Below are 51,849 nucleotides of genomic sequence, written 5' to 3' on the forward strand. Positions count from 1 at the left end.
GGACGTGTCTGCTAGGCGCGATCACCGAGGACGGTGATCGCTTTTTCTCCCGATTCGAAGAGTACGTCACCGCCGACCACGCAAAACATTTCATTTTGGCATTATGCAAAGAATTCGAAGATGACTTAATTGTCGTTCTAGATGGGGCGCCGTATTTCCAGGCGTCGGCCGTCACGGACCTAGCGGCCCGTGACGACCTCACCTTCGTGACGTTACCGTCGTATTCTCCGGAACTCAATCCTGTTGAAGAGTGTTGGCGACAACTCCAAGACGCTCTTAGCAACCGATTCTTTGACTCGCTTGATGAACTAACCTCGGCAATCGACACTGCTCTCGACCAGCTATCTCTTCCAAAAGTGAGTAATTACTTCTAACGACTACGATAGAAGCTGTGATCGATACGGCCTCCCTCGAGGCTCGTAACTGGGCTGAAACCGTTTATGAGCGGTGCCGACAAGAAGCTCGGTCATTTGATGTTCAAGAGTTGGAGGTAAGTGATGTAGACTCTCGGGCGGCACCACTGCGTGTCGAGCGACAGTAGGTGTGAATCGGAGTTCGGGACTGGTCGCTCCGATTGTGGTACGACTATCTATTATACAGAATCAAAGTTCGTTCTTATTCCCGGGCTTCTAGATGACGCAATCTGCTTTCTGAGTGGCCTTACGACGTGGCGACTCCGAACGTTTCTCGCCGTTATTATCGTCGGCCGCCTCCCAGCATACGTTATTACTGCCTACGCCGGCGGGGAGCTGGCCAATGGACAGGTCATCTCGGCAGTAGCGTTGATCGGCGCTGTTGTCCTCTTTTCTGTGATCGGCTGTCAGAAACAGAATGCGATCCGAGAACTGATTCAACAGGTTGAGACCTGAGTTCCTCCTCGAGTCAACTATACTTAATCGGTGACGAACGCCCTAAACAGCTCAGCTGAAACGATACACCACTTAGCTGACCCCTTCCTTCTCGAAATTGCCGATGTATCCAGGGATTTAGCCAGTATAGCTGCTAATAATTATTTTGTAGATATTGGCATTCGCTAATTTAAGTATACTGGGGATTATCCATCAATAGTTCTATAATCGTGGTATTGATTCTGGACTTCAATTTCGTTTTTAGCATATCTGAGTACATCTAGCAAATTCGCCATATACTTAGTTGTAAACCGATCTCGAGGACCGGTAATTCCAAAAGAGACTAGGACATCTTGTTCCTCATCGAATATCGGCACAGCAATTCCACGGACGCCACGCAGATGTTCCTCATCGTCGATGGCGTATCCCTGCTCCCGAATCTGTTCGAGCTCGGTTTCGAGCTCTTGGGGCGAATCCAATGTGTTATCGGTTCCTACGGGGAGACCGGAGTTCTCAACTATCTCGTCTCGTTTCTCTGGTGGCAGGTTCGCGAGAATGGCTTTACCGAGTGACGTCCAGTGCATATGCGTGTGATTGCCGATCGGGATTTCGTCGCCGGCAGCTTTTTTTCCGGAACTTCGATATGCGATGACGCGACGACCGTTTTCTTCAAGCCCAACCCCGGCTATTTCGCCGGTTTTGCGACTAATTTCCTCAACTTTGTTTTGGAGTAGCTGACTGGCGTCCAGTTGTTGACGAACACTGCCGCCGTGTTCAAGAAATCGGAATGATCGTCGATATTCGTTTGACTCTTTCACAACATACCCTCGCTCGATGAGCGTATTGAGGTGAATATAGAGTGTACTGGTTGGCACCTCCACATGAGTAGCGAGTTCAGAGAGGGTGATCGGTTCAAGTCCGCTCAGCGCGGACAGAATATCTAACGTCGTTTCGACTGAATTGATAGTCTTGTTCGCTTGGTCAGGCATACCACACGCTAATTCGTCCCGGATAAAAAATTTTGCCCAAGGCTGCAAAATGTTTCCAACCACATTGAAAAACTGGGGTTCATCTTCCGATACTTATAGACTAATATATGTACATTTGTTATCTACCGAGGCGAGCGTAGTTTTGAGCCGTGATAATAGTCAACACGAATCAATCTCCCTATGTTGTACTTGGCAATACCCAGATCTCAAGGCTTCTCAAACCCGATTACAAACCTCGTTCACCATATGGTGAAAATAAGCTCTCTTTCAACTGTGTTAAGAGATACTACCAACTCTGTCTCTTTGAATTGTTACGGTTGCTTCGTCGGTATTCGTCGGCTTAGAGGCCATCTGATACTATAATTGGCCGTGCTGTCCAGAAGGCTGGAAAGTGAACCTGATACCGTCTACTTGGCTTTCGGTAGCTCTATCGGCACATTAGATTCGTTTCAACGTGACTGTCTATCCCACTGCCGCCCATACTACCAACATTTATTATGCGCGATGGCGACTCTTCGCATACTCGGTATGAGCGAAGTTACACTAACGGACGTGACCAAAGTATATGAAGACGACGTCCTCGCTGTCGAAGAACTGTCCCTAGCCGTGGGAGACGGGGAGTTCGTCGTCGTAGTCGGTCCGTCAGGCTGTGGTAAATCAACCACGCTTCGGATGGTTGCTGGACTGGAAACGGTTACTGACGGCGAGATATCCATCGGTGACGAAGTAGTCAATGACGTTCGTCCGCAAGACAGGGACATCGCGATGGTGTTCCAGAACTACGCGCTGTACCCGCATATGACCGTTCGTGAGAATATGTCCTTTGGACTGCGCCTCTCGGAGGAGTTCGAGGACCAGATTGACCAGCGTGTCGAGGAGGCAGCCGAAATGCTGGAGATATCAGACCTCATGGACGATCTTCCGAAACAGCTGTCTGGCGGCCAACAACAACGTGTGGCACTGGGACGAGCCATCGTCCGCGACCCAGCAGTGTTCCTCATGGACGAGCCGCTCTCGAACCTTGATGCGAAACTTAGGACACAGATGCGGACCGAGATCCAGCGGATCCAAGAGGAACTCGGCATCACGACCGTCTACGTCACCCACGATCAGACAGAAGCGATGACGATGGCGGATCGAATCGTCATCCTGAACGACGGCAGATTACAACAGGTCGACCCGCCCGAGCAGTGTTACGATGAGCCGAACAACGAGTTCGTTGCGGGATTCATCGGGTCACCGTCGATGAATTTCTTCGAGGTTACTGCGACGAACACCGCCGATGGCGTCAGATTCGAATCGGCTACTTCTACGTTTACTATCGATATCAATGTCCCAGACGGCGAGTACACACTCGGCGTACGGCCGGAAGACTTCGTCGTAGAGGACGAGGGTGGCTACATCGAGACGATCGTCGACGTCGTCGAACCAATGGGGTCGGACAATTTCCTGAACTTGCAGACTGTAGACGAGTCACAGGAGGTCGTGGCCCGCGTCGATAGCGAGTATAGCCCAGAACGGGACGATCGAATCACGCTTGGGTTCGACGAGAGTGATATTCACCTGTTCGATACTGATGGGCAGCGAGTCGCAGTCAACGATCTACAGCGGACGGAGTCTACGTAAGATGCTATACGACGCTATCGGCCAACGTAGTAACGAGTGGGCTGGCATGTCCGCCAGTCAAATCCAAGCAGTCGGCGCCCAACCGGGATCTGTACTGGTGATTCCAGTCGGTAGTGTGGAGCAACATGGAGACCACTTGCCGGTCATTACTGACACGCTCCTCGCAGAAGCGATGGTCGACGCCGCATTCGATTATCTCGACGACGAACCGGTCGTCGTTACGCCGCCTGTCTGGAGCGGTTACTCTCCACACCACCTTTCGCTTGGTGGGACATTATCACTGGAGTTCGCACACATGCGCGCCATCCTCGAAGATATCGCACACACCGGTCTCGAAAACGGATTTGATGCCGTTTTGTTCGTCAATGGCCACGGTGGAAACGGGCCACTCGTCGATGCCGTCGTCAGTACCGTTGGGGTCGAAACCGACGCAGAGGTGCTCGGAACGACGTACTTCGAACTGGTACCGGAGCTGATCGAAGAGATACGAACGACCGAGACTGGTGGGATGGCACATGGTGGTGAGTTTGAAACGTCGCTCATGCTCGCTCTCCGGCCAGATCTTGTGGGCGAACCCGATAAGCGAGACGGCGAATTACTGGACGAACACTACCCTTGGGGTGGACAAGATCTCCTTGACGGCGGCTCCGTCTCCGTGTATCGACCGTTCGAATCATATTCCGACTCGGGAGCTATCGGTGCCCCTGAACAGGCCAGCGCCGAAACCGGGGAGCAGCTCCGCTCGTTCATCGGGGAGGAACTCGCGTCCCTCCTCGCCGCAATTCATGAACACAACGTGTGAAACGTGAGTTCACAATATCAACACAAACAATTATGTATATGGAGCTAAGTCAATCAAATGATGCAGCCGAGTGATATGCCCGACTCTGATCAGGACAGCATCGACCGTCGACAACTACTGCAGGCCCTGAGTGCCGGTGGTGCCATCGCTATCGCTGGCTGTAGCGGCGACGGTGGTAGCGATGGCGGCGACGGCGGTGGCGGGAACGGGAGCAGTGGTGGTGGCGGTGGTCAGCAGACCATCCAGTTCCTCACGATGGGCGTCGGCGACAATATCAAGAACTTCTTCCAAGAGAACAATACGAAATTCGAAGAGGAGCACGACGTCAACGTCGAGTTCACGAGTGTCACCTGGGATAACGCCAAGACAACGGTGAACAACCGAGTCGATGGCAACAAAGCCCCTGACGTCGCCCGGTGGCCCGCACGATGGATTCCGCAGTTGGTAGGGAAAGACGCGCTCGTCTCCCTAGACGACCTGATGCAGGGGGAATTCCTTGACAAGTTCCCCGAAGGCGTCGCCAATGGGACCCGATACCAAGACCATTACTACGGCGTCCCGTGGGCAGCCTCGAACAAGTGTCTGTACTACAATAAGGACATCTTCGAGCAGGCCGGCCTCGATCCGGAGAATCCCTCGCTGAACTCTTGGCAGGAGATGCTGGCGGCCGCAAAGCAAATCAAGAATTCGGATAACGTCTCGAAGCCCGCTCTCGGACTCGCGGGAGCTGACGCCATCGAAACCGGATCACAGTACTATCACTATCACTGGTCCTACGGTGCGGACCTGGTCAGCGATCAGGGAGACAATGCGACGTCGATGAAACCAGTCGTCAACACGCCCGAAGCCGTGGATGCATTGTCGTTCTACACCGACCTCGCAAATGAGCACCAAGTGACCCAGTCCTCGCCCCTGTCCTCGACCCGTCAGGACATCCGCCAGCTCTTCGAAGCCGGTGAACTCGGGATGGTCATCGGACACGTCTACACGGGGCTGAATATCGAGAGTGCCAAGGAGAATGGGGAAGCCGACTTCGATTACGGTATCGTGCAGGTACCCAAGGGACCCGCCGCTCGATACAGCCTCTACACCATCGACACACTCGCCGTGTTCAGCCAGAGCGAAGTTCAGGACTTAGCGTATGACTTCATCGACTTCTATTACGACGAGGAACGTCGCTTCCAGTATTCGAAGCAGAAGGGCTTCCTCCCAGTGACCAAAGACGTCCTGGAACGCGACTACTTCACGGAGTCGAAAAATTGGGCTCCCTTCGTCAAGGCGAGTGAGTACGCTCGCGCTCGGCCGAAGCTCAAGCAGTTCAATCAGTTCAACAGTCGGATGGTCCAAGCGATCCAAGAGGCGCTGGCCGAACAGAAACAGCCCAAACAGGCACTCGACGACGCACAGAGTGACCTGAAAGAGCTCATGAGTAACTAATGGGAACTGCCGAACAATACACAGAAAGTACGCCGGACTCGCGATACGAACAGACCGTCGGATACCTTCGGCGGAACTATCGAGCATACTTGCTGATCGCGCCAGCGGCGCTCTTCCTCCTCTCGGTGGTCGGGTATCCGATCTTCGAGACGTTCCGACTATCGCTGTATCGAGCGCCTGAATCCGCTACGACGCAGACCTTTATCGGATTCCAGCATTACACCACTATACTCAACAGCCAGATATTCTACCAGCTGGTCTGGCAAACTGGCCGATGGGTAGTCGTCTCCGTCTTCCTAAAGACCACCCTCGGACTCCTCATTGCACTCCACCTCAAGAGTGACATTAGAGGCCGGAAGTTCTTCCGAACAGGTTTTCTCATCCCGTGGGGCATTCCTTACGCTATCTCGGCCGTGGTCTTCCGATGGATGGAACATCCGCAGTACGGCTATATCAACACGATTCTGTTGAAACTCGGCGTGATAGAACAGGGAATCGGTATTCTCGGCAATCCCCAGACTGCGTGGCTTGGTGTCGTCGTCGCCGATGCCTGGATCGGGACGCCATTTATGGCCATCATCATCCTCGCGGGTCTCCAGTCCATCCCCGAACAGCTCTATGAGGCCGCCGCCGTTGACGGCGCCGAAAAGTGGCACCAGTTCCGGTATGTCACGCTCCCCCAACTGAAGAGCGTGCTACTCATCGCGACACTGCTCTCGACTATCTGGACGTTCGTCAGCTTCGACGTTATCTGGACGATGACTGGCGGCGGCCCGATAAACAGCACGGCGACGCTGGTCATCTGGATCTTCGAGACGGCCTTCGCCCAAGGCAACCTCGGTCTTGGCGCGGCCTACAGCGTCATTGGCTTCGTCATCTTAGGAGTGTTCGCAGTCATCTACCTGCGCGTCTACACAAGCGGAGGTGAAGAGCTATGACGATGGCTGGACACGACCGGAGCGGCCTTCGCAAGGTTCGCATCTACGGAATCCTCATCGCGTTGCTGGGAATCATGATGTTCCCGTTCTATACGATGTTCACCAGCACGCTCAAGCCCTCGCAGGAGATGTTCAACTCGCCGGCGACGCTGTTCCCGAGAAATCCGACCTTCGAAGCGTACTTTCAGGTCTGGACGCAGACGGACGTGTTACTCTGGATCGGGAACAGCTTCCTCATTTCCCTGGGAACAGTAGCGTTGACGCTGCTGCTCGCTATCCCCGCTGGCTACTCGTGTGCTCGTAACGACTTCGTCGGAAAGCGGACGTTCCTCTTGGCGGTCCTGGTCGTCCAGATGTTCGCTCCAGTTGTCCTCATCGTCGGTCTGTTCGACGTCATCGTCCAACTGAACTTCTACAACACTTATTTCGCCGTCATCATCCCCGCCGCGGCGTTCACGCTACCGTTCAACGTCTGGATGCTGTATGGCTACTTCAAGACGATTCCAATCGAACTGGAGGAGTCAGCCCGAATCGACGGTGCCAGTCAATTCCAGATCCTCACGAAGATTGTCCTGCCGCTGACTAAACCAGCGCTCGTCGCTAGCATCACGTACACGTTCCTCTACGCGTGGAATCGACTGCTATTCGTCCTGACGTTCCTGACCGATAGTGGCAAATACAACGTCCCACGCGGCGTCTTCTCGATGGTCGGCGCGCTCCAGACCGACTGGCGGATGATGCTGACGGTGTCGGTCATTGGCATCATTCCGCTCCTGATCTTGTTCGCCTTCCTTGAGCAGTACATCGTCACCGGGATGACGGCGGGCGCAGTCAAAGAGTAGTCGCCTTCACTTTTATTATCGCGCCGGTGGAGGTCAGGGTATGGAGTTCGCTACCTGGATCTATCCATGGGACATCCTCGAAGAGGGGCCGGAAGCGGTCGAAACACGCTTACAGGCGCTCGGCATCGGAGAACTGAACCTGGCGACAAACTATCATACGGTTCAGGCGTTTACACCGCACAATCCCGAACGACGGACGATTTTCGCCCGCGCAAGTTCGTACTTTGATCCCGGGCAAGAGTACGGAGCGCTTGAACCGGTTCCATATGAGGGGATGGACGGTGACTGGGTAGCGGAGATTGCTGAGAGGTTGACGGAACTCGACTTGACGTCTTGGACTGTTGGCTGCCACAACTCCCGACTGGGGCTGAACAACCGACAGTACACGCTCGAATCGGCTTACGGCGACGACCTGGTGTTTGGCCTCTGCCCATCACAACCGGCCGTCAGAACATACCTCGCGACGCTCGTCGAAGATATCGCTTCCCGAGAAGGGATCGGCCGGGTCGAGCTAGAGACGTTCGATTACTTCTACGGGACCGGGTTCGGCTGGCATCACCAGAAGATACACGCTCGGCTGGGCACCCTAGGAGAATTTCTCTTCGGCCTGTGTTTCTGCCCGCACTGTCAGTCGAACGCATCGGCCGCTGGTGTCGATGTCGATCAAGTTCGAGAGACAGTCGTCGAGACGCTCGACGGAATCATCGACGGGACCGTTCCACACGATTGCTCGCCAGAGGAGTGGCTCGACAGTCACGCGGCCGTCAGTGCGTACGTGGACGTGCGTGAACAAACCCTCACATCGCTCTATGCCGAGCTAGCCACTGCTGCAGGCGAGACGCCGCTGGGCTACTACGTCGGTGTCCCGGACCCAGGTCGAGAGTGGATGGTCGGCGCGGATCTCGACGAGCTATCAAGGTATGTCGACTACTACTGTCTCCCAGCCTACGAGTCCACCGGCGAAGAGGTGATGGAGCAGTACGGAATCGTCGACGATATCGCAGGCGACGTCCCGATTCACGTCGGTCTCTTGCCCGGCCATCCGGCGGTCTCCGACGAGGCGACCGTCGTCGACATGCTCCAGCGACTCAGTGACGAAGATGTCCCTCGAGTTTCCTTCTACAATTACGGGCTGTTGCCCGAATCATCGCTGGAGTGGGTCGGCAACGCAATCGACGCCATAGAGTAATCACCGGAAGCGGTACTTTGATATTATTTCCCAGCCGAGGAAACGGTATGGAGATAACTGACGTAACAGCGGTGACTGTAGATATGCCGCTGGTTGATTTAGACGAACGTCTGGGTATCGGTCCGTACGTGACGAATCACGGCCACCTGGAATCAATGGAACGTGTCCTCGTCCGCGTTGATACGGACGAGGGCGTCAGCGGCTGGGGCGAAATGCGTGTCTTCCTGTCGCCGGCCGCGACCGAGTCCATACTTGAGGATGGCGTCGGACCGATGATTCAGGGCCAATCACCGTTTGAAATCGAGCGACTCCGGCGGCAGGTGTTTGTGGAGTATACAAACGTCGACATGTTCTTCTCGGCCGTCGAGACGGCCTGCTGGGATATCGTCGGCAAAACGCTCGATCGGCCGGTGTACGAGCTCCTCGGCGGGTGGACGGCGCCGTCGCAGGGCTCTCAACAGCATAGACAAGCGATCGACGGCGATAGTACGGCACCGGACGCCGTTCCCGTTGCGTTCTGTCTAGGAATTCTCCCGCTAGATGAGTCACGTGCCAAGGCCAGAGAAGCGCTCGAAGCCGGATTCAACGTTCTCAAGACCAAAGCGGGGATGGACTGGCGTGAGGACGTTAAGCGGATTAGTGCGATGCACGATGAAGTCGACGGACAACTGGAGTTCCGGCTCGACCCCAACCAGGGCTGGACGCTCGACCAAGCGGTCCGTGTCGGTGCGATGCTCGAAGACGAGGGAATTTACCTCCAGTACATGGAACAGCCGATCCGAGTCGACGCTCACCGGTCACTATCCCGGCTCCGGCAGCGGTTGCGACAGCCGATCGCACCCAACGAAGATACCTATATCTCGCACAACATCCAGTCGCTCGTCGAGGCCGGTGCGATGGACGTCGGCGTCATCGATCTGACGCCAGCGGGCGGGATCAGTGGGCTCCGCCAGCAGGCAGCCGTCCTCGAAGATGCCGGCGTTCCGTTCACGCATCACTGTGCGTTTGACCTCGGTATCCGAACGGCTGCGATCCTCCACGCGTTCACTGGAATTCCCGGTTTCTCTTTGCCACCGGACTCGACGTACTACGGGTGGGAGGACGACGTCATCGAGGCGCCTTTCGAAGTCAGTGACGGATGTCTCCCCGCCCCGCGTGGCCCCGGCCTCGGTATCTCAGTCAACGAAGATGCAATCGAGGAGTATCGAATCTCGTGACCCGGCAAGAAAAAAGTTCAAGGGGGACGACGCCGTGGGTGAAACCGACATGGTAGAGTTATCCCTACGGGACCGTCCAGCGATCGTAACCGGCGCGTCTCGCGGAATCGGCCGAGAAATCGCGGCACGATTTGCCGAGTCAGGCGGCGACGTGGCGATTTGCTCGCGATCGTACGACGACGTCGAGACCGTCGCGACGGAGCTAACCGACGAACACGACGGACGAGTCGTTCCGTTCGAGTGCGACGTGACCGACTCGGACGCGGTCCGAGACCTCGTCGATCAGACTATCGAGGAGTTCGGTGGCATCCGAGCGCTCGTGAATAACGCAGGCGGGTCCGACGAATCCGCGAACCTGTTGCACCGCTGTGACGAGGAGACGTTCGAGCGGATGCTCGATCTGAACCTCAAGAGTCAGTTCCTATTGAGCAAGGAGGTGTTACCGGCCATGGTGGCAAGTGGCGGTGGCTCGATGATTCACATGGGTTCGGTCAACGGCCTATTTGGGATCGGTCTCTCGGGCTATTCAGAAGCCAAGAGCGGCCTCTTGGCCCTCTCGAGAAACATCGCCGCACACTATGGCCAGCACGGCGTCCGATCGAATGTCCTCTCCGCCGGGACCATCGAAACTGAGAACAGGCGACGGGAGATGGAGAACACCGAACAGCGCACTAACGAAACGAGTGCTCGAGATCAATGGCTCGATCAGTACCCCTTAGGCCGCTTTGGGACACCCGAGGAGGTCGCCGACACGGCGCTGTTTCTCGCGTCGGAGCGGTCGAGCTTCATAACCGGGGAAAACGTCGTCCTCGACGGAGGACTGACGACCGGGCTCGCCACGCCGTTCCTCAACGAGATGTACGATGCCGACGAACAACCGCAGTAAGATACAATCCATGGAAGAGCTAACCACCGACGACGCACCAGACAGTATTGGACCGTACTCGCAGGGTATCGCTAGCGGAGACCGAATCTACGTTTCCGGTCAGGGTCCGGTTGACCCCGAGACTGGTGACGTCGTCTCCGGTTCCCCGGCGGAACAGACGAGGCGCACGTTACAGAATATCGAAGCCGTCCTCCAAGCGGGTGACGCATCGCTTGACGATGTCGTGAAATCGACGGTGTTCGTCAAAGACATGCGATACTACGACGAGGTCAATGACGTCTACGGCGAACTCATGTCTGCGCCGTATCCGGCCCGGAGCGCTGTCGAAGTCGTGAAACTGCCGGTCGACATCGACGTCGAGATCGAAGTCGTTGCAGAACGGTAAATGCGCCGAATCGTCGTATTCGATTTCGATGGGACACTAACACGACAGCGGGGCGGATTCAAGCTATTGCACACGCTCTACGGGACTGCAGAGGCCGGTGAAGAGCTCATGGCAAGGTACGAGTCGGGCGAGGTTACGTTCGAAGAATGGTGTCGGATGACGGCCGATACGTGGCGCAATGCAGGAGTTACGGCTACGGATATCGACCGCGCTACTCGTGCAGTCAAACCCAAGGAAGGTGCCACGGAAGTTCTCAAGTCCCTTGAACGGGAGAGCATTCCATTCGGGATACTCAGCGCTGGCGTGGGAAATTTGACGTACCGTTTCGAACAGTACGACCCCGAGTTCATCCGAGGAAACTTTCTCCGCTTTAGCGACGGACAGCTGTCGGATATCGACGTCGACGTCGGTCCCTCAAGAAAGGGAGAGTTACTGCGAGAGTTTCGTGACGAATTGTCTGAGACTGAGATACGATATGTCGGTGACTCACACACTGATACGGAAGCGTTCGAAGAGGCAGACACTGCGGTACTGTTCGATCCGGACGAACGCGTTCCGGACGCGGCGATAGCTGCGGCGGATACCATCGTTGAATCTGACGACCTGCGCGATACATCCGAATTTCTCCTCGGTAACTGAATCAGCTGACGGTTCTGCATTGAATATCGTTATATTTGCTTCACTTAGTAATATTCTCGTACAACCCTCTGTGGTTTAGCTGAAGTTCGTATAAGCAGATGATGAACACGAATCTCGAAACGAGAAATGGCCGAAATCACAGATAATCCGCAGTATCTGAGTTCACGGCCCGTGTCTGTGAGGCCGTTCGGAAACTGTCGTGCTGTGGTTCCGAAGCGTCGGTTACTGGAATGGCATTCCGGTGAAGCGCTACCACCAATGAAGCGATGTCTACAGGCAGTTCACTCCCCTGGCCAGGGGACCTGTGGAGACTGATAGTAGTTGATGTCCTGAACGTTCCAGCGCGGACTTTGGGCCGCCAGTCGATGCTTGAATTCGTCCCAATCGTCGGTCTTCGCCTCGGGCGACCAGCCGAGCTCGGCGACGCCGGGGAACCGGGGGAACAGCATGAATTCGATGTCGGAGAGTGTCCTGATATTCTCGGACCACAGCGCCGTCTCGGGACCCATAATCGAAGACTCGTCGACCCCGTCGATATAACCGGCCGGGTCCCAGTCGTAAGCGTCGGGCACGGGCGTGTATCCGGCCCAGTCGAGTCCCAATTCGGTGTCTTCGTTGTACTTCATATCGAGGTAAGCATCGGTCGCGGGCGACATAATCAACTCGTGGCCCGCCTCGGCAGCCGCGGCCACTTCGGGCGCGTCGCTGCTCGTCCCCCAGAACTGGCCGATCGTCTGTTCCGGCGGATCAGCACCGAGAATCTGGTGCCAGCCAATCGGGCGCTTGCCCTGTTCGATGACCATTGGAATGGCGCAGTTCATGAAGTCGTTATACTCCTTGTCGGAGAGCGTGTGTGCTTCGTCGCCGCCGATATGGAGATAGGGACCGGGGGTCATTTCGGCAACTTCACTGATGACGTCCTCGATGAACTCGTAGGTGACCTCTTTATCGAGGCACAGCGAGGTGTCGCCGACGTTCGTGCCGGTATCCTCCTGTCGCTTCTCGCCGTCGCAGTTGAGTTCGGCATACGACTCCAGCGCCGCACCGGTATGGCCCGGCATATCTATCTCCGGGATCACCGTGACAAATCGGGTTTGCGCGTACTGGACGATTTCTTTGTATTCTTCTTTGGTATAGTACCCGCCGGAACCGCCGCCGACCTCCGAGTCAGCACCCTCGTCGGTGAGATTCGGCCAGCTGTCGATTTCGATGCGCCAGCCTTGGTCGTCGGTGAGATGGAGGTGAAGATGATTTACCTTGTACTGTGCGAGATAATCGATGTACTGCTTGACCGTCTCGACGTCGAAGAAGTGGCGGGCGACGTCCAGATGGGCTCCGCGGTACGTGAATCGTGGGTAGTCGCGAATGCGCCCACCGGAGACGGTCCACTCGGCGGATTGCTCTGTGTCTGCTTCGATAGCTGGCGGAAGGAGCTGCCGAAGCGTCTGGACGCCGGCGAATAGCCCTGCCGGTTCACTAGCGCGTATCTGTACGCCGTCCGCATTAACCTGTAGCCGATATCCTTGCGAGTGGATATCCGACGAGTCAGGAGCGAGCCGGAGTGAGATACTTCCGTCCGGCCCCGTTGACGACCCTTCGATGATCGGGAGCTCGTAGCCCGTCGATGGACGGAGAAGTCCCGCGAGGTATTCGGCGACTCCGGTCGCCTCCCCGTCGCGGACTTCGATGACCGTATTCTCCGTGAGAGTGTAGTCCGCCTCTGACGATTTGACATCGACTGGGACGGGAACGAGGTTCTCCATTGCCGAAGTATCGGTTGTTCCATCGGTACCTTGCTTCGCCATTCCGACACCGATTCCTGTCGACAGCGCTCCGAAACCGGCTATCGATTGCAGTACTCGACGACGCTCGAACGTGGTACTATCTGGCATGCACTATCGGGTTCACAACTATATCACTAATAACTTGTGATGATATGAATATTACTGCTACCATTATTCGCATTTGGCTGATTCTCAGCCATAGGATCAGACGATCAGAAGAGGTTAGCGGCTCTACAACCACTTGTCAGTGCAATTCGCTCATGAGTTAGGGGAACGGAGCCCTTGTTCAGGAGTGATCCAAGTACAGCTTATGATGAGTGTCGACAACCATGAATTTGGCACACAAACATCGTCCGCTGCAGCGAGTCACTGTTGTTCGTTCCGTCTTGAAGGGAGAGAAAGTGACAGAGAAACCGGATCCGAGCCCCAGAAGACAGATTTGGCGCCTACAGTAGGAGCCTACCTTGAACTCAGTTCTTCTAGGACAGATCGCTTTGCCCGAGTGATATCGTCGAGTTCCTTTTCTCGTGCGTTGCGATCGCGTGTAGCGAGTTCGATTGCCGTCTGAACTTCAGATGAGTCGCTATTCGCTCGTTCACGGAGCTTATGGATAAGCTCGTAATCTTCGATACCCGCTGTTAGCTGTTCCCAGCCAATACTAGAGACCGGACCGTCCTCGCCTGGATAGACCAAATATTCATCTCCCTGGATATACCGAAACACCGGGTCAGTGTAGACATCACTCGGCCAACTATTGTATGCCCACCGGAGATAGCCGTCAAGACCATTCAGCGCGGCGATCCATGGAAGCATGCGCGCCTCTGCCGGTGGCGAGAACGAGAAGGTATTTGGATGGGCGGTGCCGCCCGCGGTGTAGAAGGTGGTGACTTTACCTTCCTCACGTCGCTGCTGGACGACATCCTCCTCTAGCGGAAGCGCGCCATAATACGGGGCGACATTATGTGAGATGTCCGCTACTTCCATCGAACCGGCGATGTGGAGTCTATCGACGAATGTTGGTGCGACCGCCTTGAGCAAGTCGACTACTTCTTCCATCAGTTCCTCAGGGCGTTCGTCAAAGGCGATGTAGGTCTGGTCGAGCCACCCTTTCTCTCTGAGGTGGGGTTCGAACGCGTTAAGAAATGCTGTCCACGCTTCTCGCCAGAATGGAGCGCCGGCCTCACCCTTCCAAACGGCTCGGTCGCCCGTCCGCTCGTCGACATACGTGATCCGCTGCTGACCACGGAATACCAGCATCGAGTACGCGCTGATGTCTGGCCCCATCCCCTGTTCGAGACCAGTCTCGATGAATTCGTCGAATCGTGAGAAATCGAACGACCACTCTTGACCATCGAAGTACCACTCTACCATGCTGTCGTACCCGATTTCTGTCTGCGGACGCCACTCCCCGTTGAGCCATTCACGCTGCCAGGGCTCGTGGATGAGGGTCGTCGTAATCGTCTTTTGGCCGCGCTCGGCCATATCTCGCATGTAGTTCTCGATTAGGTCCCAATGACGGCGTGACCACGGCTCGACATCACTCGACTGACTGTTAACCGAGTGCTCTGCCGCGATAGCGTTCGGATTCATCCAGATATCGAGGTAGAACTCGTAGTCCCTGGGGTCTGGGACCGCTACGTCGTAGACGTCGAGTTCGAGTGCGTACTCAACTGAGCCCTGTGCTCCAGCATCAATAGTTATTGACCCTGAGTATGATCCGGGCGACACGTCGGTTGGGACGTCGATTGTAACCCAGACCGGCTGAGCCTCGTACGACGGAACCGAAACCTCGTCGACTTCCAGTAGTGGGTCCCCCACCAGGTCGGGATTTCGGCTTCCAGGCGGGTCGTCGGCTACCTCCTCGAAGGTAGCTGACCAAGTGTACTCGCTATAGGCGTTCTCGATCGGTACGTACCCGACATACCGGACGTCGATGTCATCAGCTGAGATACAGTCGTTCGACGAAGTGAGAGTGCTCACCGAACACGAGAGGGTGTCAATCGGTTCGCTACTGAGAACTGCCAGTTGCCCCGAGATCCGTTCGTTACGGGCTCCGAACAATGAGAGATCACGCCGGTCGACATCACCGAGTTCTCGAGGGTACCGTTCGACGCGTGCGAACGACGACGTATCGAATGACCCGGTCGGTACCCACGTCGTTAGACCTTCGCTTGGTACAGCGCTCTCAACCATGTACTTCAACCATTCCGGCGTCGTGGGCCAATTTTGCCCGGACACGGTGGACCCTTCTGTTTCTGGGTTAGTGTCTACTGATCGACCATCGCTGCTTTTGCCACTTGCCTGTCCTGGAAACGCCGCGTTCGCGACCCCGATCGTCCCGACTCCCTGCAGGAATCGACGTCGAGTATGAGTGCTGTCGCTTCGTCCAAAACTTCTGGAGTTTTCCTCCATAATCTATAAATATATTTGATAGTATTTATTAGTTTTGATATGTGTATGATGTCTGAATCGAATAATAGGGGTGGGAAGATTGGGGGGCTTCAGGCAGTGTGGCGGTGAAAGCGTTCTATATCGTGTCGAAATCCATGACCTGTAGCTCGCGGTCCTCTTCCCAGCGGCCCCGAGTGAAGTCGGGGAACTTGACCGGCATGCCCTCGTGTTCGAGCGAGATCGCCGACAATGGTCGGACAGCGCTCCAAGCTGCGCCGTCATAGACGTTCATGTCGAGCGGACGCCCCTTGTTGAACGCGTCGAATAGACGGTAGATTTCTAGGAAGTCGCCGCCACCGTGGCCACCGTACTCTTTGGCGATTTCTTCCATCTGAACCCATAGCGGGTGACGATGCTCTTCGTAGTACTCCTCGTAGGTACTTTCGTCAACGAACCCGTGACCCTCGTTGTCGACAGCAAGTTTGCTCGGGAACCCTTCATGGTACGCATCCGAACCAGCGAGTTCGTTTTTCCGGCTGTATCCACGATTGGTCTTCACGTCGAACTGGAGGTGAATCTGCCTGTCCTGCGCTGTGAGAATCTCCGAACGGGTCGTATCTCCATTCTCCCAGTCATCGATATCGTGGGCCCAATGATCTTCGGGGAGTTCCGCAGCACGCTGCGTCAGTCGGCTCTCGGGACTCTCTTGACTGGAGATGAACTGAAGTCTATCGCCGCGGTTAATCCCCATGTAGAAGGCGATCGGCCCCAGTCCATGGGTGGGGTAGAGGTCGCCCTTGTACTTCCGGTGGTTCCGCGAACGCCAGTCGTTCCAGTAGGCCTGGAAGAAGTATTCCGCTACCAAGTTGTGGATGTACCCACCGGAAGCGTAGTTCAACTGGTCGCCGAAGACGCCGTTACGGACCATATTCAGGACCCACAGCTCAGTATCGAAGTAGCAGACGTTCTCCAACATCATGCAGTTCTTCTGGGTCCTCTCTGCGGTGTCCACCAGCGTCCAGAGCTCCTCGATGGTAGTCGCCATGGGGACCTCCACTGCTACGTGTTTCCCCTTCTTCATGGCGTACTCTGCCATTTGGGCATGGTTCTGATGGTTGGTGAAGACAAACACCAGATCCAAATCGTCTCGCTGGACGAGTTTCTTCCAGCTATTTTTCGACCCCGCATACGTCGCAGGTGTCTCGTTGTTCCCCTCCTCTTCGATCCACTGTTGCATCTCACGTACCGGCTCCTCTCGGATGTCACAGATTGCGTTGATGACGCCTTTGTTCGGAGCCATCGCATCGATGAGCTGCGTCATCCCAAAACCGCGGTTTCCGAGTCCGATGACCCCAACGCGAACTGGCTTGATCTGCTCGGCGAGTCCGAACACTGTGTCGCCTTTCGCGGGTGGAGCTTCGGATGGCGGTCCGCAACCTTCGACGTCTTGGATCTCGCGTGCTTTGCCCGTCGCTGAGACGGTAACGATCCCGGCTGCACTGGCCAAGCCTTGCATGTACTCACGTCGTTGCATACTGCATGCTAGGTATAACCAACCAATTATATAAGTGTTATCCAAGATTAATGTTTACTCTCTTGTGAAGTAGATGGCTGGTAGAGTATTTGCTGTTACAACAGATGTGAATGCTCTCACTCCGGTAGTAGTAAGAGGTGCCCGCTTGTACCGGAGATTTGATTCAGCAAAAAGATCGTTTTCTACACAATCGGCTTCTCCAGCTTCATAGCTAGTAGTTTCCATCTCTCTATGACTCCGCCTATGAGTTCAATAGAAGTGTAATCATTAGAAGAACGATTTTCAGAGAACGATCTATTTCAACCTGATTGTTAGCATCCATCACATATCGATATCTCCACTTATAACATACGTACTTATGTTATATATTGGCGAGAGCGAGGATATCTCAGGATAAAAGACAAATCTATACATAAGAAGTACAGCTTAGAAATGCGCTTGTTAGGTATGTTATGACCCTCTATATGATTACTTGGCATTTCAGACTAGATAAGCTCAGACCTTTCAACTGTGCCGAAATATAGCTAATTGAGACGAAGTTAGTTTTCCTATGTAGAATACGGATCTGGTTCCAACAATTCTATTAAATTGACCGACAACATTGATTGTGATTGGATATTGAATACGCATCACCATCATCATACGACTTATAGGCGCATAGTATGTATTATGAATTTATCTCCCTGCCTATTTTGTTCATAAATTCAGCCAATACTGCTACCTTTGCCTCTTTGTAATTCTCCCATCTCAGATATTAGGCCAATATAGATATAAAATGCGAGATTCTGGCAGTAGGTGTAGGAGTACATAAGTAAATATGTGCATGTATCTATATCCATCGTGACCTCAGTGGATATCTGATAATTCTGGTTATATCGAAGTTCATCGAAGGAAAATTCAGAGAGTGGGGTGGAGTGGACTGGTGGAACTCGGTGATCTCCTCACTGACAATGGCCAGTGCCAGTCGTCCCTGCTGGCGGTCGAAATATGGGTGTTTGATTGTCGCTATATACCACGGCGAAATGTAGGCGTCTTTGGTTGACCCACCGTCGAGCCAATCGGCATCTGCGACAGCGACTGTACCGTAGTATTGGCGTCGTCATTGCGAGCGCGATACAAACTCAAGGAATCATCGAAGGCGGTGAGTAGTTCACGAACCTACTGTTTCTCTGGAACTCGCATCACTTCCCTGGGGTAGTGGACGTATAATGCCCCACGCGATGTACAGCGGGACCGCGAAGAAGCCAAGGAAGAAGAACACACCCATCCAGACCGCCTTTCCCCGACGTGTAGTCGCCCCGAAGTGGCCAAAAGCAACTGCTAATACCACTTGTACGGATAAAATCACCAATACGCCTTCGTTGATCATTCCAACTCAGCTATTAGATACCGACTCGTAGCCTATTGTTAGGCGGTTCAATCTTCGCTGCAAACCGGGTGAACCGTTGCGTTCTCCCTCGCAACCGCATAGCCAGCCGCCGAGTCGCCGCGAGGGTGGCGCTCGTATACTCTCTCCTCGAGGGCCTCGAACGCCGCGGTCGAGACCTCCAAAGTGACGGTCATCGTCTCGACATCGTGGTCAGACATGATCCACAACCTCCTCGCGAAATACACCGGAACAGACTAGACACTCGGATACGTCCATCGAGAGTCCGTGTGTCTCATCGAGTGGTGTCCCGTCAACCGGGCCGGAGCGATGGGTGACGTCGCCGGCGCGTCAGCGTGGGAGCGGTTGCCCATCTACTAACCAACAGGTGCCTGGATATCCCTCGGGATCGTTGGTTAGCGTGTGCTCCTCCAATCCGGTGTCTGCACTCCCAAATCAAACTACTACCCAACAAAAGTCGCTAGCGTTGGTTAGTTTGAGAGTATCAATCAGTCCGGTGATAACGGCCAGAGCAACAAGCGGACGAAAGTTCAGTCGAAGCGGATGGGTTGCTCGTGTTCGAGCGCGTCATAGACGTCGTGGTTCGACTCACGGTCGGCCGTTGTGATACATCGAACTACTTCCCGACGAATGTCGTCCATCACCTCGTCAAGCGGGGAGGTGATGTTTGTCGGCGTCGTCGTAGGCAACTTCCGCGTTGAACGCAGTGTATGGGTCCATGACGTAGACGGTGAAGTCATTCTGGATGCTGAATTTCGGCGGTGCAGGGGCTTGTTCTGCAAGAATATCGGAGATCGGGCGGCCGTTGTATTGGAAATTCGTTTCGCCGTCAAACATTGTGTTTTCTACAAGTACGGGGCGTCAAAGAGATGTCCATTGAGGATAGCGCCTACGGTCAGAATATAACGGTGATAAACAAAGAAATAATTCGGTGTAATCACCAGTCTCATATAATGGCCGCCCGTCTGTCCACGTACCAATGGCCGCTGAAACTGCCCACACAACGCCAGATCCCGATGAGGGGGAGCTCGAACAGTATGTCGAGAAGCGGCTGTTCGACGACAGCATGGGCACGCTTGCGAATCATGCTGCCCGGAAGGCAGCGCTCGGTGACGAGCGGCGGTACGCTATCCTATTCCTGCTCTGGGAACGAGAGGAGGTAGCGCGCAAAGAGCTCGCGGCGGCGATCGACGATGACAGCTATGACCTCAGCCACCATCTCAGCGAACTTGTCGATGTGGGGTTGGTCGCCCGGACGGGCGCGCCTGCGGATGCCGATGGCCGACAGACGTTCTACACGATTACGCATCTCGGGCGCCAGGAGATCGAGGCAGATACTCGAAACATTACTGGCGCAACTCCCTCACAGTAAGTCGTCCCCAACGAAGAACCGGAGTCAGCGGTCATTTTCTCGGACTTGGGTTGCAGCCATGATTTGGTGACTGCACTGAGCATTTGGTCTGGGAATGGAACGGCGCCTTATTTCGCGGTTCCATTGTTTAGTGGGGTGCATCTGAACGACGTCCGCCTCTTCGAACTTCACAGCTGAGTCATCCCTAGACGACTGAGAAGGATTACTTGAGGCCACAGACCATCGTTCAAGCTCACCGAGGCCGGTATAGGTGCCATAGGCACTCATCTATCACCCCATTACTACAATGCTATTCCCACTGAAACAGCCGTTAGATAGGTATGCCTATTGCTCACAGTAACCTGCTACAGCCAATCGTCGGGAAGTTCGTCCTTGTGGTCGTTGAGGAGTTGAAGCAAGGGTCGGATTTCCTCAAAGTTCGGGCCCTTCGAGACCTCGTTAGAGTCACGGTCCCATCTGATGAAGCCATAGTCCTCCAATTTGGGGAGATGTACATGGTGCATTTCGACGAGCCGCGAGAGTTCTTCTTCTACTGATTCATCTCCGTCAACGACGACTGGCGTATCATCCTGCGGGTTGTGGGACAGCAGAGCGTACAGTAGCTTTCGGCGCTGAATATGGCCGAGAGCATCGAGTATCTCGTCGGAAATTCTACTCTGCTGTTTACTTGTCATACCGTATAATAGCACCAGAAACAGAAGTATTCCTACAGACTTCACCCAAGCTGCTTGTGAGGAGCAACTGAGTGACACTTATATAGCGATGGAAAGTCAGCGGGTTACGGAGAGGGGAGTCTCTCATCTATACAGAACTGCTCTTGGTGTCTCTCTCAAAATCAGTCCCAGTATGCGATATTCGTCACACCCGTTGTGAACCGGAAATCGAGACTGGTCGCTCCGTTCGTGTTACGAACACTCACTCCACTCCTGTAAGAATGGGGTCGCTCCCGGTTACTGCAGCTAGCACACAGCAACGCCAGCGGCAGCAGGGCACGTGCCACCGCATCCATCAAGGCCGGTTCTATGCTGATTCCCTTCTTAGAGCGGGCTCGTCACAGGGTTACCCCGAAGACTCCACCACAACGGGTGTGACGCCACCAGTCGTTGCTTTCCGGTCGCCGTTCTCCAAGAGATCTAAGCCGACGTAACGTTTCTCAACCAGCCCTTCTGCTGTCTCGGCGTCCATCGCCAGTAGCTCCGTCTGCGTCTGCTCCCGTCCCACTTGCCGGGTCTTCTCGACCAGATCATCGCCGCCGATCTCGATCAACTTCTCCCAGACACGCTTGACCGTCTGGCGATGGGGCTCTTTGCCTAACTCCGCAGTCAGGGCAGTCTCCACGTCGGCCTTGGTGAAGAAGACGCCACTCCCGTCAGTGCGTTCCGTCGCAAATTCTGGCCACCGTTTCGCGACGCTAATTGCCCGGTAGGTGTTCTGGCGGTTCGAGCGCTCGACGAACATCGTTTTGACCTTCGCCTGCCGGCAGTTCGCGAAGAAATCTAGCGGCGAGGAACTCGGTTCGATCCCCTCGGGCAACGTTTCGGCGTCTTCTTGCTGGTCAGGATCCGCTTCGAGTTGTTGGGCCTTCGCGATGGCGCTCTTGGCGATCTCGTGGGTTTCCTCCTGTTGCTCCTCAACGTCGTCGAGGCGACTTTCGGCCTCGGCAGCGTTGCCGACGGCCGTCGTCGCGACGTCGTGGGTTTGCTCTTGTTGGGCTTCGAGTTCCTCGACCCGATCCTGCAGTTGGTCGATGGTCCCAATCAGCCCTTCGAGAACACGTGACATGATGGGGTCTGTCTCGCCTTCGAGCTGGGTCACCAGCTCCTGCAGGGCCTCGGTGTCCGGCATGGCCTCGTCGCCGAGATCCATCCCCAGCTGGGCGGCCAGTTGCTCGTCGGTAGCTGTGCTCTCAGTCTCGTTGTCGTCGGCGTCAGTGTTGCGTGGCATGTGGACCACACGGCCCGTTCCGGAATCGAACCGGAGTTACCGACCACGGGACGGGCTATGCGTGATTGGTGGGCAGTAGCCACTGGCCGCGCTGGACGACAGACAGGCCACTCGCGAGCGTGCAGCCGCGATCGCACCGCTTCATCCCTCGACCTCCGTCCGGCGTTCGATGACGACATCATGCCCGTAGTCGCCGTATCGATACTGCACGGCGAGATTCTCGACGGCCGCAAAGTCCTCATGCCACTCCGTGTAGTGGACGAGGTCCCCGACCTGGTAGCGGAGTCGCCACTGGGCGGTCTGTGCGGGCGCTGTGTCGCTTGCAGTCGGATTGGTGGAGTCTGTCCCGGCCATCACCGATCACCACCTCTATCCAGTGGGACAGCCCCAGCTGGTCGCTGGTGGGTTCGACCGGCACGAAGGCGACGGGACCGCCAGTGATGCCCCAATACAGGGAGTGAGAAACTTTTTACAACGGGCCGACTGAGTATTGCAGTGCGGACAGTCGCGCTGTCAGAGGTGCGACCGTGAGTCGTCAGTTCTCGAGTCCGGCGGTCTAGTACTCCCGCCGGACGTCCCGAACTTTGGTCCCACCACGGACAGGTCTCCAAATCGCTACCAGTTGTTCGCTTGCCGCCCTGACCGCTTTCAAGACGCTGCTCGCTGTTGCTCGGCACGGACAGTAGCTGTCTGTACGATTGGGCCGGCAGTCGGCTACGACTCATCGAGCCTCCTCCTGTCGCGTGTGCTCGACTAGCTGCTCGACCTGCCGACACTCCGGACAGGGTACGCAGAATCTGGCGAGGGCCGTGGTGCGCCGGAGAGCGGTCACTAGCTCTTCGCGATGGGAGCGATCATCGACCGAGGCGGCAAGGCGCTGAAGCGTCTTGTCAGCCAGATCCGCGAGCAAAACGCCAGTGACCGTCTCTTCATTTTCGTCGACGCTGGTGACGAGCAGTCGAGGGGCATGCTCGAGCTCGGTCAGCGCGACGACGTCGCCGACAGCGGGCCGTTGGGTGGCCGTCATGACTGGACCACCGCCTGCGTACTCCCGGATGGACGGCCACAAACGCTATCTTGCGTGCGTGAGATACACACGCGTGGATTCCGGGACAGGCGACGACCCCATAGTACCATGATCGTGGCTCCCGGAATCCACCCCGGCTGTCGATGACGTGTGTCGAGTGCCCACGCGGGCTGTGATGGCGGGGTTTTTTCAGCCAGTCCTTGCCACTGGGCTGACGGGCCCAGTGGGCCGGGATTGCTTCGTTGAACACACCTTTGGTATCGCTCCGCAAACCCGGGCCACCGGTCCCATTTTGCCTGTCGCTGTATGTCTGTCGTGTGCTCGCTTCGTGGGTCACCAGCACGTGGGCAACGCCGGTGGCTGGGGGAGCCGCGTGGACAGCGGCACCTACATCTATGCTGGACAGCGTCTAGCTGGCTGCTGGTCCACTGCAGTTTGTGGTGGGCCGGACAACTGTCAGAGGCAGACGGTGAGTTCCCCTGTCGCCGTCGGCGATGGGCTCGCTCATCGCTTTGGGAGTGTAGCCTCGTCGCACAGCAACAGCAATCGATCCGGGCAGCGTAGTCATTTGTAGGACGCCGGGCAGTCACCACGCACGTGGTTCCATGCCGCTGACAGCACCGACTGCCCAAGTCCGCGTTTCTAATTGATGAGCGACCGCGCTGTGGGACGCTCATTGGTTTGGCCCTCGCTCGACGGAACGACTGTGATCACTGCCGGGCCGCTGGATTGTCGGGGTCAACGAGCGCCCGCCAGCGAGCGGGGCCGCTGTGTCCGTCTCGGGTGGGCGCTGGACGACTGCGGCCCACACTGACTCGATGGGTGCTAAGCGGCCCAGCGGCCGGTACTGTGGGACTGTTTCGGAGCAAGGCCAGACATCGCGATCGACAGGCAGGCGCAGCCACGCGGCGTCTGGTGTCGCCTGTCGGGTCTTGCCATCGATTTCGTCCTGCACCCGGACATTGCTGGCAACAGATGGACGGGACCACACCAGCCAGCGGCCACGTGGGCGCTGGGCCACGGCCAGTGTCATGGCTGGCTCGTGGTCGCCCAGTCGGCCCACCGTCCGCTGTGGCTGTGGGGTCGTACGTTCGGCCCCACGTTTGTGTGTTCTGGGGCCACCGTCGGTGACGGGCCGGGAGTGGTTGGTAAGGCTCGCGAGGGTCTCGGCCTGGTAGGTGAGGAGTTCGTGGCCGGCGTCGGTCAGCGTGTAGGCGTTGGTGCGGTCGTCGATCGGGTCACAGCTGACGAGGCCCTTGTCGGCGAGCGTATCGAGGTTCTGGTAGAGGCGGCTGTGGTTGATCGGCTCGCTGTAGCGCTCGTCGAGGTACTCCTTGAGCGCAAGGCCGTAGGGTTCGTCGTCGACCGCGGCGATGGCCTGGCAGACATCGCGCTGGAAGCCCGTGAGGGCGTAGTGGGTTGGCGAGCGATGCGTCTCGTCGTGGGGCGGGGTTTGTGCAGTCATGGGTTCGGTGCGACGCCGCTGCGTGTGTGGGCGTCGCCTATCTCAACCTGTTACACCGACCGCACTTAACCTTTGGTACGTACACGAAGAAAGCCATGGTAGACTTGATAATCGCCCCTCTGGTTTTGTGATGTGTGCCTCGCGGTCCCGACCCAGAGATTGAACAGGTGGATATCCTCCATCACTTCGTCGTATCGCCAGAACCTGCATTCGTTCCCCAAGAGATCGCAGACAGTCTTGATGTAACAAAAGAGGGTGTACGGCATCAGATGGAGAAATTGGTCGATAAGGGACTGCTTGCGCGAAAAAAGCCAAGTTCCCGTATAGTCATTTATTGGATTACAGATAAGGGAAGGCGGTACTATGCAGAAAATGCTGACTCGTCGTGATCTACTTCAATCCACCAGATAACTGCTCTTGGCGTCGGTTTCTTCCGACAAACCAACTTTCTATCTTGTAGATTTTCTAATCGTCCTCGCATACCCTCAACAGTTATATTGAAATTCTCAGCGACTTCAGCAGTGGTAAAAGCTGGCTCAGCACTACAATACATCCACTGAACAATTTCGGTATCCGTGACAGTCTTTTCTCCCTGTGGCATCCTACCGGTGTTATATTTCGCACGTACAAAAGATTTTATGGGGCTGGCGTAACATAAGCTAAGTATAGGAACGCACGCGTCGCTGGTCGATTTCTGCAGTTCAGGAAATCGTCCCGGTGCTTGAGACACCGAGACGCGTGGTTCCGGATAGAACCAATGGCAACTACGCAAGCCAATCCCCAAGAACGCATCGCTCGCGACCGACTGACCCAAGACCCTTGCTTTGTTGGCGTTGACGGTGACGGCGCTGCCCACTACTGGGACAGCTACGAGTCCGCCATTGTGGCCGTCGACGAGAATCTCGATGCTGAGACGTTCGACCTTGACGAAACACCTTGTCAGACCCTCCGAGACTGGTGCGAGCACACGCGGCGGAAACGCGGCTGGGAAATCGGTCCGAACGTGGGCGGCTCACTGGTTGGCGATCTCTTGCGAGGTGTCGAAGCATGAGCTGTACCGTCGACGACCGGAAGCAAGTGCGGCGTGCCGCACGGGCGATTCGGGATTCGGTGCCGACCTTTGCCGTTGACGTGGTCGCACCAAACGCGAGTCGCCACGACGCGTGGACGCTCGACGCCGTGTTGCGTGATCGGGAGAGCGTGCCACCAGAAGTGCTGCGGGAGTTGGCGTTAGCGGGGCTGACATTGCAGCCAGTGCCGTCACAGGCTGGGTATCAGCACATCGTAGCGACAGTATAGGGTATTTCCAGTTAATTAGTAATAGTATTTCTAGGAATCTAATCTCAACTGGGTTATATCCTTTATTGAACTCAATATCTAGAAGGCTATTCGCTAGGTGCTGAGTAATATCGATATTTCCCCTCAAATCATGATTTTCGTTTCTGTATACAGGGGTCTGCAAATTTGACAGGTTATTATCGAGGAAACCACTGCGCTCTACTGGTTTCGATAGAAATACGCCCCATAGTAGTCAAATGCGTATGTCGTAATCGCCAGTCCAGTCAATTGGAATGAACCAGTGAGGACATTATTACTGACAGTCGGTAATATCCAAAACTGCGCAGGGAACCAATCTATTATAAAGTTTAGAGCCCCTGTTGTCATCGCTATACCTATAAAAATCAAAAGAAAGAAGAAAAATCGGGTTGAGGTGCTGGGTTTTAGAACTAATGGAATCTCTAGTTCAGGCCCTGGGAGAGTGGCTTCACCTACCGAGCGACAAATTAGTGGTGCAACTTTTTGACGAGGAACATCATGTGGAGAAACATAAATAGAGCGCAAATCCGCCTTAAAGTTCAAATCAAATCCGTCCCATATAATATCTATCCCATCTATTGATTCTATCTTGAACTTACTGTGGGAATTCTCAATAGGCATGTTTCCATTTCGCATTTCAAATTTGAGTTCGTAGTCCTCGTTACTATTGATAATATAGCTCCCTTTTTGCCAATATCGAGGGACCGGATTAAGAGTGGGGACAGTTCTGTTGACTAATTGTTTGGTTCTCCACCATATTCCCGGATTATGACGGGGGTGATAATCATTTTTATTACCAGCTCCAGAGAAACTAATTAATCGATAAAATAGCGCATTCTTAAAGTGTTCGTTAGATGACATACTCTCTACAATATTAGTCCATTCCAAGTCTTGATCTCTCCACTTTTCTATTGGTGTCTCCCCGTTGGGTGTAGTAAACGTGATCAATCCCTTCTTGCAGTTTGATACGAACTCTCCAGGTACCACCTCATCCGACTCAGTAGGTTCTACAGGTCGGCTAACGATTCTAGTGACATTGTCTTTGGAGAAAGAATTGTAGTCGACTAACTCAGGCATCAGCTCAAGATCAAGAACAAGATAGTCCCCGGTTCGTTGTACTGAAGTTATTTTGACTTTCCGAAGAGGGAAAAACTCGAAATCTTCATGGGCTAATGCTATAATAACCGCTTCTCTTCCCTCCAGTTTACTAACCTGAACTGAGTTCGCGACTATATCTTCGGGATATCTAAATTGAATTTGGAAACCTGGCGGATATGCTAAAGTATCATAAATGTCTCTTTCATACTGCTTTAAGAATGTCGAAGAGAAGAGGACTATCAGATCCTCAAAATCATCATTATCCTCACCACGACGAAAAACGGGGAGATTCTGAGGAAGGATTCCACTCATCTATCGCCTATAACATGCCCACCGGTCCATATTACGATTCGGGTATAGATTGACCACAAGAAGTTAGTCGTTCGAAGACTACTATGTTGATAGGAGGATACGCTAAATGGCAAATATTGATCTCAGGAATGACTCAAAATACAATTTCAAAGACATCTCTTCAGAACAGTATCGAGAATATAATTTTGATGGAGTAGATGTAACAATAGAAGATCCTCAGTACTTAGCTACGAGTGATCACGGCCATCGAATTCTCGATGGTCATGGTAAGTGTCATTACGTGGGATTTGACGGCTATTACTTCACTTGGGAAGTTCAAGAGGGCGAGCCGCATTTCGTCGCTTAGTTCACTTGAACTCTGACTGAACATCTGGGCGATAGGCTGGTCCAATTAGATCTTTCAGAGAATACTCCACAAAATCAGAGTCAGACCCAATATCCTCAATAATTCGCAAATCCTCTGTGAATTCTGCAATAGTATGTTGACAGAGTCCGCACGGGGCGACACCAGTTTCTCCCAGTGGGGAAATGGCCAACCGCTCGAAATCGGTTGCTCCATCAAATACGGCATTGAATGTAGCCAACATTTCTGCGTGGATAGATGTAGTTCGTCCACAGATTTCCATGTTTGCCCCTTGGTATATCTCATCATCTGCAAGTAAAGCTGCTCCGACCTTATACTCTGAATATGGACAGTAAGCCCGCTCACGTGCCTCCCTAGCTGCCTCGATAAGTTCAATATCTGAGATTGTAGTTGGTCCAACCATGGGGATAGTATGTTTTCCTCCTTTTTAAATCAAATCACTTCGAGAGCCCGGATCAATCGCCAGATGTCTATCTTTCTTAGAGAGTTATATTCAGAAGATAATACTATATAATATACTATGTAAAAATATAATATATTTATTAAATAATACATAAATAAAAGAAGGGCAGAGATACCGAATCTGTTTTATCCCTATATATAGTGGATCTCATGATTTCTTATATAGGTGACTAATTTTGTATCACAGCATAGCATGGCCTTTTACAATTCATGTTGGTTATATGACTAAAATAGTCAGTTCGATACGTCCTCAACAAGATCTCTGAGATAATCTGGTTCGACCAGCGTCCCTTGGAGCCGGGTAAGCGAGTCTGTTTCTTTGAATAGCATATCGCCATTCCCGCCGAGTCCCTCAGCACCAGATTCGTCAAGAATCACTTGTGAATCAGACGCAGAGGGCAATCGGAAGGCCACTCGCATATCGAGGTTCGCTCGGAGATCAGTGTCGATAATTTTCGCACTCGGTCGCTGTGTCGATATCACGAGGTGGATACCCACGCTTCGGGCCTTCTGAGCGATTCGGCGAACATTCGTCTCGAACTCATCACTCTCGCTACCCAGACTGTCAATTAGATCTGCGTACTCGTCGATGATGACGACTAACGGACGAATCGGATCCTCCGCACGCTCGTTGTGATCCTTGATGTCGATGCTACCACTTTCACCCAGTAGCTGTGTTCGCCGTGGAATCTCTTCTTCGGTTATCCAGTGGAAAAGTTCTGCTGCGTCCTGACTCTCCGTAATTACTTGGTCGTGTTCCAGATTGGGGAGTTGGTTGCAGAACATGAAGTTCGTGAGCTTTGGATCCACGATGGCTAACCGAAGCTCATCTGCATCGAATCGCTTGAGGAAGCACGTCAGAATAGAATAGAGGAACACTGTTTTCCCACTCCCAGTAGTGCCACCCACGAGCATATGTGGAGCTTCGTCAAGCGAGGCGATGAGGCTCGTCCCAGCTGGCTCAATTCCGGCGATGAACGGGAGTTCACTTACCGTCAATTCTTCACGAGCAGGTAAGTCAGAGAGATAATCTTCAATGGGAACCACCGCAGTGTCCTCGCGGGGCACGTCAACAGCCACGTACTGCGTTCCAGGAAGCCGATGAACAATCGGTTCCTGTTCAAGCGCCATCTCTCGAGCAATATCTTCAGACCGGCTTTCAAGCGGTCCCTGTCCCTGGCCACTGGCTAACTCAACTTTATATCGAATCAGGTTGGGGCCGACCTCAACCTCATCTGGATCAATATTATCGATATCGATGTCAAAGTCATGAAGTACTCGCTTCAAAGCTTCAACCTGATCGGTATATTCCTTGGGATCCCCAAATTGCACCTCTTCAGCAGTCGACGTAGCTGGAGGCTTTCTCTTCTCTGTCTTGCTATCGGTCTCTGATTCCTGAGAGGGTGAGTTCTCGATGACTTCCTCGCCCTCTTGGTTGTCCGATGATGAGTTCTCTATAGCCGATGCCGACTCATCAGATTCTTCAGTCCCAGTATCCGCATTTTCTGGTTCTGAATCAGCCTTTTGTCGATCGTCGAAATCATCGGTGCCATTCATTAGAAGGCGAACGATGGTGTCCTTCGGAAGGCGAGTCACCTTGATTGACTGCATTTCGTCAGTGACACAGTCATCAGTTGACTCGCTGGCACTCTGATTATTAATCTCTACTGACATTATTCGAGAGGTCACGGTAAGCTGCTCGTCACCACGGAACACGTTATTGATCCGATCGACCCACTCATTTTTGTCCCCTGAGACATCGCGACCGATAAGTTCGTAATAGAGTTGCCCTCGGAGCGCCTCCCGGCGTGGCGGAGTTGTGACGTTATCGTCCCCTTCGAATAGACTACGGATGGTGTTCGTGGTCTTGGCTAATTGGTCTGCAGCATCCCCGTCGACGACCGTTTCGCCGCCTTCCTCATATACCTGGAATGCTTGGTTAGGTTCGTCTAGTGACTTTACTTCAATAATCTCTAATTTGAGTCCGTTCTGGGCGTCTGGCTGCAGAACGACGAAATCTGCGCGACGGTTGGTGTCACCGAAGTTCAACCAATTTCGAGTCCGTGGATCGTCAATTGAGAAAATGAGTTTCGGCTCTTCGTAAGTCTCCTCAAGCCAATGGACCGCGATAATTGCACCTAGAAGACCCTTCGAGTTCCGTGAGTGTTGGCTACCGATGGTTTCCTCCGTAATTAACCGAAGGAGGCCACTACGCTCAGTATTTGCAATCCGAGCAGCGATTTTCTCGACATCGGCCTTGTCTGGCGCAATCGGATATTCATTGAGAATTCGTTGGAGCGTTCGTGTGAAGAGATCCAAATCATTTGAGTAGATAGCATAATCACGATCGCCTCGACGCTCCTTTGAGATTAGATCTTCCTCCCAGAATGGGTCGGAGTTCATAGAAGGAGTCGACAAGCACGTCCAAATTGAATGCTGTTCGAGTTCTTGAACGACTTCCTGTTCGATAGTTAGTTCGTGAACACCAGCGTTGTGTAGCGATTGTCGAGTACTATTGCGTTGGTTTACGAGGTCTTGGTACTCAGAAAAGAGCTTTCCTTCTGTAGAGGGGCTAATATTTATCTCATCTTCAAATGCATCATAGTCATACTCCTTTGGGACATACAGGGGATTTATCGAGGTATTCATATCCCGTTCGAACTCCTCGATGAAGAAAGACGACTGGTCGTTGACGACTACCAAATGACGCTGGTGCTCACCTAGATGGTCAATTAGTCCCTCGTAGTTCGCGCATTCCTTCGTGCGGATACTGAACGCTTCTGGATCCCCTTCTGGTCCGAAGAGGTTGATAATCGTTTCTTCTTCGTTGGATGTCGTTCCAGAGAGAATGCTCTTCTGATCCCCATCGATATACACGAATTCAACTGTGGCTCCCTGAAGCCTACCGTTCTCTGCTGCCTCGGCGATCGATGTGAGGAGATGATGGGGTTGAATTGGATCGACTACAGTAAGTTTCAGGTGGCGCGTCGACGGCGGATAGGCTGCAGCAAATTTCTCAAGTAAGTAGTCCCAGAGATATGCATTATCGCCGGGCTCCGCACGGTCAGCTTCTGTATAGACTGGTAGTGTCCCCTCTTCCTCAGATTGAATAAAGTACGTCTCTTCTTGAATGAGCCGCCCTCCTCCAACGGTAATATTTGACAAGACATGGGGCTGTTCTTCGATTGTCTCTTGGAGGAACTCCTTGTCTTCTTCAGAGAGTTCCGATTCCTTCTCAGTAACCTCTTTGGCGAGTTCTACATATTTCCAGAGATGGAGTGGATGGAGCGGCGAGAGAACCAGTTCTCGGCTGCTCTCCATGTCAAGGACTATCGTATCGAGGAGAAGAAAATCCGAAAGGAGACGCGGCGCTCCCTGTGAGCTTGCATCTTGCAGAGCACGATATTTTTTGTCGAGTTTGTCCTGTGTCGTTCGGTAATGTTCGAGATAGGCTTCTGCTGCCTCTAGTAACTCTTCATCTCCTAGCAGTCGAATTAGGGGACTGTGAATTAGCGATGGCAGTGCATCAGTGAGATCTGCCCGCGCTTCGATGTATCTATCAAAGGATTCCACGATCGATTGGAATTCCTCATTCTGATTTGCGAATGAACGGAGCTTCCGGAAACTACCTTCGTCATCATCTACTCGGAAATATTCGACATCCAGCGTCGTGAAGTCCGTAATTACGTCTTCACGCGTTTCGCCACCATGAACGATACCTCCAAATTGATCAGCGGTAACAAACTGGTCTAAGAAGTGGGATAGATCGGTCTGTGTGTCGATTTGGAGTTTATTATCATCACCAAAGTCGAACTCGACGGTTTTTTCGTTTTTCTCTACTGCATTCTGGATCTGCTCATCGAACTCGCTCGAGAGGACTTCTAGTTCGTCTTCTCTATCCTCAAACGCTAACTCTACGCCGACACTGGCGTCGTCTGTCCGCCGATTATAATCACTCCGGCTGCGGCCGGATGATGTTTCGCTCTCTCCACTAGTAGTCTGATCGTCCTTATTCTCATCTTCATCTGGTGTGGCGGAGACACGTTTAGAAGTGATACTTAATGCGTCACGAACTCTATCGAATTCAAGGTCACTCAACAGCGAGTCATTACTCGTCCGCTGGAATCGCCGCAATCGGTCGATGAACTGAGCTTGCTCTGCTCGGTCATCCTCAGCTTTCTTAATGCTATTTATGAGTCGCTTCCGATCTCGGTTTGTAACGTGAATCGTACGGTTCAGGATTTCAGCATTCTTTCGCAAGCGCCCCTCAACTTCAGACGTATCCTCAAGTAACTGGGGGTCAGTGAACAGTCCCAGAACATTCAATTCCTCACCCAAGGCATCGATAGAAGCTTGGTCCGATGATTTCAAACAGTTTACTGCATATTGAGCGATTGCTCTGAGGTCGAGGTTCGCTCCGATATCGTCCTCAATCGCTTTCCAAACTGCTTGGGATGGTTGGTTCCCTGCGAATTCGTTTCTGGCTGCCATTAGGGAACAAAGTATCTTTCGTACTTTTCCTGGTGGGAGGCTAGATAATCGGTGGAGTGAACCCAATTTTGGGGGGTTACCCCGAACTATTCCGACGATCCGGTCAGGAACTATTTCGCCATTCCAGTCAAATTCAGTTTCCGATCCATTTCGCCACTTAATTGCCGTGGATAATTCGTCGGTCGCTCGAATCGAAGTTCCCTCACAAATATCGGAAAGTGCGTCGAGATCTGCCTCGGGAACCCCGACCATCACGAGACCGATCGTGCGGTTTGTATTCTCATTAAGGGTTTCAATCATCGTTTCCGGGGAGAATTCTGGTGGAGACTCAACCATCACCCCGAGTTGTTCGTTTTCAATCTCCGTGGCGATAGCCGTTCCGTACGCCTCGCCGAGTAGGATGTGGCTCTGTGCGTCGCGACTTAGATCTGAACGGGGGAGTTCTTGCAGTCTCATTGTGCAGTCGTGGAAACGATGGTGACGCCATCAGCGTACTCATGTGCGAAGCCAAGATCGATAATCGCTTCCTTGAATCTCTCGTAGTTGCGATTCGATAGGGGATCACTTTCTACGGCACTAGCTCCAATCGAAATATCCCACTCAGTCAGGTGATCCCGATCGTCTTCCGTGCCGCCTACAATTATCCCATAGCGCTCTCGGAGACGCTGGCAGAGTTCCTGCAAGGCAACTTGTTCATTGGGTTCAATTACTGACAGGATAATTGCCTCAAGCACTTCTGGATCAGGTGCGAATCGACGTTCGTTGGCTCGGTTTCCTCGGGGTTTGAGGATGCCTGCACGCCAACCAAAGGTTTGGATGGTGTCCACAGGGGTGTACGTTTTGTATCGAGACTGGTGGATCGCATCTGTGACCGTATTAACTAGACGGTCGAAGACGTCATCCGCTGGATCCCCTTCGAAAAGGTACCGAAAGGTTTCGTAATCCTCGTCCCGTTTGGAGTCGCTTTTTCGGTTGAGGTCCAGCAACTTTCGATCTTTGATTTGCTTCATAATGCCGTCTTCATCGTACTCACTTTTGTCCCGGTAGCCGCGCGTGTCCAGTTCAGCTTCGACACCAAGTCGAGAGGCAGAATGTACTGCGGTTCCTACTGCATCATAACATTCGAGACTGGCATCAGCCACGGGACCATTCTCTTCTCCAGTATAGTTGAAGACCAAAGGTAGCCGAGTGTCACAAGCATTTTCTGCTGATCGAATCTCATTGTGGCGATTCCCCATATAACTGTAGAGAGCGAAACCCGCAAATTTGACTACGCGACGCAGGTCACGCGGATAGTTCGTTGCACCTCCTTTTGGCTGCTTCAGGTGTTTAGCAAGGGTTCCAAATCCAGTTGCGAGATCATGGGCAATCTTTTCTTCTTCAAGAGGATTATCAACATCTGGTCCATCCCAGGATTTGACGGTCGCGGAATCCATCTGTGCATCCTTGACTAATGGTCGGAATAGAACCGAGATACTATCATGGTGGTCATTGAGCTGATCATTGAGTTTTCGCTGAAGATCTGCGTCGGCTTCGACCAATAAGTGGTAGAGGAATCGCCCTACGGTCACGCCTGCGGTCGGATTAATAACGAACCAATCACTAGAACAAGTTGGCGCTGACCCCCGCTGTGAAGCGTACAATGCATTGTCATTTGCTAAGACCTTACGGAGGGTTTGCCGGATCTGATCGAGTCGTTCATCCCGTTTTCGGGGATCAATTTCGAATTTCTCCTTAATTTCTTCTGGGAGCTCTTCAGACGGCGTTTTCCCGGGTTTCTCAACGAATTTGAAAAGGGCTTCAGGCGAGTGTACGTGGCCCAGTGAATGGCTGAATATGACCTGCGCGACGTGCACCGGCTTGAGTGAGCGGCTTGTAGCCTTGAACCCGAATGCCCACTCCGATGCGTCTCCGTTTACTTTGTTCAGTTCCATGCTCATTGTCGATAGATATCGTCGTTCACGTCGATCTCTTCGACTCGGCCAGTTTCCGTGTCTTTCACAGAGATTAAGCCAGCTTCCTCACTGTATGTCTCGTGATATTCAATTTCCTCCATGAATTCCAGTATTTGTTGTTCTATATCGCGACTTCTGAGAGTATATGGAATGTCTGCATCAAGGGCTCCCAGAGCACTATACAGTGACCGGTTGACTTTGAGCCGGATCGAACTCTCGTTGTTTATATATTCTAGCGCGAAGTGGTCATTGGTGTATCCTATGGCATCAGCTAACTCAGGATGGAGCTTCGGTTCCCGGATTTCAAAGTCTGACTTTGGAACAGTCGTCCGAGATACTAGCGCCAAAGAACTCTTCGAACGGTAACTATGCGAGAGCCATAATTGAAGCTCTGACCGTTTTGAACTATTTGGACGAAAGTACCCATTCAGCATCTTGATGAGTTGTTCCTTGGTCCCCTCTATGGACATCCCGTTCCGGTGATGGAGAAAATCATACTCCATATTTTGGAATAGGTTCCGGCTCTCATATCCAATATCCATTTGCTGGTCCTCAAAGAGGAACTGGCGCTTTTTCTCCGTAAATAGTGGTTCAACAACCTCAGTTGCATCATCGCGATCTGAGAAGTCTGCGTCGCGTTCGGCAGCTGCCCAGAGCCGGCTGTCGACAAAGGGATGTACTAAATCAGGAGAAGTAAACCGTTTTCGCGCTAGATCGAATACTGCTCCAGAGCCCTCGAACGCGAGATTATAATACTTCAACTCCTCACCAAAGTCAGTTTGACATTCTTTCAGGCCCGCTGTAAGAGTATAGCACAGGAAGTTTAGAAGATCACGGACCGTTGTGTGAACATCATAGTTGCCTAACTCCGTAAGGAAGTCCTCTAGATTCTCTCGGATTCGGTCGTTTTGTAACTTTTCTGCATTATATTGGATGTGGCACTGGCCAGAGTGGTTGTGCCCCTCCAACGCAAACTCGTTGACGAATGTCCGGACCGCCTGTGTAACTAAGCTATGAGTCAGGACATCACGATTGTTGAGATCAACGACGACGAGGTCGGAGAAGTCGATATCATCTACCTCTGAGTCGCTGTAGACGGTTTGGTTCTCCAATTGGCGACGAACAGTTTGGAGAAAGTCGTACTCCTTACCGTGTGAGGTTGCCATCTCGTAGAGCGGCCCATCGTTAATCGCAAGTACCCCTGGAGTTCCCGCGTTGTAAGCCTCACTCCACTCCTCAAGAAGTTCAGAATAATCGGCGTACTCTGATGCATCGAGAAGATAATAGTAGTCTTCATCCGGGTATTGATCCTGCCGCATCAGAATATGTTGCGTTTTTCCGTCACCAGGATTTCCAGTTAATACAACTTGCTTACCTTCATCTAATGCATCTTCAAGGAAATTGTCGAGATCGGTTTGAATATGGATTTGGCGTCTTTGATGTGGCGTAAGACTTTCAGCGAAGCCTCCTCGCGCTAATTCGGCGAGGAATTCCTTACCTGATTGCGTTCGTTCGGAGGCCATGTGTTTCGTGATGTTTATGTCCCGCTTTTGCGCGAATATATTACTGCCGGTTACGGAATCGACAATTCTTCAGAAGTCGGTGAGAGAATGGTTTTGGAAATCGACCTCGTGTCCTAATCGAAGGTCCTCATCCTTCTCGAATCCTCGAATGTCCTCTAGCACCCACTCTTTTTGGACGCGCTTGCTTACCCAGCGTTGCTTCCAATGATCATAGATCTCTTGTTGTTCGGCCTCAGGATCTTCAAACGGCCAGAAATAATTGGGCTCATCACGGAGTCCAAAGAGAAACTCTCGGAAGTCAGATGCTAATGGTACAGCATAAATCACTCGTGGCGACTCGTGTTTTAGAAGTTCGCCATCAAGCTTCAGATTCTCTAATCCTCGCCGAATTTTCCGCATCTTCGGCGCAATTCCTTCTCCAAACCGTCCTTTCACCGCTTTCCGATTCTCTAGCATCTCTGTTACTTGGGCAAGTCGCTTCCGAGCACTAGGGCCAAATTGGACCGACCCATACCCACTTGTTTTCCCAATCTCTTCGTACTCAATTTTGCCACCAGGAGTTGGCACTCGAACACGGTCATACTGCGCGCTCCCAACTTGAAAGAGCCCCGTTGTATCCAGAAATACGAGTTCATTATTCTTGATTATGGGTTCGCCTTTCATCGAACTCGCGATTTTTGACTTGTAGCCCTCATACTTTTCCCGGTAGTGATTGATGACTTTTGGACCAGTCAACGCCATTGCTACTAGCTTGCCACCCAAGATATGATTGTACGGCGGAATCGCACCACATACTTGAATGTTCATCATTCCTGCGCCGACTCGCCGTTTCTTTATCTCCTTGAGTGCCGTCCTAAGCGCTCGCTCTCCTCGGTCGGATTCTAGGGATGTCTCGATGAATTTCTGATCGTCCTCGATGTCGTTTTCCAAAAAGTATTCTCGATCTCGGAGAAGTTTTTGGAGGTTATGTGCTCGCTTCTTGACAAAGAGTGCGGTTTCACTCTTCTCTTCCCAACTGTCAAGCGACTCAGGGTCTTTGTCTTTAATGTTGATGTCTTCTAATTGCCCAGGCGTGAGACCGAATTCTGAAGGATCGAAGACATTCTCGTGATTCTCTGGATTGTCAACCTCCGATACTAGCGGTGGCTTCTCCTTGAATACGTACGTTCCTAGACCCTCTAATTGCTTTAGACGTTTGAACGCCGTATCGCTCGCGATCTGGAAGTCCTCTTCAGAGAGATCCTCGAACCAGCCAATAAAGTCGTCATACCGAACCTGATTAATACTCTCATCGATAGCGGTCTCAACTGCAGATCGAAGCATCGAGCAGTATTCATCGATGCGTTCTTGCCACTCACTCTTGGTCTCAAGATAGTCCGTAATTTCCCGCGTTCGGGTCTGTTTTTCAGGAGTCCGTTCCTCTTTAGGAAGCTGTTCCTCGATCTCTAGTGTCCGCTGTTTACGCTTGAGTTCTTCCTGCACTGCATCAATTCGCCACCCAATATGTTTATCTCGTGCCCGAAGATTCATCATCGAACTCGCCAGTGAAGCGATGCCAATGATGGGATGGTGATCACGAGCTGCATCACGGATGAGGAAATTAATGTTCCGGCCGGGAACCTGATTGTACGGGGTTAGCCAGGTGTACCGGAAGTATCGCCAGATATCATGGAGATCGAGGCCAGTATGCTCGTCTTCAATGCCTCTTTCGGCATGTTGAACATAGGGACGAATTGTGGTATCGAGTTCATCAATGATCTCCTCTCGCTCCAATTCACTGAGGGGAGCAAGGTCCTGATAGAGTGCTTCGCCGTCAGCAATCAAGTCTGTTACGTCAACTTGTTCACCGTTCTGGCGGTCCGGCGTTTCCATCTCCCGGATGAACCGACGCACTGACTCGTCATCGAATTGGGTCCGTCGTTCCTTCTGAAGAATCTCGCGCTCATGTTCTTTGTAGGCTTGTGGATCATCTGAAAAGCGACCTGGATCTGGTGAATGAAGCCGTACTGGTGGGAACCCGTCGATCTCGTTTGGGTTTTTTTCGACGTGATATCCAATTTCAACGAGGTCGTGTAGTGCTTCGAGAACAGCTAGGTACTTAATACGTTCATTGTACGTCTCCATCCGCTCTTGATCATATTTCGGCGGATTTTCGGGAATATTATCCTCAATATCATTAATTTTAGCTGATATTACTGTCTCTGTATCATTTGGCGATTGACAAATACGATCACAGAGTCGGTCGAGATCTTTGAGATACTCCTCAGTCAAGTCGGGTTGAAGGAGGTGTACCGAGGATTCATCATATACTTGAGCCATGCTAAATGAGGTCGCTTGGGTATTGCAGTCTGAGTGAGCTCAGGTGCATAAGACTACCGTTCGAAGAACCGAGTTAGACGTCTCCAATTTTGCGTCTCATTGCCATATTCTACTAAGTACTTACTTTCCACCCTCCAGTTCAATTTGCTGAATCTCCTGAATCCTACTATCTAAGATACCGTATCAGCTATTCCGGCAGTATTTCGGCTATCAATTAGACTGCCTACCTGATATTCAAATACTATAATCTAGAAGGAAAGTTTATATTCTCATACTTATCATGAGTCAGGTAGTGTCATATCAAGGCAAACTAATTGAGTCCATTTCAAGGAGATGGGGTGATTAATTATGGGCGAAAATTCGATTCCGACAGCGCTTGATCCACATGGGAACGAGGTGCCGATATCTGAAGCACAGCGCCGAAAACTTGATTATTACATCTGTCCAAGATGTGGCGAATTCCTGACCCCTCGAATTGGGTCTCAGCGGCAATACTTTGCTCACAAGATAGGTGTGCTTGATGATACTGACTGCGAGTTATCGAGCCGTGGGGGTGTCCAAGAGATGGTCGATGAACTTCGGGAATCCGATATTGAGTCGACCGAACGAGAGCGCACTATCCGCCTTCATATAGGGGAACACCACGATGGACAAATCGATTGTTTCGGAATTATTCCCTCTCTAGAGTGGGATCAATTGCCGATGAACGTCGACGTGAATAACCTCTTAGATCAGGTCACTATTTCGGCAAGCGGAGTTGAGAGGCCACCTGTTGCCACGAATTTTCACCCGACAGAGTCCGAGGTTCGGTTCCAGATCGATCCACAAGCCGACAAGTTCGAGATCCAGATTAAGGGACCAGACGAACTAGATGCCATTACTGGTGACTGGACAGCAGACGGGTTGGCTTCTGGTGACATTTTTGTTGGGGATCAGAGTCGGGCTAGGCGGCATCGTTCACAACGCCAAGTGAAGGAAGGTGAGTGGGTCTACCTTATCACCAGCCCGTTACCTCGACACCTACCTGATGTCGTGACAACACACTCCCTTGGTGAAGTGACCGTACTAGCGTTTCCTGCCAGAGAAGCGACTGAAGATTTACTCGAGGACTACGGCGACGGGCTTACCACGGACAACTATGGCTTCGATGCAGACGTGATTCTTCCTGCACACGCGCATCCAACCGTGGAGGCACCAATCTATGGCTGGACTGAAGAGACCGTTTTAGTTGGAGTGACACCAGATGATGAGATTGATCCAGTATTCGAGGTTGTTACAATCCCGAAACGGGCCGGCAGCGTAATTGATCTCGATCCGACGGGCCCAGGGAATCCTCGGTATTATCGAACTAAAGTACCGGAACATGGCTCGCGGCGTATCAGTATCCATCAGCGAAATTCCAGCCGTCATCGTATGGTGCATCTCCACGCAGTGGCGACCGCTGACAAGATGCCTTCACTGGATACAGAAACCAATGAATGTGGCATCAATATCGAGGATGGTGCTGATACATACGAGTTACGACCCCTAGGTGAAGACCAAACTCATCAGTTCGGCGCCGAGTATAATCCACATTTGTTCCCAATGGAGTTTGCCTATGTTGGTCCGGAAGGATTAGAACTAGAATTGAACGCGGAGTTCGTCGCTGAGGCTCCATTTGGTCCGACGATTACCGAGTTTACTACTGATCCCGAGTCGGTTCCTGAGGACATTGTCCATTGGGTAATGAATGGATGCTCATCTGTGCAAATCGAATTTGATGGCATTGGGTCGGTCACACTGGAGTTCGCTCAACCGGCGTTGGCGACGACGCTTGACGATGGTGAGGTTTCGACTGAATCCGTATGATGACAAGGGAATTAGAATCCGATGACGAGTTTGTAGCGACCATCGACTACGTGACTAAGAATAGTATTGGGTCCGTCAACTATCATGGAAACCAGATCAGTATCGGTCCGGTGAACTGTGAGAAGGGGAGAGAAGTCCAAGTGAGATACCTCGGCCGACATGAATCACTTGGCCGGGACGTAGGGTTCGCGCTTTGTCTAGATGAAGATATCCTTGGACCAGAATACGACAAATGGGTACGGAAGGTGATGGATGCACTACTACCTGATCGCCCCCCTGAAGTTGGTGAAGTTACGTATGCTGAAATCAAGGAAATACAAGAGCGCAATCTTGGCGTAGCCATACTTGGTGGCGAGCGAATTCAACTCGGGCCAGTATACGCACAGGAAGGTGATCTGGTTAGGATTGTTGGCGTGACTAATACCTGTGCAGAAGTGCGTGACAATAAGGCACGGGGCGAAAACTACGCTACTAGGTTCAAAATTCTCTCGAAACAAACAACTGAGCTTCCGGTTGATATCGGTGATGAAATCACGACAGTAATCGCTGAAGGAGATGAAAACGCTCTTATCGGGTATGTTGGCGATGCGCCTATCAAATTCCCTGGACACGGTGCTGAAATTGGACAGAAAATTGATGGGCGCGTCACCGGTTTCGAAGGTGATCGATTAGTTGGCGAGATTACGGAAACGTACGATGAAGTCGGCCGAATTGATGAATCAACCCACTGGGCTCGGATGCAGTGGTTACAGAATGCCGGGTTTGACGAGGAGCCATTTCGCGAGTTCGCGGTCGAATTCATTGGTGGTGATCCACAAAATCTGCCAGCTTCGGATGAGCGGCTGCGGGATGCGCTTGTTGCGGAGGGAATCAGGCTCGGTATCGCGGATAAATTGCGTGGTGCGGACAGCGAGACCGCTCGAACGCATATCTCCGGGCTTCGACATTGGGTTGTTCACAAATTGGCAGCCGTCCTAGATGATCCATCAGCAGAAGAGGGAACAGACTGGTTCCGAGATATTCTTTGGGACCGAAAAGGACCAACCTTGACATTTCTTGGAGATGTCTTGCGACTCGCCGAGGGTTACTATGCACCAGCTCCCACTCGAGCGATCATGACTAGCGAAAGCGAGGCAGTACTTATCTCTGGCAAACCTAGTCGGGTGTTTCTCGATGCGGGCCTCTCACTAGAATTCCGAGGTATTGCACGGGTAATAACCAATACTAGCCGAGATGAATTGAAAGACCACGATATCCCGGTACAATCGAGAGAGGAGTATGTTGGAATTAATGGGTTGGAGTTGTTCACTGAAGAGGCCCTGGTTGAGTTCGTTGCTAAACAGCCTCGGGAAAACTGGGGACAAGACACAGATTGGGAGGCATATACCGGTCGCTACGGATTCCAGCATGAGGAAAACCCACTTGAAGTCCAGCAAGACAACGGAACGAAACTCAGCTTCTGGCGGGTGCCTGTCGAATACGGTACAGATACTTATCAACTGAAAGTAATGCCTGAGGAGAGTGACAGTGCCGCTATGATTAGTGTGCCCTCTCGCTACCGGAAACACGTCTGTTTGCTGCTTGATTCACTGGGCGGCCGTCAGCAACACGTAGACTTGCAAACGGGCACCCAAGAAAACGTCATCGTCAACTGCGACTTTGCCCCGCCCCGACCGCAGATGCGATGGTTGTATGCAGTCGGTGCCGAGTGGCTAGAAACCTCATCCCAGATGCTTCAATGGCGGATCAGAGCTGAGAGTGCAGAATCGGTCAAAAACATATTCGCGCAACTTCCGGTGTCAATCACTAATAATACATAACAATGCAATCAATTAAAGAAGTCTCAGACAAACTCGAGAACGACTTACAACAGTATCTTGAAGCAACATACCATCTTCGCCATCCTCGACTGCTCAAAGAACGGCGAGCATTGATGAACGACGGCGAAACGTCGACAGAACCTTGGGTTGAAGCAACGCCTACCTATGTCCCGGGCGATCAGCTCCGGGATCTAAACCTTCCCGACGAAGTCGTGGATCTGCTCAAGAATCTCGAAGACGATAACCTCGAAATCTTCGATCCACCATACAAACATCAAGCAGATGCGCTACAATCGTTTTTCAACGATGAGGACGATCTGATTGTCTCTACGGGTACTGGGTCAGGGAAGACAGAGATTTTCTTGTATTCGATTTTAGGACAGTTAGCACAGGAAGCGGCACGCAACAATACTGCAGAGCAACGAGGAATCCGGACACTGATTTTGTATCCGATGAACGCGCTTGTTGCTGATCAGCTCTCACGGATGCGCCTCCTCTTCGGCGATCCAGCCGGTGCTCAAACGATTGAAAATCAGATGGGCCGACGGGTGCAATTCGGCATGTATACGAGCCGAACGCCATATCATGGCGAGTTCGATACGGATAGAAATGATAGCATGGTGAAGCCGGTCATTGACCGGTATTTAGACCTTCAGGATAAGAAGCCAGACTTATACAAGGAACTCGCCGACAAAGGTCGGATTCCGGCCAAGAACCTCGAAGGGTTCCGAAACTTCGGCTCTAACAAGGAAACGCAATTCCAGACACAACCCGGTGATCCGGAGTTGTTCACTCGACAAGAGATGCATACTTCAAACCCACATGGTGGGACCCCGGACATCCTCATTACGAATTACTCTATGCTGGAGTATATGCTCCTGCGACCGATCGAGCAGCCGCTATTCGAGGATACCCGTGAGTGGCTTGCGGAAGACGAAGAGAATGAACTCACGGTCGTTCTTGACGAAGCTCACCTCTACCGAGGGGCACAAGGAGCTGAGGTTGCGCTCCTATTGAGCCGGCTCCTACAGAAACTCGAGATCCCGCGGGACCGCGTTCGGTTCATTCTGACAAGTGCCACGATGGGAGATAATGTGGAAAAGGCAGCTCCCGAATTTGCAGCCGAGCTTACAACGGGAGAGCCTGACGAGTTTGCTGTTATCACTGGTGAACAAGAAGAGTACAATGGTGGCCAACCTGCAGATTCGCGAACTGCTGAGTTGTTACAACGAGTTGGCTACAAGCTTACGGACCCATCAAAAATACGAAATCTAGCCAGTGAACGCGATTGGGCGCCCTTAGAGACTGATAATCTCGAAGAGATACGGTCATATCTTGCAGAGCAATTGAGAACTGACCCGCTCTTTCGGTTAGCACACAGTCACCTACGAGAGGATCCAGTTCCGCTAACGGAACTGGCAACAGACCTGTTCCCAGACATTGATGAGGAATTAGCTAAGGAAGCCACCGGAAACTTCCTCTATCTGTGCACTGAGGCACGACGTGGAGAAGAACAGGCGCTTCTCCCGACGCGACTACATATGTTCCTTAAGGGACTCCCGGCACAGTATGCGTGTGTCAATCCCAATTGTAGCGGTCGTCGAGCTACAGATGGTGAACCACTGCTTGGCAAGTTATTCTCCAACCCACACCGAGTGTGTCCCGAATGTGAGAGCCGCGTCTTCGAACTAATCAGTCACCGGACGTGCGGCGCAGCATACCTGCGTGCGTATCGACGACCAGACGATACTGAGGGTCCGACATTCCTCTGGACAGACCCAGAGAACAGGGAGGACATGGATGAGTTACACCTTCTGGTTGAGAAGCCCCGCGACGACCCCACTTCCGGTCCTGCGAACGGGCGGTCACTCGCGGATACAACTAGGTCCCGCAACCTGTCTATTTCATCAGGCCACCTAGTTGATGATCGGTATGTTAGTGACGATGAAACGACGACACACATTGATGTATGGGTGCCAACAGAGGAGCCACCTGAAGAGGGCGACCCATGGAGTTGGACGCAGTGTCCAGCCTGTGGTATTCAAGAACGACGTCGAAACGGTGATACCAAGGTCGAGGATTTGGTTACGAAAGGTGAGGAACCGTTCGCGAATATCGTCCGCTCGATGTTCGGGATTCAGCCAACAGATCCGTTGAAGTCAGAATTTCCGAACGAAGGTCGCAAAGTATTATGTTTCTCTGACGGACGACAAAAGGCAGCACGACTCGCTCGTGATCTCCAGGCAAACGTCGAACTCGACTCATTCAGAGAGGTAGTGACCGATATCATTGGCTCTCATGACGGTGAGCTCACTATGGACCGACTATTTGCGGAATTTGCTGTCTACTGTCGACAGAATAATATCGTTTTCTTCGATGACAGCGATGAATATGCGAATCAAAATGGCGTGCAGTACCCTGGGTCACGATCTCGTTTTGAAGAGATCCAGGAACGGCTCGATGAGATTGTTGATGAATACTTCCTTGGTTCCATTGATGAGATTCCAGAGGAGCCAACAGCGCGTAATGCGATTTCGGAACGACCTAAGCAATATGAAGAAGTTTTGCTTCGATCGCTGGGCGATGAATACTATTCGATTCCAGCTGCGCTGATTGGTTTCCTACGGCCAACGGAGTCCGTACTTGAAGAATACGAGGAGCAAGTGTCTATAGAGCCAGATCTGTTACGGAGTATCTTGATCGAAACCCTTCAGCATGCGTGTCAGGAACGGGCCTTCGATGAAGACATTGAGGCACGGCGGCGGTCGAAGTCCTATACCTATAATAAATGGATCAACCCGGATGAAGTCGGGGTAAATCATAGTGAGTTGATTCCGGAGTATATCGAGGACTCAATCGGTGCAGCAGTCTCTGACGACGAGTGGCGAGAATTGAAGAGAGCGATGATGACAACGGAACCTATGCTGTTCGAATCAAACGTTCATGGGAATTATCTTGTCAATCCTGAAGCGACAACGATCGAATTACGGCTCGACGATAATTGGTATCGATGTAAGGGCTGTTACAGGTTTTCTGTGGTCTCGCTCAACGACACCTGTCCGCATGATGGGTGCAGTGGAACGCTCACTGAAGTCGACGACGATGATATCCACTTACAGGCCCGGAAGAGTTTCCTTCGAGAACCACCGCGCGAAGTACTCCACGGTGAGCGGGACCCACTCACCCTTCGGTCTGAAGAACATTCTGCGCAGTTGAGTGCCAAGGACAACTCAGAGGCATTCTCTCGATCTGAACAGTATGAACTCCTATTCCAAGACATCCTCGTTGGTGACGCCGAGGCCGACCAACCAATCGACGTACTGAGTTGTACGACAACAATGGAGGTGGGTATTGACATTGGAAGTCTCACAGGCGTGGCGATGCGTACAGTGCCGCCAGGACCGGAGAATTACGAACAGCGGGCAGGCCGTGCGGGCCGCCGTGGTGCGGGGCTGTCAACTATCATCACCTTCGCAGATAACTCGCCGCACGAGTCGCACTATTTCAACAACCCAGCAGAGATGATCACAAGCGATGGTAACGAACCAATCATCTACGCAGGTAACGAAAAGATCGCGCGTCGACACATCAACGCGTCGTTACTCGCACGCTATTTCGATCCATTGGCGGTCGATACCGGTGCTGATGTATTCCGTTCCTTGAGCACGACTCAAGAATTCTTCGAGAATGATGGCACACAGACATTAGGCAACTTCGAAGGGTGGCTGGAAGAGCAGATTTTCACGGACTCGTCCGACGTACTGAACCGATTGGGTAATCTGTTGCCAGAAGCATTAGGCTCGAACCGCCCACCAGGATGGCGAACCGAGTTCGTTCAATCGACAGCGCAAGAGTTCAACGATGAACTCAGACGGCTCCAGCAGCGGGCCAATTGGGCCGAAAAGAGCGAGACCGACGAAGATCTCTTATCGGTCTTGCTGGATGCAGCACTCTTGCCGACGTTCTCGTTCCCAACAGACGTGTGTGACTTTATTGTCCGAGGTAGCGAACAGGGTTCGAATCGCCCGAAAACAAAATATGAAATGTCGCGCGATCTCAAACAAGCTCTCTCAACCTACGTTCCGGGGCGAGAGATCGTTGTGGACAAGAAAACATACGAGTCCTACGGCGTGTACTTCAAATTCGCTGATGATCCGGTAAATCGTGCTGAGAGTGAAGATTGGGATGACCTCGGCTGGTTAAATTGGTGCCCTGTCTGCGAGACGGTCTACAACGAGCGCGATCTGCCCCTAAATGAGGACGGGAAGATGTGCCCAGTGTGTGAAGAAGCCGAGATCGAATCATTGCAGATGTATACTCCTCCTGCATTTGCGCCCGAAGTTGACCAATACGGTGCGCCTGAAGAGGGCTCAGATTATAATGAGGAACGCGTCTATGCAACTCAGCCGAAATACCCGCTTACGACTACGTCACAGGATACTGATGAAACAACAGGATTAGACGAACAGAAAGAAGTCGGACCGTCGACAGTTGGAAAGCTGAGTGATGAACCGCTACTTGTTGCGAACTTCGGTCCAGATGATGAGGGCTTCGAGATCTGTACGCAGTGTGGAGCAGTAAGTCGGGGCGGGCAACTGACATCTCCACATAATCGTCCCTATCCCAAGGATCCACGTTTCCTTGGTAGTGACGAGTATGAGTGGGAAGACCAGTGTTCCTCTGAGTCGACAGTTACTACGAGTTTCAGTCACACCTTCAATAGCGACCTCACAGTATTGCAGATCCCACTGAATGAAAAGATGCGGTTCGTGCCCTCGGCAGAGTGGTTTAACACCTCTGCTCAGTCGCTAGCTGAAGCCCTGGTTATGGGGGCATCTCGAGCTCTTGGAATCGAAGATAATGAATTGGAAGGTGGATTCCGGACGCGGTCTGCTGAATATATCGATACCGATGGTGTTAGAGGATTAGTTGAAGTATTCCTTTTCGACACCACTGCAGGAGGAGCTGGCTTCTCATCAAAAGTCTGGGATCAGTTCGACACAGTCCGTGAGGAAACGCGGGCAATCCTGGAAGGCTGCAGCTGTGATTCCGCGTGTCATAACTGCTTACGACGTTATGGCAATCGTCACCTCCACGATTCACTTGATCGACATCAAGGGTTGGCACTCCTGGATTACGCTGAAACCGGCGAACCACCGACACTGAATCAAACAAAAGTGCAAGGACTCGTTGATCAATTGGAGCGGTCGCTTCAACTCAAAGAAGATGGGATACACATCGCACACTCTCCTCACGACACAGAGCAGTGGATAGTTGAAGGGACGGCATCATCTCTGTCATTTAGCGTGCGGTCCTGTCTACGAACCCCCCGTGATGGGGAGACAGAACACCTTGATGCCGACTATTCGGATTATCAACTTTCCCATCAGTTGCCAGATGTTGCATACTCGATCATCGATGGGCTGAACTGACGGTAAGATGGGTCACGAACAGCCATTCGAGTATCCGCCGTGGTCGTATTCTGCAGCCACGGTCTTTGATTCTTGTCCTCGTCGCTTTTATTATCGCCATCTACCGACCGAGGCAACCACAACAGGAACTAAAACAGGAAATCAGAGCCCTGTGTTTCATTCGCTCGGGGCTCTCATCGGGGTGGTCGTACACGAATGCATCGCTCAAAAAATCGACCGCTGGAGAATTGGTGAATCTTTGAGTTACCAAGCGGCAGAGACAATGACGAGTAAGAAACTCGAAGAGTACATACTAGCCAATACTGAATCGCTGGCTCAAATTGATACGAAGACGCATGAGGAAAAAGCAGTTGCCGAAGTCATTGAGAGAGGAAAATCGGTTGCTCATTCGCATTTAGACTGTTTCTATAGGATTATCTGGCCACAGTTTACTGCTCATCAATATCTTCTCCATGAAGCCTATCGATCATTCAAGATCGATGGATCTCCGGTAGCGGTACGTCCTGATCTCTGTACGCGGGATTCTGAGGAGAATTTCGTGGTGACTGATTGGAAAACGAGCGATTCAGATCCTCTTAGTGCTCCCTCTTTACAGCAACTCGTCTATGCGCTCTGGGCCTACGAAGAGTATGAACCAGAAATAGAGCGAATCATTGTCCAGTTAGTCCATACTAAAAATGGAGAATTTGACTGCAGCCGGTTCGGGCCAGAAGATCTGGTAGCAATTAGAGAACGAATCCAAAGTGACCGACAGGAGTGGCGAGAAGCTGAGACGATAGCTGACTATCAGCCGTGTCCCGAATTAGCGAAGTGTAGCAGTTGCCCATATGTGACGCGCTGCCATGCTGGCCAACAGGTGCTTACTGAATAATGTAGAGATTCCCGGATTATCGGATGCAAACATTATTCTGATCGCTTCTCTTTGTATAAGTCTATCAATATCGAGGCAGCTACAAACTATTAGAGCGAGTTGCTTCTCACCCAGAGATACGAGCGTAGTGTTCGTTCTAATGGGTGGCAGCCTTCATTATGGTCTGAGAGAAACAAAGATCTCAAAACCTATGATTCAGTTGGCTCTGCCATGATGAGATACTCATGTTCGTGTTCTTCAAGAACCTCAACCATAATTCCCTCCACTTCTCGGGCGGCTTCCAACGTATCCTTCGGAATATAGGTAGTCACTTTCTCCTCCTGCACATGGATATCGTCGCGGAGGACGCCATCAATTCCGGCGAGTTGATTAACAATGTTCTCAGAACCGGTTTCGGGGGCCATTATTGGTCTTCCTGAACATAGAGGACCGGGTAAAATAATATTGGGGGTTGTAATGAAGAAGAGCGACTTTGGGTGTGGCTCACGGCAAAGAGTCGACTCCGCTATGTGATACCAATTATGAGTAGGGAAACTATCAAATGCAAATTACCACGCTCGTCATTAAAAGCATCCCAAATGCTATATTACCAGTAGACTACAAAGAAGACCCCAGCCATTTATCACATTCCATCTCTATTCAGTGATATTGGAGTTTGAAAGGACATGTCTGAAACCAATACTGTCGCAGAGACCCTCCCACAGCTGAACGAGTCGTTATTCATTCCGTGTTTGCAACGAGATTACTGCTGGAGTCAGAAGCAGGTCGAAATGCTTTGGGACTCGTTGCTCCGTGGGCTTCCACTCGGATCCCTGCTTGTATGGGATCGGAACATCGAGAATCGCGAAGACCCCGCGTATCAATTCATCAGACACTACGTCGATGAGCGAGGCTATTCACACGAGAAGGAGGTCCGTCGGTATAGCAAACGCCTCCCGAATTTCCCGGAGTCGTACTCGCTCATCCTTGATGGCCAACAACGGCTGACGTCATTCTATATTGGCCTCTACGGGAGTTACACGACGCGAATCCACGGCGCCTGGAAACAAAACGAGAGTTCGTACAACCGCCGCCATCTGTATCTCGACCTGTTCTCTGGCGATGATAGTGACAGCCATGACCGTGGTCTCGTTCACGAGTTCGATTTCAGAAAGAGCGGCGGACTCAACAGCGCGGGCGATAGTTATTGGCTTCGTGTAGGGACACTTCTAGACGATACTCAAGAGCTCACAGAAGCTGCGTTCCTCGATCAAGAGCAATTCATAGCCAAGGTCAAAGAGGAGTTACCGACGTCGCTCAGCGACGTTGAGAGAAGCAACGCAATAGATAGTGCAGAGCAACTCTGGCGCGGTGTCAATGAACGGGAGGCCATCCTCTATCAAACGACACTAACTGACGAAAAAACCGCACGAGAGTTGTTCATTCGACGGAATAAGGGTGGAATAGAACTCTCAGGCGTCGATATTTTGCTTGCGCTTCTCACTGGATACTGGGAGACAGTCGAGGACGTAGGGGCACCGAAAGATGCGAAAAATGAAATTGAGGAGTTCACCGAACGACTTTCCGGCGACGAACGGCTCTCAGAGGAAGGCTTTACGTTCGGCAAACGATTCACACTCAGGACGCTGCTCTTGCTTTCCGGTGAGACCCCCTCGTTCAGAAAAGACGGCCGATACGACGGTGACTTACTCTCAAAAGCAGAGGAGATCTTCCGTGATGACGAATTCGAACAAGCGGTGAGGGATGCATTCGAACTCGCTGCGGACCTCGGGTTCCACAATGCAGCGCTTTCGAGCAAGACGGTCGTTACACCCGTCGTCCAATTCCTCTACGAAACCGACTACGATACCACAGGAGACAACGAGGAAATCCACTATTGGCTCGCCACAGCGGTTCTAAATGGTATCTTCGGTGATATCGGATCACAGCGAGTGCTAGAAACGGCCCGAGAGCACATCCAGGAATCTGATGGACACAAGTTCCCTGCGGGAGCGATTTTAGCGGATTTGAGTGGCCGGGGAACGACAACGCATCTCGATGAAGAGGTACTCGACACTCTACTCGACGAGGTCAACTATCAGTCCGGATCGCGTCGAAATGTCTTACTGACACACTTATATGGATCTGACCGGCGTGCTGGCCATACTGCGTACGAAGTGGACCATATTTTCCCGCGGGGGAAGTTAGCCAACAGAGAGTATCTTGAAGAACAGGGTGTTGCTCCTGAAGCAGTAGACTGGTACAAAGAACATCGAGACCATATCGCTAACCTACAGCTGCTCAACGGTGACGGAGCAAACCAGTCGAAAGGAGACCGAGACTTCAGCGAGTGGTTAGAGCGAGTAGAAGAGGGTGAAGTCGGTAGTCTAGCTACCAAGAAGGAGTACTTTGAGACTCACTGGATACCAGAGAATGAAGCACAGCATGAGTATCCACAGTTTGAACAGTTTCTGATGGCTGAATCGGGACGAAAGCAGTCTATCAGAGAGCAGTTGAGACAGACACTCCCACTCAGGAATTCGGTCTAACACGACGGGATCTGGTTTTTGCCGAGGTGAAACGGAGGATACGCTAATTAATGAGAAGTCTGACCGAAGATACAGACGCTACCTGACCCGCCAGACGACAAGAGTACGGTTTCTGCTATAGTAATCGTTAGAACTTTCCGCCCGTAGTACGTTGAGTGATGTAATGGACCATCTTGACGAGATCTCCGTCAAGGAACTTCAAGACGCTCTCGACAACGTGGACGGAAACAAGCCGACACAACGGTTGTTAGCGGCAATCGCGTACAAAAATGGTGTCACGCAGACCGAACTTGCTGAGTGGCACGACACCGGTCGAAGAACGATCTATAGCTGGCTCAAGCGACTCGACACCGACGAGTCGCTTGAGCAGGCTGTAACTGATGATAAGAGAACTGGTAGAAAGAGAAAATTATCAGATTCAGAGCAACAAGAGTTCCAAGAGACTGTTCACGAACCGCCCGAAAAAGCTGGGATTGACGCGCCGGCGTGGACGCCGGCGCTCGCTCAAGACTATCTCGAAGAAACGTACGGTGTCACGTATTCAATCCCGAGTTGTCGGCGGTTGCTGAAAGAAGCGGGATTGAGCTATCAAAAACCGCGCCGGAAAGCCGCCGAAGCCGACGAAGACGAGCAAGAGGAGTTCCACGACACTCTCAAAAAAAGCGGCGGGAGATGGACGCCACCGTAGTCTGTATCGATCAAACCAAGAAATCCGTGCAAGTCGAGCCGCGTGCCGCGTGGTTTCCACGCGGCACGCGACCCTCCGTCGAACTTTCTGGCCAACGTGACTGGACGTGTCTGCTAGGC

Annotated in this window: 38 protein-coding genes and 3 pseudogenes; 22 read left to right on the plus strand and 19 right to left on the minus strand. The window is 52.4% G+C overall.

Annotated elements, in window-relative coordinates; translation table 11 throughout:
• Positions 1 to 374, plus strand: a 374-nt coding sequence (locus EGH23_RS21715) for an IS630 family transposase (protein WP_220582086.1), incomplete at its 5' end; no start/stop codon positions are given.
• 234 nt (positions 375 to 608) lie between these two features.
• Positions 609 to 869 (plus strand): annotated as a pseudogene (locus EGH23_RS27300) (TVP38/TMEM64 family protein); the annotation flags it as partial.
• Between the two features lie 185 nt (positions 870 to 1,054).
• Here the strand turns inward: EGH23_RS27300 and EGH23_RS21720 are convergent.
• Entirely contained in the window at positions 1,055 to 1,837 is a 783-nt protein-coding gene (locus EGH23_RS21720) for an IclR family transcriptional regulator (protein WP_220582087.1), read from the minus strand.
• Positions 1,838 to 2,365: 528 nt separating this feature from the next.
• On the opposite strand from EGH23_RS21720, the gene EGH23_RS21725 reads away from it, so the two are divergent.
• Genes EGH23_RS21725 through EGH23_RS21770 form a run of 10 tightly spaced genes read left to right on the plus strand, consistent with a single transcriptional unit; the run spans position 2,366 to position 11,798 of the window.
• Positions 2,366 to 3,463: an ABC transporter ATP-binding protein gene (locus tag EGH23_RS21725; RefSeq protein ID WP_220582088.1), complete on the plus strand. Its 1,098-nt coding sequence runs from the start codon at positions 2,366 to 2,368 to the stop codon at positions 3,461 to 3,463.
• 1 nt (position 3,464) lies between these two features.
• The gene (locus EGH23_RS21730; RefSeq protein WP_220582089.1) at positions 3,465 to 4,265 is read left to right on the plus strand and encodes a creatininase family protein; all 801 of its coding nucleotides are present in this window, start codon (positions 3,465 to 3,467) and stop codon (positions 4,263 to 4,265) included.
• A gap of 57 nt (positions 4,266 to 4,322) precedes the next feature.
• Entirely contained in the window at positions 4,323 to 5,702 is a 1,380-nt protein-coding gene (locus tag EGH23_RS21735) for an ABC transporter substrate-binding protein (protein ID WP_425433262.1), read from the plus strand.
• Positions 5,702 to 6,640, plus strand: coding sequence for a carbohydrate ABC transporter permease (locus tag EGH23_RS21740; RefSeq protein WP_220582091.1), 939 nt, complete (start codon positions 5,702 to 5,704; stop codon positions 6,638 to 6,640). The genes EGH23_RS21735 and EGH23_RS21740 overlap by 1 nt, the downstream gene beginning before the upstream one ends.
• Positions 6,637 to 7,482 (plus strand): carbohydrate ABC transporter permease, encoded by an 846-nt coding sequence (locus EGH23_RS21745; protein WP_220582092.1) that lies wholly within the window; start codon positions 6,637 to 6,639, stop codon positions 7,480 to 7,482. Before EGH23_RS21740 ends, EGH23_RS21745 begins: the two co-directional genes overlap by 4 nt.
• A gap of 40 nt (positions 7,483 to 7,522) precedes the next feature.
• The gene (locus EGH23_RS21750) at positions 7,523 to 8,671 is read left to right on the plus strand and encodes a hypothetical protein (RefSeq protein ID WP_220582093.1); all 1,149 of its coding nucleotides are present in this window, start codon (positions 7,523 to 7,525) and stop codon (positions 8,669 to 8,671) included.
• Positions 8,672 to 8,718: 47 nt separating this feature from the next.
• The gene (locus tag EGH23_RS21755) at positions 8,719 to 9,888 is read left to right on the plus strand and encodes a mandelate racemase/muconate lactonizing enzyme family protein (RefSeq protein ID WP_220582094.1); all 1,170 of its coding nucleotides are present in this window, start codon (positions 8,719 to 8,721) and stop codon (positions 9,886 to 9,888) included.
• 49 nt (positions 9,889 to 9,937) lie between these two features.
• On the plus strand, positions 9,938 to 10,774 hold the full coding sequence (locus EGH23_RS21760; RefSeq protein ID WP_220582095.1) for an SDR family NAD(P)-dependent oxidoreductase: 837 nt from the start codon (positions 9,938 to 9,940) through the stop codon (positions 10,772 to 10,774).
• A gap of 10 nt (positions 10,775 to 10,784) precedes the next feature.
• Complete coding sequence (locus EGH23_RS21765; RefSeq protein WP_220582096.1) at positions 10,785 to 11,159, plus strand: Rid family detoxifying hydrolase; 375 nt, start codon at positions 10,785 to 10,787, stop codon at positions 11,157 to 11,159.
• Complete coding sequence (locus EGH23_RS21770) at positions 11,160 to 11,798, plus strand: HAD family hydrolase (RefSeq protein WP_220582097.1); 639 nt, start codon at positions 11,160 to 11,162, stop codon at positions 11,796 to 11,798. It begins immediately after the preceding gene.
• Between the two features lie 281 nt (positions 11,799 to 12,079).
• Here EGH23_RS21770 and EGH23_RS21775 read toward each other — a convergent pair whose 3' ends face one another.
• The 5 genes from EGH23_RS21775 to EGH23_RS21795 all read right to left on the minus strand — a co-directional run bounded on the left by EGH23_RS21775 (position 12,080) and on the right by EGH23_RS21795 (position 19,731).
• On the minus strand, positions 12,080 to 13,561 hold the full coding sequence (locus EGH23_RS21775) for a beta-N-acetylhexosaminidase (protein ID WP_236045006.1): 1,482 nt from the start codon (positions 13,559 to 13,561) through the stop codon (positions 12,080 to 12,082).
• Between the two features lie 480 nt (positions 13,562 to 14,041).
• Positions 14,042 to 15,775, minus strand: coding sequence for a DUF4091 domain-containing protein (locus tag EGH23_RS21780; RefSeq protein ID WP_220582099.1), 1,734 nt, complete (start codon positions 15,773 to 15,775; stop codon positions 14,042 to 14,044).
• 334 nt (positions 15,776 to 16,109) lie between these two features.
• A complete protein-coding gene (locus tag EGH23_RS21785) occupies positions 16,110 to 17,507 on the minus strand; it encodes a Gfo/Idh/MocA family protein (protein WP_220582100.1) in 1,398 nt (465 codons plus the stop codon).
• Positions 17,508 to 18,923: 1,416 nt separating this feature from the next.
• Positions 18,924 to 19,094, minus strand: coding sequence for a hypothetical protein (locus tag EGH23_RS21790; protein WP_220582101.1), 171 nt, complete (start codon positions 19,092 to 19,094; stop codon positions 18,924 to 18,926).
• Between the two features lie 448 nt (positions 19,095 to 19,542).
• Positions 19,543 to 19,731, minus strand: coding sequence for a DUF7509 family protein (locus EGH23_RS21795; protein ID WP_220582102.1), 189 nt, complete (start codon positions 19,729 to 19,731; stop codon positions 19,543 to 19,545).
• Between the two features lie 142 nt (positions 19,732 to 19,873).
• Between EGH23_RS21795 and EGH23_RS21800 the strand changes: the two genes are divergently transcribed.
• Positions 19,874 to 20,266: an ArsR/SmtB family transcription factor gene (locus tag EGH23_RS21800; protein ID WP_220582103.1), complete on the plus strand. Its 393-nt coding sequence runs from the start codon at positions 19,874 to 19,876 to the stop codon at positions 20,264 to 20,266.
• A gap of 344 nt (positions 20,267 to 20,610) precedes the next feature.
• On the opposite strand, the gene EGH23_RS21805 is transcribed toward EGH23_RS21800, so the two are convergent.
• The 6 genes and pseudogenes from EGH23_RS21805 to EGH23_RS21835 all read right to left on the minus strand — a co-directional run bounded on the left by EGH23_RS21805 (position 20,611) and on the right by EGH23_RS21835 (position 25,303).
• Positions 20,611 to 20,940 (minus strand): DUF7344 domain-containing protein, encoded by a 330-nt coding sequence (locus EGH23_RS21805; RefSeq protein WP_220582104.1) that lies wholly within the window; start codon positions 20,938 to 20,940, stop codon positions 20,611 to 20,613.
• Between the two features lie 385 nt (positions 20,941 to 21,325).
• Positions 21,326 to 22,210: a hypothetical protein gene (locus EGH23_RS21810; protein ID WP_220582105.1), complete on the minus strand. Its 885-nt coding sequence runs from the start codon at positions 22,208 to 22,210 to the stop codon at positions 21,326 to 21,328.
• Between the two features lie 141 nt (positions 22,211 to 22,351).
• Positions 22,352 to 22,564: a hypothetical protein gene (locus tag EGH23_RS21815; protein ID WP_220582106.1), complete on the minus strand. Its 213-nt coding sequence runs from the start codon at positions 22,562 to 22,564 to the stop codon at positions 22,352 to 22,354.
• Positions 22,565 to 22,931: 367 nt separating this feature from the next.
• Positions 22,932 to 23,237, minus strand: a complete 306-nt coding sequence (locus EGH23_RS21820) for a hypothetical protein (RefSeq protein WP_220582107.1) — start codon at positions 23,235 to 23,237, stop codon at positions 22,932 to 22,934.
• Between the two features lie 1,120 nt (positions 23,238 to 24,357).
• Positions 24,358 to 24,702: pseudogene (locus EGH23_RS26590) on the minus strand (PadR family transcriptional regulator); the annotation flags it as partial.
• Positions 24,703 to 25,063: 361 nt separating this feature from the next.
• Positions 25,064 to 25,303, minus strand: coding sequence for a hypothetical protein (locus tag EGH23_RS21835; protein ID WP_220582125.1), 240 nt, complete (start codon positions 25,301 to 25,303; stop codon positions 25,064 to 25,066).
• Positions 25,304 to 25,459: 156 nt separating this feature from the next.
• On the opposite strand from EGH23_RS21835, the gene EGH23_RS21840 reads away from it, so the two are divergent.
• Both EGH23_RS21840 and EGH23_RS21845 read left to right on the plus strand, forming a co-directional pair.
• A complete protein-coding gene (locus EGH23_RS21840; protein WP_220582110.1) occupies positions 25,460 to 25,753 on the plus strand; it encodes a hypothetical protein in 294 nt (97 codons plus the stop codon).
• Complete coding sequence (locus tag EGH23_RS21845; protein WP_220582111.1) at positions 25,750 to 26,001, plus strand: acyl-CoA dehydrogenase family protein; 252 nt, start codon at positions 25,750 to 25,752, stop codon at positions 25,999 to 26,001. Before EGH23_RS21840 ends, EGH23_RS21845 begins: the two co-directional genes overlap by 4 nt.
• Positions 26,002 to 26,199: 198 nt before the next feature.
• Here EGH23_RS21845 and EGH23_RS21850 read toward each other — a convergent pair whose 3' ends face one another.
• Positions 26,200 to 27,429, minus strand: a complete 1,230-nt coding sequence (locus EGH23_RS21850; RefSeq protein ID WP_220582112.1) for a hypothetical protein — start codon at positions 27,427 to 27,429, stop codon at positions 26,200 to 26,202.
• A gap of 106 nt (positions 27,430 to 27,535) precedes the next feature.
• Here EGH23_RS21850 and EGH23_RS21855 point away from each other — a divergent pair, with 106 nt between their 5' ends.
• Positions 27,536 to 27,775 (plus strand): hypothetical protein, encoded by a 240-nt coding sequence (locus EGH23_RS21855; protein WP_220582113.1) that lies wholly within the window; start codon positions 27,536 to 27,538, stop codon positions 27,773 to 27,775.
• A 1-nt stretch (position 27,776) separates the two neighbouring features.
• Here EGH23_RS21855 and EGH23_RS21860 read toward each other — a convergent pair whose 3' ends face one another.
• The 5 genes from EGH23_RS21860 to EGH23_RS21880 all read right to left on the minus strand — a co-directional run bounded on the left by EGH23_RS21860 (position 27,777) and on the right by EGH23_RS21880 (position 38,543).
• Positions 27,777 to 28,196 carry a cytidine deaminase gene (locus EGH23_RS21860; RefSeq protein ID WP_220582114.1) on the minus strand — a complete coding sequence of 140 codons (420 nt, stop codon included), beginning with the start codon at positions 28,194 to 28,196 and terminating at the stop codon, positions 27,777 to 27,779.
• A 293-nt stretch (positions 28,197 to 28,489) separates the two neighbouring features.
• The gene (locus EGH23_RS21865; RefSeq protein WP_220582115.1) at positions 28,490 to 33,202 is read right to left on the minus strand and encodes a DNA translocase FtsK; all 4,713 of its coding nucleotides are present in this window, start codon (positions 33,200 to 33,202) and stop codon (positions 28,490 to 28,492) included.
• Complete coding sequence (locus tag EGH23_RS21870) at positions 33,199 to 34,686, minus strand: methylation-associated defense system protein MAD7 family protein (RefSeq protein ID WP_220582116.1); 1,488 nt, start codon at positions 34,684 to 34,686, stop codon at positions 33,199 to 33,201. The genes EGH23_RS21865 and EGH23_RS21870 overlap by 4 nt, the downstream gene beginning before the upstream one ends.
• Positions 34,683 to 36,224: a hypothetical protein gene (locus EGH23_RS21875; protein ID WP_220582117.1), complete on the minus strand. Its 1,542-nt coding sequence runs from the start codon at positions 36,222 to 36,224 to the stop codon at positions 34,683 to 34,685. Before EGH23_RS21875 ends, EGH23_RS21870 begins: the two co-directional genes overlap by 4 nt.
• A gap of 69 nt (positions 36,225 to 36,293) precedes the next feature.
• Positions 36,294 to 38,543, minus strand: a complete 2,250-nt coding sequence (locus EGH23_RS21880; RefSeq protein ID WP_220582118.1) for a Druantia anti-phage system protein DruA — start codon at positions 38,541 to 38,543, stop codon at positions 36,294 to 36,296.
• 564 nt (positions 38,544 to 39,107) lie between these two features.
• Here EGH23_RS21880 and EGH23_RS21885 point away from each other — a divergent pair.
• From EGH23_RS21885 to EGH23_RS21900, 4 genes are all read left to right on the plus strand, one after another.
• Positions 39,108 to 40,391, plus strand: a complete 1,284-nt coding sequence (locus EGH23_RS21885; RefSeq protein WP_220582119.1) for a hypothetical protein — start codon at positions 39,108 to 39,110, stop codon at positions 40,389 to 40,391.
• The gene (locus EGH23_RS21890) at positions 40,388 to 42,211 is read left to right on the plus strand and encodes a hypothetical protein (RefSeq protein WP_220582120.1); all 1,824 of its coding nucleotides are present in this window, start codon (positions 40,388 to 40,390) and stop codon (positions 42,209 to 42,211) included. Before EGH23_RS21885 ends, EGH23_RS21890 begins: the two co-directional genes overlap by 4 nt.
• A 113-nt stretch (positions 42,212 to 42,324) precedes the next feature.
• Positions 42,325 to 47,643, plus strand: coding sequence for a DEAD/DEAH box helicase (locus EGH23_RS21895; protein ID WP_220582121.1), 5,319 nt, complete (start codon positions 42,325 to 42,327; stop codon positions 47,641 to 47,643).
• A 7-nt stretch (positions 47,644 to 47,650) separates the two neighbouring features.
• Positions 47,651 to 48,514 (plus strand): PD-(D/E)XK nuclease family protein, encoded by an 864-nt coding sequence (locus EGH23_RS21900; protein WP_220582122.1) that lies wholly within the window; start codon positions 47,651 to 47,653, stop codon positions 48,512 to 48,514.
• A 188-nt stretch (positions 48,515 to 48,702) separates the two neighbouring features.
• Here the strand turns inward: EGH23_RS21900 and EGH23_RS21905 are convergent, their stop codons facing one another.
• Complete coding sequence (locus EGH23_RS21905) at positions 48,703 to 48,918, minus strand: hypothetical protein (RefSeq protein WP_220582123.1); 216 nt, start codon at positions 48,916 to 48,918, stop codon at positions 48,703 to 48,705.
• 261 nt (positions 48,919 to 49,179) lie between these two features.
• Here EGH23_RS21905 and EGH23_RS21910 point away from each other — a divergent pair, with 261 nt between their 5' ends.
• Positions 49,180 to 51,042 (plus strand): DUF262 domain-containing protein, encoded by a 1,863-nt coding sequence (locus EGH23_RS21910; RefSeq protein WP_220582124.1) that lies wholly within the window; start codon positions 49,180 to 49,182, stop codon positions 51,040 to 51,042.
• Positions 51,043 to 51,205: 163 nt separating this feature from the next.
• Positions 51,206 to 51,849: pseudogene (locus EGH23_RS21915) on the plus strand (IS630 family transposase); the annotation flags it as partial.

It is taken from the genome of Haloarcula nitratireducens, assembly GCF_019599505.1.

Bases quoted from the DNA above. Each gene is read 5' to 3' on its own strand.
- EGH23_RS21770 (WP_220582097.1), top strand. From the start codon at position 11,160: ATGCGCCGAATCGTCGTATTCGATTTCGATGGGACACTAACACGACAG.
- EGH23_RS21870 (WP_220582116.1), bottom strand. From the start codon at position 34,686: ATGAGCATGGAACTGAACAAAGTAAACGGAGACGCATCGGAGTGGGCA.
- EGH23_RS21840 (WP_220582110.1), top strand. From the start codon at position 25,460: ATGGCAACTACGCAAGCCAATCCCCAAGAACGCATCGCTCGCGACCGA.
- EGH23_RS21735 (WP_425433262.1), top strand. From the start codon at position 4,323: ATGATGCAGCCGAGTGATATGCCCGACTCTGATCAGGACAGCATCGAC.
- EGH23_RS21720 (WP_220582087.1), bottom strand. From the start codon at position 1,837: ATGCCTGACCAAGCGAACAAGACTATCAATTCAGTCGAAACGACGTTA.
- EGH23_RS21815 (WP_220582106.1), bottom strand. From the start codon at position 22,564: ATGGCCGGGACAGACTCCACCAATCCGACTGCAAGCGACACAGCGCCC.
- EGH23_RS21910 (WP_220582124.1), top strand. From the start codon at position 49,180: ATGTCTGAAACCAATACTGTCGCAGAGACCCTCCCACAGCTGAACGAG.
- EGH23_RS21785 (WP_220582100.1), bottom strand. From the start codon at position 17,507: ATGCAACGACGTGAGTACATGCAAGGCTTGGCCAGTGCAGCCGGGATC.
- EGH23_RS21875 (WP_220582117.1), bottom strand. From the start codon at position 36,224: ATGGCCTCCGAACGAACGCAATCAGGTAAGGAATTCCTCGCCGAATTA.
- EGH23_RS21905 (WP_220582123.1), bottom strand. From the start codon at position 48,918: ATGGCCCCCGAAACCGGTTCTGAGAACATTGTTAATCAACTCGCCGGA.
- EGH23_RS21845 (WP_220582111.1), top strand. From the start codon at position 25,750: ATGAGCTGTACCGTCGACGACCGGAAGCAAGTGCGGCGTGCCGCACGG.
- EGH23_RS21860 (WP_220582114.1), bottom strand. From the start codon at position 28,196: ATGGTTGGACCAACTACAATCTCAGATATTGAACTTATCGAGGCAGCT.
- EGH23_RS21835 (WP_220582125.1), bottom strand. From the start codon at position 25,303: ATGCCACAGGGAGAAAAGACTGTCACGGATACCGAAATTGTTCAGTGG.
- EGH23_RS21850 (WP_220582112.1), bottom strand. From the start codon at position 27,429: ATGAGTGGAATCCTTCCTCAGAATCTCCCCGTTTTTCGTCGTGGTGAG.
- EGH23_RS21900 (WP_220582122.1), top strand. From the start codon at position 47,651: ATGGGTCACGAACAGCCATTCGAGTATCCGCCGTGGTCGTATTCTGCA.
- EGH23_RS21755 (WP_220582094.1), top strand. From the start codon at position 8,719: ATGGAGATAACTGACGTAACAGCGGTGACTGTAGATATGCCGCTGGTT.
- EGH23_RS21765 (WP_220582096.1), top strand. From the start codon at position 10,785: ATGGAAGAGCTAACCACCGACGACGCACCAGACAGTATTGGACCGTAC.
- EGH23_RS21820 (WP_220582107.1), bottom strand. From the start codon at position 23,237: ATGACGGCCACCCAACGGCCCGCTGTCGGCGACGTCGTCGCGCTGACC.
- EGH23_RS21775 (WP_236045006.1), bottom strand. From the start codon at position 13,561: ATGGAGAACCTCGTTCCCGTCCCAGTCGATGTCAAATCGTCAGAGGCG.
- EGH23_RS21895 (WP_220582121.1), top strand. From the start codon at position 42,325: ATGAACGACGGCGAAACGTCGACAGAACCTTGGGTTGAAGCAACGCCT.
- EGH23_RS21725 (WP_220582088.1), top strand. From the start codon at position 2,366: ATGAGCGAAGTTACACTAACGGACGTGACCAAAGTATATGAAGACGAC.
- EGH23_RS21750 (WP_220582093.1), top strand. From the start codon at position 7,523: ATGGAGTTCGCTACCTGGATCTATCCATGGGACATCCTCGAAGAGGGG.
- EGH23_RS21740 (WP_220582091.1), top strand. From the start codon at position 5,702: ATGGGAACTGCCGAACAATACACAGAAAGTACGCCGGACTCGCGATAC.
- EGH23_RS21880 (WP_220582118.1), bottom strand. From the start codon at position 38,543: ATGGCTCAAGTATATGATGAATCCTCGGTACACCTCCTTCAACCCGAC.
- EGH23_RS21790 (WP_220582101.1), bottom strand. From the start codon at position 19,094: ATGTCTGACCACGATGTCGAGACGATGACCGTCACTTTGGAGGTCTCG.
- EGH23_RS21885 (WP_220582119.1), top strand. From the start codon at position 39,108: ATGGTCGATGAACTTCGGGAATCCGATATTGAGTCGACCGAACGAGAG.
- EGH23_RS21760 (WP_220582095.1), top strand. From the start codon at position 9,938: ATGGTAGAGTTATCCCTACGGGACCGTCCAGCGATCGTAACCGGCGCG.
- EGH23_RS21890 (WP_220582120.1), top strand. From the start codon at position 40,388: ATGATGACAAGGGAATTAGAATCCGATGACGAGTTTGTAGCGACCATC.
- EGH23_RS21810 (WP_220582105.1), bottom strand. From the start codon at position 22,210: ATGCCACGCAACACTGACGCCGACGACAACGAGACTGAGAGCACAGCT.
- EGH23_RS21745 (WP_220582092.1), top strand. From the start codon at position 6,637: ATGACGATGGCTGGACACGACCGGAGCGGCCTTCGCAAGGTTCGCATC.
- EGH23_RS21855 (WP_220582113.1), top strand. From the start codon at position 27,536: ATGGCAAATATTGATCTCAGGAATGACTCAAAATACAATTTCAAAGAC.
- EGH23_RS21795 (WP_220582102.1), bottom strand. From the start codon at position 19,731: ATGTTTGACGGCGAAACGAATTTCCAATACAACGGCCGCCCGATCTCC.
- EGH23_RS21805 (WP_220582104.1), bottom strand. From the start codon at position 20,940: ATGACAAGTAAACAGCAGAGTAGAATTTCCGACGAGATACTCGATGCT.
- EGH23_RS21800 (WP_220582103.1), top strand. From the start codon at position 19,874: ATGGCCGCTGAAACTGCCCACACAACGCCAGATCCCGATGAGGGGGAG.
- EGH23_RS21730 (WP_220582089.1), top strand. From the start codon at position 3,465: ATGCTATACGACGCTATCGGCCAACGTAGTAACGAGTGGGCTGGCATG.
- EGH23_RS21865 (WP_220582115.1), bottom strand. From the start codon at position 33,202: ATGAGACTGCAAGAACTCCCCCGTTCAGATCTAAGTCGCGACGCACAG.
- EGH23_RS21780 (WP_220582099.1), bottom strand. From the start codon at position 15,775: ATGGTTGAGAGCGCTGTACCAAGCGAAGGTCTAACGACGTGGGTACCG.